This window comes from Pseudomonas sp. G5001 (assembly GCF_013385475.1).
Taxonomy (GTDB): domain Bacteria; phylum Pseudomonadota; class Gammaproteobacteria; order Pseudomonadales; family Pseudomonadaceae; genus Aquipseudomonas.
The window spans coordinates 57672-115342 of record NZ_JACAPZ010000026.1 but is presented as its reverse complement, the minus strand read 5'-3'; the positions used below and the strand labels follow the sequence as shown (position 1 = coordinate 115342).

General features: G+C 61.0%; 49 protein-coding genes (2 of these 49 cut by a window edge). 26 read left to right on the top strand and 23 right to left on the bottom strand.

Annotated features, from left to right (window positions below):
• Together queF and HX805_RS20780 are read right to left on the bottom strand one after the other, a co-directional pair.
• On the bottom strand, positions 1-543 hold the 5' portion of the coding sequence (queF, locus tag HX805_RS20785) for an NADPH-dependent 7-cyano-7-deazaguanine reductase QueF (RefSeq protein WP_177022890.1). The gene continues 288 nt to the left of window position 1, outside the view; only the first 543 of its 831 coding nucleotides appear in the window; its start codon is at positions 541-543; its stop codon lies beyond the left edge, outside the window.
• Positions 544-600: 57 nt separating this feature from the next.
• Positions 601-1125, bottom strand: a complete 525-nt coding sequence (locus tag HX805_RS20780) for a plastocyanin/azurin family copper-binding protein (RefSeq protein WP_003218934.1) — start codon at positions 1123-1125, stop codon at positions 601-603.
• Positions 1126-1281: 156 nt separating this feature from the next.
• On the opposite strand from HX805_RS20780, the gene HX805_RS20775 reads away from it, so the two are divergent.
• Positions 1282-1962 carry a heavy metal response regulator transcription factor gene (locus HX805_RS20775; RefSeq protein ID WP_003218936.1) on the top strand — a complete coding sequence of 227 codons (681 nt, stop codon included), beginning with the start codon at positions 1282-1284 and terminating at the stop codon, positions 1960-1962.
• On the top strand, positions 1962-3314 hold the full coding sequence (locus HX805_RS20770; RefSeq protein WP_177117269.1) for a heavy metal sensor histidine kinase: 1353 nt from the start codon (positions 1962-1964) through the stop codon (positions 3312-3314). The genes HX805_RS20775 and HX805_RS20770 overlap by 1 nt, the downstream gene beginning before the upstream one ends.
• 118 nt (positions 3315-3432) lie before the next feature.
• Here the strand turns inward: HX805_RS20770 and HX805_RS20765 are convergent, their stop codons facing one another.
• The 3 genes from HX805_RS20765 to HX805_RS20755 are packed head-to-tail and all read right to left on the bottom strand — an operon-like array spanning position 3433 to position 6677.
• Positions 3433-4677: a lipoprotein-releasing ABC transporter permease subunit gene (locus HX805_RS20765; RefSeq protein WP_003218940.1), complete on the bottom strand. Its 1245-nt coding sequence runs from the start codon at positions 4675-4677 to the stop codon at positions 3433-3435.
• Between the two features lie 58 nt (positions 4678-4735).
• Positions 4736-5419: a lipoprotein-releasing ABC transporter ATP-binding protein LolD gene (lolD, locus tag HX805_RS20760; RefSeq protein WP_003218941.1), complete on the bottom strand. Its 684-nt coding sequence runs from the start codon at positions 5417-5419 to the stop codon at positions 4736-4738.
• Positions 5420-5426: 7 nt separating this feature from the next.
• The gene (locus HX805_RS20755; protein WP_003218943.1) at positions 5427-6677 is read right to left on the bottom strand and encodes a lipoprotein-releasing ABC transporter permease subunit; all 1251 of its coding nucleotides are present in this window, start codon (positions 6675-6677) and stop codon (positions 5427-5429) included.
• Positions 6678-6771: 94 nt separating this feature from the next.
• Between HX805_RS20755 and HX805_RS20750 the strand changes: the two genes are divergently transcribed.
• Positions 6772-7356: a PilZ domain-containing protein gene (locus tag HX805_RS20750; protein ID WP_003218944.1), complete on the top strand. Its 585-nt coding sequence runs from the start codon at positions 6772-6774 to the stop codon at positions 7354-7356.
• A 66-nt stretch (positions 7357-7422) separates the two neighbouring features.
• On the top strand, positions 7423-8145 hold the full coding sequence (locus HX805_RS20745) for a glycerophosphodiester phosphodiesterase family protein (protein ID WP_003218946.1): 723 nt from the start codon (positions 7423-7425) through the stop codon (positions 8143-8145).
• Between the two features lie 42 nt (positions 8146-8187).
• Here HX805_RS20745 and sthA read toward each other — a convergent pair whose 3' ends face one another.
• Positions 8188-9582, bottom strand: coding sequence for a Si-specific NAD(P)(+) transhydrogenase (gene sthA, locus HX805_RS20740; protein WP_003218947.1), 1395 nt, complete (start codon positions 9580-9582; stop codon positions 8188-8190).
• Positions 9583-9818: 236 nt separating this feature from the next.
• Between sthA and HX805_RS20735 the strand changes: the two genes are divergently transcribed.
• Positions 9819-10361 carry a chalcone isomerase family protein gene (locus tag HX805_RS20735; RefSeq protein ID WP_177117268.1) on the top strand — a complete coding sequence of 181 codons (543 nt, stop codon included), beginning with the start codon at positions 9819-9821 and terminating at the stop codon, positions 10359-10361.
• A 286-nt stretch (positions 10362-10647) separates the two neighbouring features.
• Positions 10648-11946: an MFS transporter gene (locus tag HX805_RS20730; protein ID WP_177117267.1), complete on the top strand. Its 1299-nt coding sequence runs from the start codon at positions 10648-10650 to the stop codon at positions 11944-11946.
• A gap of 163 nt (positions 11947-12109) precedes the next feature.
• On the opposite strand, the gene HX805_RS20725 is transcribed toward HX805_RS20730, so the two are convergent.
• Entirely contained in the window at positions 12110-13573 is a 1464-nt protein-coding gene (locus HX805_RS20725) for a glyceraldehyde-3-phosphate dehydrogenase (RefSeq protein ID WP_177117266.1), read from the bottom strand.
• A 339-nt stretch (positions 13574-13912) separates the two neighbouring features.
• Here HX805_RS20725 and mfd point away from each other — a divergent pair, with 339 nt between their 5' ends.
• From mfd to HX805_RS20710, 3 genes are read left to right on the top strand one after another with little or no spacing between them, the layout of a single operon-like run.
• The gene (gene mfd / locus HX805_RS20720) at positions 13913-17362 is read left to right on the top strand and encodes a transcription-repair coupling factor (RefSeq protein WP_177117265.1); all 3450 of its coding nucleotides are present in this window, start codon (positions 13913-13915) and stop codon (positions 17360-17362) included.
• 11 nt (positions 17363-17373) lie between these two features.
• Positions 17374-17943 carry a CsiV family protein gene (locus tag HX805_RS20715; RefSeq protein WP_003218957.1) on the top strand — a complete coding sequence of 190 codons (570 nt, stop codon included), beginning with the start codon at positions 17374-17376 and terminating at the stop codon, positions 17941-17943.
• A gap of 9 nt (positions 17944-17952) precedes the next feature.
• The gene (locus HX805_RS20710; protein WP_134325961.1) at positions 17953-20643 is read left to right on the top strand and encodes a DEAD/DEAH box helicase; all 2691 of its coding nucleotides are present in this window, start codon (positions 17953-17955) and stop codon (positions 20641-20643) included.
• 112 nt (positions 20644-20755) lie between these two features.
• Here HX805_RS20710 and nagZ read toward each other — a convergent pair whose 3' ends face one another.
• Together nagZ and psrA are read right to left on the bottom strand one after the other, a co-directional pair.
• Positions 20756-21766, bottom strand: coding sequence for a beta-N-acetylhexosaminidase (nagZ, locus tag HX805_RS20705; protein ID WP_177117264.1), 1011 nt, complete (start codon positions 21764-21766; stop codon positions 20756-20758).
• Positions 21767-21936: 170 nt separating this feature from the next.
• Positions 21937-22644, bottom strand: a complete 708-nt coding sequence (gene psrA, locus HX805_RS20700) for a transcriptional regulator PsrA (RefSeq protein ID WP_003218964.1) — start codon at positions 22642-22644, stop codon at positions 21937-21939.
• A 262-nt stretch (positions 22645-22906) separates the two neighbouring features.
• On the opposite strand from psrA, the gene lexA reads away from it, so the two are divergent.
• Both lexA and sulA read left to right on the top strand, forming a co-directional pair.
• Complete coding sequence (gene lexA / locus HX805_RS20695; RefSeq protein WP_003172575.1) at positions 22907-23515, top strand: transcriptional repressor LexA; 609 nt, start codon at positions 22907-22909, stop codon at positions 23513-23515.
• Positions 23516-23525: 10 nt separating this feature from the next.
• A complete protein-coding gene (gene sulA / locus HX805_RS20690) occupies positions 23526-23999 on the top strand; it encodes an SOS-induced cell division inhibitor SulA (protein WP_003218967.1) in 474 nt (157 codons plus the stop codon).
• Positions 24000-24111: 112 nt separating this feature from the next.
• On the opposite strand, the gene HX805_RS20685 is transcribed toward sulA, so the two are convergent.
• From HX805_RS20685 to HX805_RS20655, 7 genes are all read right to left on the bottom strand, one after another.
• Complete coding sequence (locus tag HX805_RS20685; protein ID WP_003218969.1) at positions 24112-24345, bottom strand: hypothetical protein; 234 nt, start codon at positions 24343-24345, stop codon at positions 24112-24114.
• A 188-nt stretch (positions 24346-24533) separates the two neighbouring features.
• Positions 24534-25055: a DUF6586 family protein gene (locus tag HX805_RS20680; RefSeq protein ID WP_003218971.1), complete on the bottom strand. Its 522-nt coding sequence runs from the start codon at positions 25053-25055 to the stop codon at positions 24534-24536.
• 126 nt (positions 25056-25181) lie between these two features.
• Positions 25182-27803, bottom strand: a complete 2622-nt coding sequence (gene topA, locus HX805_RS20675) for a type I DNA topoisomerase (RefSeq protein WP_003218973.1) — start codon at positions 27801-27803, stop codon at positions 25182-25184.
• A gap of 114 nt (positions 27804-27917) precedes the next feature.
• The gene (locus HX805_RS20670; protein WP_008437597.1) at positions 27918-28154 is read right to left on the bottom strand and encodes a DUF1653 domain-containing protein; all 237 of its coding nucleotides are present in this window, start codon (positions 28152-28154) and stop codon (positions 27918-27920) included.
• A gap of 97 nt (positions 28155-28251) precedes the next feature.
• The gene (gene fadA / locus HX805_RS20665; protein WP_003218978.1) at positions 28252-29427 is read right to left on the bottom strand and encodes an acetyl-CoA C-acyltransferase FadA; all 1176 of its coding nucleotides are present in this window, start codon (positions 29425-29427) and stop codon (positions 28252-28254) included.
• Positions 29428-29456: 29 nt separating this feature from the next.
• Complete coding sequence (fadB, locus tag HX805_RS20660) at positions 29457-31604, bottom strand: fatty acid oxidation complex subunit alpha FadB (RefSeq protein WP_003218979.1); 2148 nt, start codon at positions 31602-31604, stop codon at positions 29457-29459.
• 452 nt (positions 31605-32056) lie between these two features.
• A complete protein-coding gene (locus HX805_RS20655) occupies positions 32057-32494 on the bottom strand; it encodes a hypothetical protein (protein ID WP_003218981.1) in 438 nt (145 codons plus the stop codon).
• Between the two features lie 104 nt (positions 32495-32598).
• On the opposite strand from HX805_RS20655, the gene HX805_RS20650 reads away from it, so the two are divergent.
• Positions 32599-33036, top strand: coding sequence for a universal stress protein (locus HX805_RS20650; protein WP_003218985.1), 438 nt, complete (start codon positions 32599-32601; stop codon positions 33034-33036).
• 198 nt (positions 33037-33234) lie between these two features.
• Here HX805_RS20650 and HX805_RS20645 read toward each other — a convergent pair whose 3' ends face one another.
• Entirely contained in the window at positions 33235-35154 is a 1920-nt protein-coding gene (locus HX805_RS20645) for an ATP-binding cassette domain-containing protein (protein ID WP_003218986.1), read from the bottom strand.
• 212 nt (positions 35155-35366) lie between these two features.
• Between HX805_RS20645 and HX805_RS20640 the strand changes: the two genes are divergently transcribed.
• The gene (locus tag HX805_RS20640; RefSeq protein WP_076017232.1) at positions 35367-37295 is read left to right on the top strand and encodes a transglycosylase SLT domain-containing protein; all 1929 of its coding nucleotides are present in this window, start codon (positions 35367-35369) and stop codon (positions 37293-37295) included.
• 63 nt (positions 37296-37358) lie between these two features.
• Here the strand turns inward: HX805_RS20640 and HX805_RS20635 are convergent, their stop codons facing one another.
• Positions 37359-39167: an ABC transporter transmembrane domain-containing protein gene (locus HX805_RS20635; RefSeq protein ID WP_168197501.1), complete on the bottom strand. Its 1809-nt coding sequence runs from the start codon at positions 39165-39167 to the stop codon at positions 37359-37361.
• Between the two features lie 216 nt (positions 39168-39383).
• Between HX805_RS20635 and HX805_RS20630 the strand changes: the two genes are divergently transcribed.
• The gene (locus tag HX805_RS20630) at positions 39384-39557 is read left to right on the top strand and encodes a PA1571 family protein (protein WP_003218992.1); all 174 of its coding nucleotides are present in this window, start codon (positions 39384-39386) and stop codon (positions 39555-39557) included.
• Positions 39558-39608: 51 nt separating this feature from the next.
• Here the strand turns inward: HX805_RS20630 and pdxB are convergent, their stop codons facing one another.
• Positions 39609-40751 carry a 4-phosphoerythronate dehydrogenase PdxB gene (gene pdxB, locus HX805_RS20625; RefSeq protein WP_177117263.1) on the bottom strand — a complete coding sequence of 381 codons (1143 nt, stop codon included), beginning with the start codon at positions 40749-40751 and terminating at the stop codon, positions 39609-39611.
• A gap of 327 nt (positions 40752-41078) precedes the next feature.
• Here pdxB and HX805_RS20620 point away from each other — a divergent pair, with 327 nt between their 5' ends.
• Positions 41079-42467 carry an MATE family efflux transporter gene (locus tag HX805_RS20620; RefSeq protein ID WP_102368386.1) on the top strand — a complete coding sequence of 463 codons (1389 nt, stop codon included), beginning with the start codon at positions 41079-41081 and terminating at the stop codon, positions 42465-42467.
• Here the strand turns inward: HX805_RS20620 and tusA are convergent.
• Together tusA and rlmM are read right to left on the bottom strand one after the other, a co-directional pair.
• Positions 42464-42715, bottom strand: a complete 252-nt coding sequence (tusA, locus tag HX805_RS20615; RefSeq protein ID WP_088424520.1) for a sulfurtransferase TusA — start codon at positions 42713-42715, stop codon at positions 42464-42466. The two genes, HX805_RS20620 and tusA, sit on opposite strands and share 4 nt — an antisense overlap.
• A gap of 27 nt (positions 42716-42742) precedes the next feature.
• On the bottom strand, positions 42743-43816 hold the full coding sequence (gene rlmM / locus HX805_RS20610; RefSeq protein WP_177117262.1) for a 23S rRNA (cytidine(2498)-2'-O)-methyltransferase RlmM: 1074 nt from the start codon (positions 43814-43816) through the stop codon (positions 42743-42745).
• Positions 43817-44007: 191 nt separating this feature from the next.
• On the opposite strand from rlmM, the gene acnA reads away from it, so the two are divergent.
• The 3 genes from acnA (at position 44008) to HX805_RS20595 (ending at position 49303) form a co-directional block, all read left to right on the top strand.
• Complete coding sequence (gene acnA, locus HX805_RS20605) at positions 44008-46749, top strand: aconitate hydratase AcnA (protein ID WP_177117261.1); 2742 nt, start codon at positions 44008-44010, stop codon at positions 46747-46749.
• Positions 46750-46860: 111 nt separating this feature from the next.
• Positions 46861-47652, top strand: coding sequence for a CPBP family intramembrane glutamic endopeptidase (locus HX805_RS20600; RefSeq protein ID WP_003219003.1), 792 nt, complete (start codon positions 46861-46863; stop codon positions 47650-47652).
• A gap of 85 nt (positions 47653-47737) precedes the next feature.
• On the top strand, positions 47738-49303 hold the full coding sequence (locus HX805_RS20595) for a PAS domain-containing methyl-accepting chemotaxis protein (protein WP_177117260.1): 1566 nt from the start codon (positions 47738-47740) through the stop codon (positions 49301-49303).
• A gap of 81 nt (positions 49304-49384) precedes the next feature.
• On the opposite strand, the gene HX805_RS20590 is transcribed toward HX805_RS20595, so the two are convergent.
• Complete coding sequence (locus HX805_RS20590; protein WP_177117259.1) at positions 49385-50074, bottom strand: alpha/beta family hydrolase; 690 nt, start codon at positions 50072-50074, stop codon at positions 49385-49387.
• Between the two features lie 79 nt (positions 50075-50153).
• Here HX805_RS20590 and ccoN (HX805_RS20585) point away from each other — a divergent pair, with 79 nt between their 5' ends.
• The 8 genes from ccoN (HX805_RS20585) to ccoP (HX805_RS20550) all read left to right on the top strand — a co-directional run bounded on the left by ccoN (HX805_RS20585) (position 50154) and on the right by ccoP (HX805_RS20550) (position 57039).
• On the top strand, positions 50154-51578 hold the full coding sequence (gene ccoN, locus HX805_RS20585; RefSeq protein WP_003219009.1) for a cytochrome-c oxidase, cbb3-type subunit I: 1425 nt from the start codon (positions 50154-50156) through the stop codon (positions 51576-51578).
• Between the two features lie 10 nt (positions 51579-51588).
• Positions 51589-52197, top strand: coding sequence for a cytochrome-c oxidase, cbb3-type subunit II (gene ccoO, locus HX805_RS20580; RefSeq protein ID WP_003219010.1), 609 nt, complete (start codon positions 51589-51591; stop codon positions 52195-52197).
• A 3-nt stretch (positions 52198-52200) separates the two neighbouring features.
• A complete protein-coding gene (locus HX805_RS20575; protein ID WP_003219012.1) occupies positions 52201-52407 on the top strand; it encodes a cbb3-type cytochrome c oxidase subunit 3 in 207 nt (68 codons plus the stop codon).
• The gene (gene ccoP / locus HX805_RS20570; protein ID WP_003219014.1) at positions 52404-53351 is read left to right on the top strand and encodes a cytochrome-c oxidase, cbb3-type subunit III; all 948 of its coding nucleotides are present in this window, start codon (positions 52404-52406) and stop codon (positions 53349-53351) included. The genes HX805_RS20575 and ccoP (HX805_RS20570) overlap by 4 nt, the downstream gene beginning before the upstream one ends.
• 472 nt (positions 53352-53823) lie before the next feature.
• Positions 53824-55266, top strand: a complete 1443-nt coding sequence (gene ccoN / locus HX805_RS20565; RefSeq protein WP_003219015.1) for a cytochrome-c oxidase, cbb3-type subunit I — start codon at positions 53824-53826, stop codon at positions 55264-55266.
• On the top strand, positions 55266-55874 hold the full coding sequence (ccoO, locus tag HX805_RS20560; protein WP_177117258.1) for a cytochrome-c oxidase, cbb3-type subunit II: 609 nt from the start codon (positions 55266-55268) through the stop codon (positions 55872-55874). The genes ccoN (HX805_RS20565) and ccoO (HX805_RS20560) overlap by 1 nt, the downstream gene beginning before the upstream one ends.
• 5 nt (positions 55875-55879) lie before the next feature.
• Positions 55880-56065 carry a CcoQ/FixQ family Cbb3-type cytochrome c oxidase assembly chaperone gene (locus HX805_RS20555; RefSeq protein ID WP_008437575.1) on the top strand — a complete coding sequence of 62 codons (186 nt, stop codon included), beginning with the start codon at positions 55880-55882 and terminating at the stop codon, positions 56063-56065.
• Complete coding sequence (ccoP, locus tag HX805_RS20550; protein ID WP_003219020.1) at positions 56062-57039, top strand: cytochrome-c oxidase, cbb3-type subunit III; 978 nt, start codon at positions 56062-56064, stop codon at positions 57037-57039. The genes HX805_RS20555 and ccoP (HX805_RS20550) overlap by 4 nt, the downstream gene beginning before the upstream one ends.
• Before the next feature lie 93 nt (positions 57040-57132).
• On the opposite strand, the gene HX805_RS20545 is transcribed toward ccoP (HX805_RS20550), so the two are convergent.
• Positions 57133-57671, bottom strand: the 3' portion of a protein-coding gene (locus HX805_RS20545; RefSeq protein ID WP_023659084.1) for a hypothetical protein. 142 nt of this gene lie beyond the right edge of the window; 539 of the gene's 681 nt are visible here — the last part of the coding sequence; its start codon lies off the right edge, out of view; its stop codon occupies positions 57133-57135.

Genomic DNA, 57671 nt, shown 5'->3' with positions numbered 1-57671 from the left:
CTTGAGCAGATGACTGTGGACGCTCTCCTCCACCACGCGCGAATCGTCGCAACGCAACAGTTCCGGGCGCGGGTGCTCGTAGTTGCTGACGGTAATGTCCAGGTCATCAATGCACACACCCGGCAACGCGACCACGCCTTCGGCTTCAACCTCGCCCAGGCTGCGGATGCGCACGCCAACCGGCTTGCCGGCCGCTGCACTCAGGTCGGTGCGCAAAGTCGCTTCAAGGCTTTGCACATCGGCAAACGCGGTTTGGTTCAGCGAGTTGAGGTACAACTTGAACGACTTCGACTCGATGATGTTCGGCGAGTCGGCCGGGATACTGAATTCACCGATGGCCACCACGGGTTTGCCGGATGGCAGCAGCCAGGACAGTTCGAAGCAGTTCCAGAAATCCACGCCTTTATACGGCAGGGTCTCGGCACTCAGGCCCAGCTCGGCCCATTTGGCGGCGCGAGGAATCGGGAACAGCAACGACGGGGTGTAGGTGGAGATGTATTCACTGGACTTGCCCAGCGGCGAATGTTCGGCTGCGGGATGCATGGCGGAAACCTGGCTAAATAAACGCCGCCATTCTACCCGCCTTTGCCCGTCAATGGCTTACTGGCTGACGGTCAGCTTGCCGACCATGCCCGCCTGGTAATGCCCCGGAATGTTGCAGGCAAACTCCAAGCCGGTGGCCTTGGTGAAGGTCCAGGTCAGCTCGGCGGTCTTGCCTGGCTCTACCAACACGCTGTTGGGGTCGTCGTGCTTCATGCCTGCCATATCACCATGCCCCATCGCACTGTGGTCCATTTTGCCCATGCCGGTCGCCGTCAGCATGCCGCTGGCCTGCATCTGCAGCATCTCTTTCTGATGCGCTGCGTGCATGGCGGCATCGCCAAGGTTGAATTCATGAAGCAACTGGCCTTTGTTGACCAGCACAAAGCGCACGGTCTCACCGGCTTTTACATCAATAGCCTTGGGCGAAAAGGAAATGTCCTGCAGCACCACTTCCACCGTGCGCGTGGCCTTGGCGGCGGGCGCGGCCTCACCGAAGGCGAAGGTTTCAGCCGGGGATGCCAGCACCGGAAGACTCATCGCCATCAGGCAGCCCGCCAACAACCAGGATTTACGTAAAAACATGCTCACACTCCAAAGGTTCGGAATCAGTCTGTGGGACACTTTACGAACGCGCCGCTGCCAGCCAGCTGACTGCCAGATTACAACTTTGTCAGCTTGAGCCTGCTGCCGGATGTGCGCGGTATAACGTCTGTGTTCCCGTAAAACCATGAGCCGCCCATGAAACTGCTGATCGTCGAAGACCAACCGAAAACCGGCCACTACTTGCGCCAGGGGCTGGCCGAGGCCGGGTTCAACACCGAGCTGGTGGCCGACGGCACCAGCGGCCAGCACCTGGCGCTGACCGGTGACTACGACCTGTTGATCCTCGATGTGATGCTGCCGGGCCGCGATGGCTGGCAGATCCTCCAGGCCGTACGCAACGCCGGGCTCGACATGCCGGTGCTGTTCCTTACCGCGCGGGACGCCGTGGAAGACCGGGTGCATGGCCTGGAACTGGGCGCCGACGATTACCTGGTCAAGCCCTTCGCCTTCTCCGAACTGCTGGCCCGGGTGCGCAGCCTGTTACGCCGTGGCAGCAGCCCCCCCCAGGAAACCAGCCTGCAACTGGCCGACCTGCGCATGGACCTGATCCGCCGCCGGGTAGAGCGCGACGGCCAGCGCATCGACCTGACGGCCAAGGAGTTTTCCCTGCTGGAACTGCTGCTGCGGCGTCAGGGCGAAGTCTTGCCCAAGTCGCTGATCGCCTCCCAGGTGTGGGACATGAACTTCGACAGCGATACCAACATCATCGAAGTCGCGATCCGCCGCCTGCGCCTGAAGGTCGACGACAACTTTCCCAACAAGCTGATCCATACGGTACGCGGCATGGGCTACGTGCTTGAGGAGCGGTTCAGTTGATGAAACGGATTTCCCTGGCCAGCCGCCTGGCGCTGTTGTTTGCCGGCTGCACAGCCGTGGTTTCGCTGCTGGCGGGCGTGCTGTTCAACCATGCCAGCGAGGCGCACTTTATCGAGCTGGACCAGCAGTTGCTCGACGGCAAGCTGATAGCGCTGCGCAGCACATTGCAAGGTGCCGACACGCCAGAACGATTTGCCTTACGAGAAACAACGCTGCGAGAAGAACTCAATCGCCAGCCCGACCTGGCCCTGCGCATCACCGCCGGCGATCAGCGCTGGTTCGACGGCGCTCCCGGCATCACCCTGCCCCAGGCGCCTGGCCTGCAAAGCGTACAGAACGCCGGCACCGATTACCGCGTGTACAACGCGCCGCTGATTCCTGGAAACGCTGACTCGCCACGCCTGACGCTGATGCTCGACATCACCCATCACCAACACTTCCTGCAACGCATGCAGCATCTGATCTGGCTGACCGTCGGCCTTTCCGCTCTGGCCACCGCCCTGCTCGGCGCCTGGGCCGCCCGCAGCGGGTTGCGACCGCTGAGGCGCATGAGCGAAGTCGCCAGCGGCGTCTCTGCCCACTCCCTGACCCAACGCCTGCCCCAGGAACAAATGCCCGCCGAACTGGCGGAACTCGCCCAGTCCTTCAACGCGATGCTTGGGCGCCTGGACGATGCCTTCCAGCGCCTTTCGGCGTTTTCTGCCGACATCGCCCATGAACTGCGCACGCCACTGTCGAATTTGCTGACACAGACCCAAGTCATCCTCACGCAGCCACGGGCGCTGGAGGACTACCGCGAAGCCCTGCACAGCAACCTGGAAGAACTGCAATGGATGGCGCAGTTGGTCAACGACATGCTGTACCTGGCCAAGGCGGACCATGGGCTGCTGGTGCCCAAGCGCGAAACCCTGGTGCTGGCGGACGAGGTGGAGGCATTGCTGGAGTTTTTCGCACCGCTGGCGGAGGACGTCCAGGTGCGGCTGGTTCGGGAAGGCAACGCCAGCACTTCAGGTGACCGCAGCATGTTGCGCCGGGCGATTTCCAACCTGCTGGATAACGCGTTGCGGTTCACCCCGCCGGGTGGCGAAGTCAGCGTGCGGATTGTCGAGGGGATGCAAGGCGTGACGCTGAGTGTGCAAAACACCGGGGAAGGCATTCCCGAGGCATTGTTGCCACGGTTGTTTGACCGGTTTTACCGGGCAGATCCGGCGCGTCATGAAGGGAGCAGCGAACATGCGGGGCTGGGTTTGGCGATTACCCAGTCGATTGTGCGGGCCCATGGGGGGCGGATTTTCTGTGAGTCGGGGGCGGGATGGGCGAGGTTTGTGATGGAGTTGCCGCAGGGGTATTGATGCAAGCTCTACCGGCCCTTTCGCGAGCAAGCCCGCTCCCACATTTTGACCGAGTGCATTCAGGAAGAACGCGGTCAAAATGTGGGAGCGGGCTTGCTCGCGAAGGCGGTCTTAAGAATTACGAATACCTGAGGGCATGCGCCGGCTCAATCTTCGCCGCGCGATACGCCGGATAGATGGTCGCCAAAAAGCTCAACACAAACCCCGCCGAGCAAATCAACAACACATCCCCACCCTGCAATTGCGAAGGCAGGTTGCTGACGAAATACACGTCCGAACTGAAGATATGCTGCCCGGTCACCCGTTCCAGCCAACCCACCAGTTCACTGACGTTCAGCGCCGCAATCACGCCGAGGATGCCACCGATCAAGGTACCGACGATCCCGATCACCGTCCCCTGCACCATGAAGATCGCCATGATCTGCCGTGGCGTGGCGCCGATGGTGCGCAGGATCGCAATGTCGGCGCCCTTGTCGTTCACCACCATGATCAAGGTCGCGATGATGTTGAACGCTGCCACGGCAACGATCATCAGCAACAGCAGGCCGATCATGGTTTTTTCCATCTTCATCGCACTGAACAGGCTGCCCTGGGTGTGGGTCCAGTCGTCGGCCTTGTAGTCGGCACCGAGGCTGGCGGCGATATCCGCCGATACCTTGGGTGCGGCATACAAGTCTTTCACCGCCAGGCGCACGCTTTGCACCTGGTTCGGCTCCCAATGCTGTATCTCGGCGGCGTCGGCCATGTGGATCAGGGCCATGGAGCCATCCAGCTCCGCGCCCACCTTGAACACACCCACCACGTTCAAACGCTGCATACGCGGGGTGATGCCACCGGGCGCACTGCTGATTTCCGGCACGATCAGGGTCAGCTTGTCACCGACATTCAGGCGAAAACGCCGGGCGGTGATCTCACCGATGACCACCCCGAACTCGCCCGGTTTAAGGTCTTCAAGATGACCCTGGACGATATGCTGGGCCACAATCGACACCTTGCCTTCCTGGGCCGGATCAACGCCGCTGATCTCGATCGGCTGCATCGCGCCCTTGTAGGAGAGCATGCCGTCCATCTGTGTGAACGGTACGGCAGCAGTGACTTCCGGATTCTTCATCGCGGCATCTGCCACCGGCTGCCAGTCGCTGATGGGCTTCACGCCAACGATGGTCGCGTGGGGCACCATGCCGAGGATGCGTGAGCTCATCTCCCGCTGGAAACCGTTCATTACCGACAACACCACGATCATCGCCAGCACGCCGAGGGCGAGGCCGATCATCGAGGTCATCGAGATAAACGAAACAAAACGGTTGCGGCGCTTGGCGCGGGTATAGCGCGTGCCGATGAAAATCGATAACGGTCTGAACATTCGCGGGCACCGTTGAAAAAATAGAAAACCCGGCGCCGGGCGCCGGGCTTGAAACAGGTCAGATGGCGACCAGATGACCTTCCTGCAGGTGCAACACACGGTCCATCTGGCGGGCCATGCTCATGTCATGGGTCACCACCAGGAACGCAGTGCGCATCTGGGTGCTCAACTCCAGCATCAAGTCCTTGATGCCCTGGGCGGTGTGGGAGTCGAGGTTGCCGGTCGGCTCGTCGAGCATCACCAGGCCCGGGTTGTTGACCAGGGCACGGGCAATTGCCACACGCTGGCGCTCGCCGCCGGACAACTCAGCCGGCTTGTGCTCCAGGCGATGGCCCAGGCCGACGCGCTCCAGCAACGCCTGGGCACGCTGGCGTGCTTCCGGGATCGCGGTCTTGCCGATCAACAGCGGCATGCAGACGTTTTCCAGGGCGGTGAACTCGGGCAGCAAGTGGTGGAACTGGTACACAAAACCCAGCGAACGGTTGCGCAACTGGCCACGGGCCTTCTCGCCCAGGGCCGACAACTCTTCGCCGGCCAGCCAGACGCTGCCCTGGGACGGCGTATCAAGGCCGCCCAACAGGTTGAGCAAGGTACTTTTACCGGAACCGGAACTGCCGACGATCGCCACGCGTTCGCCCGGGTGCAGTTCCAGCTGCAGGTTGGACAGCACCACCACGGACTCCGGGCCTTCCTCGTAGGATTTGCCCAGGTTGCGGCAGCTCAGGATTGCTTTTTCACTCATGCCCGATTCACTCATAACGTAAAGCCTGCGCCGGCTGGGTACGTGCCGCGCGCCAGGCTGGATACAGGGTGGCAAGGAAACTCAGGACCAACGCGGCGCCGCCGACCATCAATACGTCCTGGCTCTGCACCTGGGACGGCAAGTAGTCGATGAAGTAGACGTCGGAGTTCAAGAATTTGTGGCCGATCAACACTTCCAGCCCGGCGATAGCAGCGCTGACGTTCAGCGCGGCGAGAATCCCCACCACGGTGCCGATCAAGGTGCCGACGACACCGATCACCGTGCCCTGGACCATGAAGATCGCCATGATCTGCCCCGGCGTGGCGCCAAGGGTGCGCAGGATCGCGATGTCGCCCTTCTTGTCGTTCACCACCATCACCAGCGTGGAGATGATGTTGAAGGCGGCGACGGCGACGATCAGCAGCAACAGCAGGCCGATCATGGCTTTTTCCATGCGGATGGCCTGGTACAGGTTGCCGTGGGTACGGGTCCAGTCGCGGGCGTAGTACTGGTTTTCACCCAGGTGCTGGGCGATTTCCCACGAGGTACGCGGCGCGTCGAACAGGTCGTTGAATTTCAGGCGCAAGCCCTGGACCTGGTCCGGCTTCCAGCGATGCAGGCGGGCCAGGTCGGTCAGGTTGGTCAGGCCCAGGTAGCCGTCGATCTCACCGGCGCCGACATGGAAGATGCCGACCACGGTAAAGCGCTTCATGCGCGGGAACATGCCCGCCGGAGTCACGGTGACTTCCGGCGCGACGAAGGTCAGCTTGTCGCCGATGCCCACGCCGAGCTTGGCCGCCGCCTTGTCGCCGATAGCGATGCCAAAGCTGCCGGGCGACAAGTCGTCCAGTTTGCCCTGTTGCATGAAGTTATCGATGATCGAGACATTGCGTTCCTGCGCCGGGTCGATGGCATTGAGCAGGACTTTCTGCACCTTGCCGTCATTGGTCAACAGGCCCTGCATCTGGGTGAAGGGCGCAACCGCCAGCACTTTGGGGTTCTGCTTGACCTTCGCGGCCAGGCTTTGCCAGTCGCTGATGGGCTCACCCGACTCGATGGTCGCGTGGGGCACCATGCCCAGCACGCGGGTGCGCATCTCATGATCGAAACCGTTCATCACCGACAGCACCACAATCATCACGACAACGCCAAGGGCGAGCCCGATCATCGAGGTCAGGGAAATGAACGACACAAAATGATTGCGACGTTTTGCACGGGTATAACGCGTGCCAATAAATACGAAGAGAGGTCTGAACATGTCGGGGCTTGTTCGGAGGAAAAGAAGACGTCCTTGTGGCGGGGTCAGGTAAGCAGCTTTACACTCAGACCATCACCGCTGCCTTGGGTTCGCCATGTCGACATTAGATGAAGAAGATCGCCGCGAATACTACCGTATCGAGGACATGATCGCACTGGAAATTACCCCACTGTCGGGCCCGGAAGCGCTGAGCAAGGAAGTGTTGCTGGATGATTCGCCGCTGTTCAATCTGCTCAGCGAGTTGCACCTGAGTGAATTTGAATCCCAGCACTTGCTGCGCCAGATCGGCGAGCGGGACCGCACCCTGGCCGCCTTCCTCAAAGTGCAGAACAAACGCATGGATTTGCTCAGCCAGATAATGGCGCAAAGCCTGCTGGGCGAGATCGGCACCCCGCAGCCCGTGGTCATCTCGGAAGGCGGCATCGAGTTTCTGAACCCCACAGCGATCCAGCCCGACAGTCACCTGGCGGTCAAGCTGGTGCTGATGCCGCAAGCCCTCGGGCTGTTGCTGCGAGCCAAGGTGACCCATTGCGATGCCAAGACCGGTGGCTTTGAAATCGGCACGGAATTCGAAGCCATGACCGATGCCCAACGCCAGTTGCTGGCGCGCTATATCCTGCAGAAACAGGCCCAGGAACGGCGCCTGGCGCGGGAAAAAAGCGACGAATCCGACACCTGAATACGATCATTGAATGGCGCGTCGCGTCATCCATCCAGCCAGGAACCCTGGCGTAAAGGAGCAACTGTGACCCTGATTTATGGCCATCGCGGTGCCAAAGGCGAAGCACCGGAAAACACCCTGACCAGCTTCCAGGAATGCCTCAAGCACGGCGTGCGCCGCTGCGAACTGGATTTGCACCTGTCCATGGACGGCGAGCTGATGGTCATCCACGACCCGACGCTCAAGCGCACCACCGACCGGCGCGGCAAGGTCGTCGAGTATTCAGCCGCCGACCTGGTGAAGATGGACGCGCGCAAAGGCGGCCCGGGCTGGGTCAACCCTTGCCCGATCCCGCGCCTGGAAGAGCTGTTCGAACAGTGCGACTTCGACCACTGGCAACTGGAAGTCAAAAGCGCATCGCGCACCCGCGCGGCAACCACCGTGCTGGCGATCCGGGAAATGGCTCAGCGTTTCGGGCTGATGGACAAGGTCACCGTGACCTCAAGCTCGCGGGAAGTGTTGAAAGCGGCGCTGGACCTCACCCCGGACCTGTCCCGCGGGCTGGTAGCCGAATACGCCTGGCTCGACCCGTTGAAGGTCGCGGCCAACTATGGCTGTGAGATTCTGGCGTTGAACTGGACGTTGTGCACCCCTGAGCGTCTGGAAAAAGCCCAGCGCCAGGGTTTGCACGTGTCCGTGTGGACCGTCAACGAACCCGCGCTGATGCGCAGGCTCGCCGACTTCGGCGTAGATAGCCTGATTACAGACTTTCCCGGTTTGGCCACTGCCACCCTCGGGAATTACTGAAATCGGTCTCCCCGGCCGGCTCAGGCCACCGGCCGGAGCCGCTCAAAAAAGCCGGTTGAGGCCGTCGTAGGCCGCTACCCGATAGGCTTCAGCCATGGTCGGGTAGTTGAACGTGGTGTTGACGAAATACTTGAGGGTATTCAGCTCACCCGGCTGGTTCATGATCGCCTGGCCGATGTGCACGATCTCCGACGCCTGATAGCCGAAGCAATGCACGCCCAGCACTTCCAGAGTCTCGCGGTGGAACAGGATCTTCAGCATGCCCTGGGGCTCACCGGCGATCTGCGCACGCGCCATGCTCTTGAAGAACGCCTTGCCGACTTCATAAGGCACCTTGGCCTTGGTCAGTTCGTGCTCGTTCTTGCCGATCGAGCTGATCTCGGGAATCGTGTAGATCCCGGTCGGCACGTCGTTGACGTAGCGCCAGCTGCCGTTGTCGACAATGCTGCCAGCGGCCGAGCGGCCCTGGTCATGGGCGGCACTGGCCAGGCTTGGCCAGCCGATCACGTCACCGGCACCGTAGATGTTCGGTACGCAGGTGCGGTAGTTCTCGTCGACTTCGATCTGGCCACGGCTGTTGACCTTCACACCGATGTTTTCCATGCCCAGCTTGTCGGTGTTGCCGGTTCGGCCGTTGCACCACAGCAAGGCGTCGGCCTTGATCTTCTTGCCGGATTTCAGGTGCAGGATCACACCGTTGTCCAGGCCTTCGACCCGCTCGTACTCTTCGTTGTGGCGCACGGTGATGTTGTTGTTGCTGAAGTGGTAACTCAACGCCTGGGAAATTTCCGAGTCGAGGAAGCTCAGCAACTGGTCGCGGTTATCCACCAGCTCGACCAATACACCCAGGCCGCTGAAGATCGAGGCGTATTCACAGCCGATCACGCCGGCGCCGTAGATGATCAGTTTGCGCGGGGTGTGGCCCAGGCTGAGGATGGTGTCGCTATCGTAGATACGCGGGTGGTGGAAATCGATATCCGCCGGGCGATACGGACGCGAGCCGGTGGCGATGATGATGTGCTTGGCTACCAGCTTCTCGACCACGCCGTTGGCGCAGACCACTTCGACGGTTTGCTCGTCGGCGAAGCTGCCGGTGCCGAAGAACAGGTCGACGCGGTTACGGGCATAGAAGCCGGTACGCGAGGCAACCTGTTTGGAAATGACTTTTTCAGCGCTCTTGAGCACGTCCGGGAACGAAAACCAGCGCGGCTCACCAATGGCCCGGAACATCGGGTTGGTGTTGAACTGCATGATCTGGCGCACCGAGTGACGCAAGGCCTTGGACGGGATGGTACCCAGGTGGGTGCAGTTACCGCCGACCTGGCGACGGCTATCGACCATCGCCACCTTGCGCCCTGCTTTGGCGGCGTTCATCGCCGCACCTTCTCCAGCTGGGCCGGAACCCAGTACCACCACGTCGTAGTTGTAGACAGCCATGCGTACTCCTCAGAACAGGCCAGGGCGCACGGTTGGACGCCTGGCTAAATCATGCCGCGGCCAGCGGTCATGAAGGATCAATGTGGCTCAAGTGTGTGAGCCGGGGCACAGTCTATAGAACGCTCAACGTCGCGCACATTAACCCTTGGTCGCGTCGTAGGCCAGTTTTGCCTTTACTACACGGCGCTCGTTATTGAATTAACCTGTAGGCAAGCACCTTTTCAGGACTGGTCATTATGAAGCATGTCGTCATTTGTTTATTGCTGATGTTTTCGGTCCCGGTTCTGGCGAATGAGGCTGATCGCCTCAAACAAGCCGATTTTCCGGCGCAATCTCATCAACTGGTGCTGAAAAACCAGGCCGTCCTGACCTACCTGTGGGCAGACGTCTATGCGGCGGCATTGTTCGCCCAGGCTGACCTGAGCGCCAAACAAGCCCTGGATCAGCAAGAAGACCTGCGCCTGGAGCTGTATTACTTTCGCGATATCGACCGCAACGATGTGATCAAGGCCGCCACCGCCACCCTCGAACGTCAGCAAACACCCGCCACCCTCGCCCGCCTGAAGCCTGAACTGGATCAATTGCACAAAAGCTTCCGCAACATCCGCAGCGGCGACCGTTATGCGCTGGACTTCCGGCCTCAGCGCGGCCTGAACCTGGAAATCAACGGCACGGTGGTGTTCAGCAGTCGCAATGACGAGCTGGCCAAGGCTTATCTCGGCATCTGGCTGGCACCAAAAGGTTTGTCCGACAGCCTGCGTAACACCCTCCTCAACTGATCGCAAAAACCCTGTGGGAGCAGGCTTGCTCGCGAATGCGGTGTGTCAGTGGCTCATAAGCTGACTGACACACCGTTTTCGCGAGCAAGCCCGCCCCCACATTGAATTTTCATCACCGGGAGGCCTGCGGCAATTTGCCAGCTTGCTATCGGTTTTTTGTTGCCTGTGGTGGCTTATACACATATCGTTACAAAACTGTTCAGCGCCAGCCTCGTGCCAGAGCTTCAACAGCAAGGACGGTTGCGACCAGGGATTACTAATAAGATAGCCAAAATGAGTGCATGACATGTCCACTACAACGGGCAAGGGCAAGGCGATCTTTCGCGTTGTCAGCGGTAACTTCCTTGAGATGTTCGACTTCATGGTCTACGGCTTCTACGCCACGGCCATTGCCAAGACATTTTTCCCCACCGACAGCGCGTTCGCGTCCCTGATGCTGTCCCTGGCGACCTTTGGTGCCGGGTTCCTGATGCGTCCGCTGGGCGCGATTTTCCTCGGTGCCTATATCGACCGTCACGGCCGTAAAAAGGGCCTGGTGATCACCCTGGCGATGATGGCCGCCGGTACCGTGCTGATCGCCTGCGTTCCCGGGTATGCCACCCTGGGTGTCGCGGCGCCGCTGATCGTGTTGTTCGGCCGCCTGCTGCAAGGTTTCTCCGCCGGTGTCGAACTGGGCGGCGTGTCGGTGTACCTGGCGGAAATCGCCACTCCAGGCCGTAAAGGCTTCTTCGTCAGTTGGCAGTCCGCCAGCCAGCAAGCTGCGGTGGTATTCGCCGGCCTGCTGGGCGTAGGCCTCAACCACTGGCTCAGCCCGGAAGAAATGGGTGACTGGGGCTGGCGCGTGCCGTTCCTGATCGGCTGCCTGATCGTGCCGGTGATCTTCGTGATTCGTCGCTCCCTGGAAGAAACCCCGGAATTCCAGGCGCGCAAACACCGCCCTACCCTGCAGGAAATCATCCGCTCGATCGGCCAGAACTTCGGCATCGTCATCGCCGGCATGGCGCTGGTGGTGATGACCACCGTGTCGTTCTACCTGATCACCGCCTACACCCCGACCTTCGGCAAGGCCGAACTGCACCTTTCGGACTTCGACGCGCTGCTGGTCACCGTGTGCGTCGGCATCTCGAACTTCATCTGGCTGCCGGTGATGGGGGCGGTGTCCGACAAGATCGGGCGTAAACCCCTGCTGCTGGGGGCGACTATTCTGGCGATCCTCACCGCTTATCCAGCGCTGTCCTGGCTGGTGGCCAATCCGAGCTTCAGCCATCTGCTGATCGTGCTGCTCTGGCTGTCGTTCCTGTATGGCTCGTACAACGGCGCGATGGTTGTAGCGCTGACCGAAATCATGCCGGTAGAAGTGCGCACCACCGGTTTCTCCCTGGCCTACAGCCTGGCGACGGCAACCTTTGGTGGCTTTACTCCGGCGGCGTGTACCTACCTGATCCACGTGCTGGACAACAAGGCCGCACCGGGCATCTGGCTCAGCGGCGCGGCGGTGCTGGGCTTGATCGCCACATTGATTCTGTTCAAGGGCAACCGGCATGAACTGCGTACCGCGCAGGCTTCGATAGTCGGCGGCGCTTGATAGGTCGCTTTCGCGAGCAAGCCCGCTCCCACATTTGAAATGTATTCACAAATCAAAATGTGGGAGCTGGCTTGCCTGCGATGAGGCCGGTACAAGCAACACAAAAACAACAGACATAAAAAAGCCCCGAACCAGTCGGGGCTTTTTCATTTACCGCTGATGCTTAGCGCGGGAATGCTGGCGGGTTAACCCCGGCCATGTCTTCCATCACGCGAACCACCTGGCAGCTGTAACCGAATTCGTTGTCGTACCAGACGTACAGAACAACGCGGTTGTCTTGAGTGATGGTCGCTTCAGCGTCCACCACACCGGCGTGGCGCGAGCCCACGAAGTCGGTGGAAACCACTTCCTGCGAATTGACGAAGTCGATTTGCTTGTGCAGATCGGAGTGCAGCGCCATGTAGCGCAGGTACTCGTTCATCTCTTCACGGGTGGCGGCTTTCTCAAGGTTCAGGTTGAGAATGGCCATCGACACGTTCGGCGTCGGAACACGGATCGCGTTACCGGTCAGCTTGCCGGCCAGCTCAGGCAGGGCCTTGGCAGCAGCGGTGGCAGCACCGGTCTCGGTGATCACCATGTTCAGCGCGGCGCTACGGCCACGGCGATCGCCCTTGTGGAAGTTGTCGATCAGGTTCTGGTCGTTGGTGTACGAGTGAACCGTTTCAACGTGACCGTTAACGATGCCGAACTTGTCATTCACAGCCTTCAGCACCGGCACGATGGCGTTGGTGGTGCAGGAAGCGGCGGACACGATCTTGTCGTCAGCGGTGATTTCACCGTGGTTGATGCCGTGCACGATGTTCTTCAGCTTGCCCTTGCCAGGCGCAGTCAGGACAACGCGGTCGATACCCGGGCACGCCAGGTGCTGGCCCAGGCCCTCGGCGTCACGCCACACACCGGTGTTGTCCACCAGCAGTGCGTCCTTGATGCCGTACTGGGTGTAATCCACCTCAGACGGGTTCTTCGCGTAGATCACCTGGATCAGGTTACCGTTGGCGATGATGGTGTTGTTTTCTTCGTCGATGACGATGGTGCCGTTGAACGGACCGTGGACCGAGTCACGACGCAGCAGGCTCGCGCGCTTGGTCAGGTCGTTTTCAGCACCTTTACGCACCACGATGGCACGCAGGCGCAGGCCGTCGCCGCCACCGGTTTTTTCGATCAGGATGCGCGCCAGCAGGCGGCCGATACGACCGAAACCGTACAGCACAACGTCGGTGCCTTTGCGGGCTGCGGCGTTTTGCTGGCCAACCACGTCGGCCATTTCTTCACGTACGAACTGCTCGGCGGTGCGGCCAGCGCCTTCCTTGCGGAATTTATAGGCCAGCTTGCCCAGGTCTACCGAAGCCGCGCCGAGCTTGAGCTCGCTCATGGCTTTAAGCAGAGGGAATGTTTCGTGGACGGAGAGTTCGCTATCGTCGGCAGAACGATGGCGAGCAAAGCGATGAGCCTTGAGAATCGCGATGACTGATTGGTTGATCAGGCTGCGGCCATAGATCGAGCTCACCACGTTGTTATTGCGGTATAGCTGACCGATAAGCGGAATCATCGCTTCAGCGAGTGCTTCACGGTCGATCCATTCACCAAGACACTGGTCGGGCTTCTGAGTCACGGGAACCTTCCACATGTAGGGGCAGAAAAAAGGGGCTACATTATGCCGCCCGACCGCCCTCGGAGCAATGCGCGGCCCGCAACAAAACCCCTTGCAAAAAAATATCGCCCCTCTGCAGCCCAGTAAATACGTGGCTTCCAGCGCACCCCCTGTTGGACCAATGTGACAAAGTGTCCGTAACCCTCCGAAACATACACCGATTTCGGCACTACATAATGAGTCAAAAGGCACCTTTGTTTGTCTTAGCCACTACATTTCCTACAAACCGTAATAGGCTCAGTCAGCAACTGACAGGCGGCACTCCGGGCCGTTACAATTACCGACTTTGTCGCAACGCTTGGAGCTCAACCTTCCGTGCCCGTTCTGCGTCTACCGCTTCTCCCTGCCGCGGCAGGTAAACAGCACTGGGGCAATCTGCCCGGTGCCGCCCTGAGCCTGGCCATCGCCGAGGCTGCCAGCGCTGCCAAGCGCTTTACCCTGCTGCTCACCGCTGACAGCCAAAGTGCCGAGCGGCTGGAACAGGAGCTGAGTTTCTTCGCCCCCGATTTGCCGGTACTGCATTTCCCGGACTGGGAAACCCTGCCCTACGATCTGTTCTCGCCGCACCAGGACATCATTTCCCAGCGCATCGCCAGCCTGTACCGCTTGCCGGAACTGGCCCACGGCGTGCTGGTGGTGCCGATCACCACGGCCCTGCACCGCCTGGCACCGACCAAGTTCCTGCTGGGCAGCAGCCTGGTGCTGGATATCGGCCAGAAGCTCGATGTGGAGCAAATGCGCACCCGGCTTGAGGCCAGCGGTTATCGCTGCGTCGACACGGTGTACGAGCACGGTGAGTTCGCCGTGCGTGGCGCGTTGATCGACCTGTTCCCGATGGGCAGCAAACTGCCCTACCGGATCGACCTGTTCGACGACGAAATCGAAACCGTGCGCACCTTCGATCCGGAAAACCAGCGCTCCATCGACAAGGTGCAGTCGATCAAGCTGCTGCCGGCCCGGGAGTTCCCGCTGCAAAAAGACGCGGTCACGCGCTTCAAGGCACGTTTCCGCGAGCGCTTCGACGTGGATTTCCGTCGCTGCCCGATCTTCCAGGACTTGAGCAGCGGGATTACCCCCGCCGGTATCGAGTATTACCTGCCGCTGTTCTTCGACGAAACCTCCACGCTCTTCGATTACCTGCCTCAGGACACCCAGGTGTTCTCGCTGCCAGGCATCGAACAGGCAGCGGAGAATTTCTGGAATGACGTGCGCAACCGTTATGAAGAACGCCGCGTCGACCCGTCCCGTCCTTTATTGCCACCGGCCGAGCTGTTCCTGCCGGTGGAAGACTGCTTCGCCCGCCTGAAAAACTGGCCGCGGGTAGTCGCCAGCCAGCAGGACGTGGATGCAGGCGCCGGCCGCGAGCGCTTTCCGGCGCAAGCGCTGCCGAACCTGGCGATTGAAGCCAAGGCTAACCAGCCGCTGGAAGCGCTGTCGAATTTCCTCGGTGACTTCCCCGGCCGCGTGCTGTTTACCGCCGAGTCCGCCGGGCGCCGCGAGGTGCTGCTGGAGCTGTTGGAACGCCTGAAGCTGCGGCCGAAAACCGTCGACAGCTGGCCGGACTTTGTCGCGAGCAAGGATCGCCTGGCGATCACCATCGCACCGCTGGACGAAGGGCTGCTGCTGGACGACCCGGCCCTGGCACTGATTGCCGAGAGCCCGCTGTTCGGTCAGCGGGTGATGCAGCGCCGCCGCCGGGAAAAGCGCGCCGATGCCAACAACGATGCGGTGATCAAGAACCTCACCGAGCTGCGCGAAGGCGCGCCGGTGGTGCATATCGACCACGGCGTGGGCCGTTACCTGGGCCTGCAGACCCTGGAGATCGACAACCAGGTGGCCGAATTCCTCACCATGGAATACGCCGAGGGCGCCAAGCTCTACGTGCCCGTGGCCAACCTGCACCTGATCGCCCGCTACACCGGCAGCGACGACGCCCTCGCGCCGTTGCACCGCCTGGGCTCCGAGACCTGGCAGAAAGCCAAGCGCAAGGCCGCCGAACAGGTACGCGATGTGGCCGCCGAGTTGCTCGACATCTATGCCCGCCGCGCCGCCCGCGAAGGTTATGCGTTTGCCGACCCAAAAGCCGACTACGCCACCTTCAGCGCCGGCTTCGCCTTCGAAGAAACCCCGGACCAGCAAACCACCATCGACGCCGTGCGCGCCGACATGCTGGCGCCCAAGCCGATGGACCGCCTGGTGTGCGGCGACGTGGGCTTCGGCAAGACCGAAGTGGCAATGCGCGCAGCGTTTATTGCGGTGCACGGCGGCCGCCAAGTGGCGATCCTCGTCCCCACCACCCTGCTCGCCCAGCAGCACTACAACAGCTTTCGCGACCGCTTTGCCGACTGGCCGGTGACTGTGGAGGTGATGAGCCGCTTCAAATCGGCCAAGGAAGTGAATGCGGCCATCGCCGACCTGGCGGAAGGCAAGATCGACATTGTCATCGGCACTCACAAGCTGCTGTCGGATGACGTGAAGATCAAGAACCTCGGGCTGGTGATCATCGACGAAGAGCACCGCTTCGGGGTTCGCCAGAAAGAACAGCTCAAGGCCCTGCGCAGTGAAGTCGACATCCTGACGCTCACCGCCACGCCGATTCCGCGCACGCTGAACATGGCGGTGTCGGGCATGCGCGACCTGTCGATCATCGCCACGCCGCCGGCGCGCCGGTTGTCGGTGCGCACCTTCGTCATGGAGCAGAACAAAAGCACGGTCAAGGAAGCCCTGCTGCGCGAGTTGCTGCGCGGCGGCCAGGTGTACTACCTGCACAACGATGTAAAAACCATCGAGAAATGCGCCGCCGACCTCGCCGAACTGGTGCCGGAAGCACGGATCGCCATCGGCCACGGGCAGATGCGCGAGCGCGAACTCGAACAGGTGATGAGCGACTTCTATCACAAGCGCTTCAACGTGCTGATCGCCTCGACCATCATCGAGACCGGCATCGACGTGCCGAGCGCCAACACCATCATCATCGAGCGCGCCGACAAGTTCGGCCTGGCGCAGCTGCATCAGTTGCGCGGCCGGGTCGGGCGCAGCCACCACCAGGCGTATGCCTATCTGCTGACGCCGCCGCGCCAGCAGATCACTTCCGACGCCGAGAAGCGCCTGGAAGCGATCGCCAACACCCAGGACCTCGGCGCCGGCTTTGTGCTGGCCACCAACGACCTGGAAATCCGCGGCGCCGGCGAACTGCTGGGCGACGGCCAGAGCGGGCAGATCCAGGCCGTCGGCTTCACCCTGTATATGGAAATGCTCGAGCGCGCGGTGAAGTCCATCCGCAAGGGCGAACAACCGAACCTCGACCAACCGCTGGGTGGCGGCCCGGAGATCAACCTGCGCCTGCCGGCGCTGATCCCCGAAGACTACCTGCCGGATGTGCACGCGCGACTGATCCTGTACAAGCGCATCGCCTCGGCCACCGACGAAGAAGGTCTCAAGGACCTTCAAGTGGAGATGATCGATCGCTTCGGCCTGTTGCCGGAGCCGACCAAGAACCTGGTGCGCCTGACCCTGCTCAAACTGCAGGCCGAGCAACTGGGCATCAAGAAGGTCGACGCCGGGCCGCAAGGTGGGCGTATCGAATTCGAAGCGCAGACGCCGGTGGACCCACTGGTGCTGATCAAGCTGATTCAGGGCCAGCCCAATCGCTACAAGTTCGAAGGGGCTACGCTGTTCAAATTCATGGTGCCGATGGAACGCGCCGAAGAACGCTTTAATACACTGGAGGCGCTGTTTGAGCGCCTCATCCCGAAATCTGCTTGAAGGACGCCCCAATGCGCCTGTTCCGCATTTTGAGCTTGTTGTTGGTGGTCGTTGCGCCTTCGGCGTTCGCCGACAGCCCGTACCTGGTGGAGATGATCCTGGTGCGCCAGAACGCCGAGCCGGTGATCAACAGCCGTGCGGCGCCGGAAAACTGGGACGCCGGCGCACCACGCCTGGGGACTGACAAAATGAGCCCGCCACGACTGGGCAATATTGTCGAGAAGCTGCAAGCCAGCAGCGACTACACCGTATTGCTGCACAAGTCCTGGGAACAGAATCTCGGGGAGCAACCGGTGAAGCTGGCCATCAGCGATGGCCAGGAACAGTTCGGCCAGTTCCCCATCGAAGGTACCCTGAACCTGCAGCTTGGTCGCTTTACCGATATCGACGCAGACTTCTGGGTCAACCAGTTCGACGCCAACGGCAGCGTCATCGCCAGCGAACACCTCAGCCAGCAAGACGTGCGCACCAAGAACAACCAGCTCAACTACCTGGACGGCGGCCACCTCGCCCTGCTGATCAAGATCACTTCGCTGACCGCCAAGCCGCCCAGCGCTCCACCGCCCGATGTCCAGGACTGATCCAGCACCATGCCCCTGACGTCGTCGTTGACCAAACCCCTGGCCCCTTCGTGGGCCAATCGCTTTAAAGAGCAAAGCCTCGAGCGTGGCCGACGCTACGCCCTGGAAAACCGCGTGCGTATCGTCGAGTCCGGCGACAGCACCATCATTGCCAGCTGCGAAGGCTCGGGTGGCAATGTCTACCGCCAGACCATTTCGCTGCGCGAATCCGCCAAGGGCACGTTGATCCTGGTGGACAGCCGCTGCACGTGCCCCGTGCACACCAACTGCAAACACATCGCCGCCGTGCTGCTCAAGGTCCAGGAAACCCTGGCCTACCCGGCGGCGGCCCAGGATGCCGAGTTGCTGGAGAAGCTCCAGGCGGTGCTGGATAACCGCGTGGTGTTGCCGCAAGTGGTGATGGAAGACGTGCAACCGGTGCCGCGCCTGTGGCTGGCGAGTATCGAGTTCAGTGCCTTCGAACCGCGCAACGGCAAGATGCAGCGTTATATCCAGCATCGCGCAGCGTTGTCCTTCAACTATCTGGGCAACTACGTCAGCGGCCAGAAGAACGCCGACATTATCGTGCGCCAGGAACAGCAGAGCCTGCGGATCAAGCGCCACCCCGAGGTGGAGCAGCAGTTTCGCGAACAGCTGCGCCTGCTGGGCTTCAAGATCGCCACCCGCCAGAGCAAGGCCCTGCCGGAAAGCGCCGGCGAGCTGTTCGAGATGGTCAATGACAGCGCGTGGCTGAACTTCACCCTGAATGCTTCGCCGAACCTGCGCGCCCAGGGCTGGGAACTACAGATCGACGAAGATTTCGGTTTTGACCTGAGCGCCGTCGACGACTGGTACGCCAGCGTCGATGAGATGCCGGAGCGCGACTGGTTCGACCTGGAGCTGGGCATCATCGTCAACGGCGAACGCCTGAGTTTGCTGCCGATCCTGTTGAACCTGATGCGCTCTCACACCGAGATCCTCAACCCGGAAAAACTCGCGCGGCGTCGCGATGACGAACTGATCCTGGTGAACATTCCCGGCCTGCCCAACGGCCACGGCCCACTGCAAGTGGCGCTGCCTTATGGCCGGCTCAAACCGGTGCTGGCAACCCTGGGCGAGTTCTACCTGCAAGAGCCCGGCACCACCGCGCTGCGCCTGGCCAAGGCCGACGCGATTCGCCTGAATCCGCTGGAAGACCTGCCGCTGCAATGGGAGGGCGGCGAAAAGATCCGCAACTTCGCCCAGCGCCTGCGGGACATCAAGGATTTCAGCTGTGAAGCGCCGGAAGGCTTGAACGCAACGTTGCGCCCTTATCAACTGGAAGGCCTGAGCTGGATGCAGTCGCTGCGCCAACTCGACGTCGGCGGGATTCTCGCGGATGACATGGGCCTGGGCAAAACCCTGCAAACCCTGGCGCATATTCTCAGCGAGAAAATCGCCGGACGCCTGGACCGCCCGTGCATGGTGGTGATGCCCACCAGCCTGATCCCGAACTGGCTCGACGAAGCGGCGCACTTCACGCCGCAGCTCAAAGTCATGGCGTTGTACGGCGCGGGGCGCAAGAAACATTTCCCTCAGTTGCAGGACTACGACCTGCTGCTGACCACCTACGCCCTGCTGCCCAAGGACATCGAGCAACTGGCCGCCCTGCCCTTGCACGTGCTGATCCTTGACGAAGCGCAGTACATCAAGAACCCCAACAGCAAGGCCGCCCAGGCGGCCCGCGAGCTGAACGCCCGCCAGCGCCTGTGCCTCAGCGGTACACCGCTGGAAAACCACTTGGGCGAGCTGTGGTCGCTGTTCCACTTCCTGCTGCCGGGTTGGCTGGGGGACGTGAAGAGCTTCAACCGCGATTACCGCGTACCGATCGAAAAGCGCGGCAGCGATGTGCGATTGCAGCACCTTAATGGTCGGATCAAGCCGTTCCTGCTGCGTCGCACCAAGGAGCAGGTGGCGACCGAGCTGCCGCCCAAGACCGAGATCATCCACTGGGTCGACCTCAACGAAGCCCAACGCGACGTGTACGAAACCATGCGCCTGGCGATGGACAAGAAAGTCCGCGACGAGATTACCCGCAAGGGTGTGGCGCGCAGCCAGATCATCATCCTGGAGGCGCTGCTCAAGTTGCGCCAGGTGTGCTGTGATTTACGCTTGGTCAATGATGCAACCCTGCCGGCAAAGGGTAGTAGCTCGGGCAAACTCGACAGCTTGATGGAGATGCTCGAAGAGCTGTTTGCCGAAGGCCGCAGGATTCTGCTGTTTTCCCAGTTCACTTCGATGCTGAGCCTGATCGAGGCCGAGTTGAAGAAGCGCGGCGTGGCTTATGCGCTTCTTACCGGTCAGACGCGGGATCGGCGCACGCCGGTGAAAGACTTCCAGAGCGGCAAGCTGCAGATCTTCCTGATCAGCCTGAAGGCAGGCGGCGTCGGACTTAACCTGACGGAAGCCGACACGGTGATTCACTACGACCCGTGGTGGAACCCGGCCACGGAGAACCAGGCCACCGACCGTGCGTATCGCATCGGCCAGGAAAAGCCGGTATTCGTCTACAAGATGATTGCCCGGGGCACCGTGGAAGAGAAAATCCAGCATTTGCAGAAGGAAAAGTCTGATCTGGCGGCGGGCGTTCTGGATGGGCGGACGACGGGGGATTGGAAGTTGGGGAATGAGGATATCGAGGCGTTGTTTGCGCCGTTGCCTCATAAGCAGGAAAAGCGCTGACTGTTAGATCGCCTTCGCGAGCAAGCCCGCTCCCACATTTGACCGCATATACCCTGGAGGAATGCGGTCGGATGTGGGAGCGGGCTTGCTCGCGAAGGGCGCACCGCAGTTGTCAGTCGATTAACTGAGCATCTCGCAGCGCACCCAACGCCGCCAACCAACGCGGATCCTGCTTGTACTCGGTCGACGCCACCGCCTGGCCACGCATCCGCGCGATACGCGCCGACGGCGTGACCTTCATGCGCTGGGCAGCACTCAGGGCCAACTCGGCGGCGGCGCGGTCGTTGCACACCAGGCCCATGTCGCAACCGGCAGTCAACGCCGCCTCAATACGACTGGCAGCATCACCCACCACATGAGCCCCCGCCATCGACAGGTCGTCACTGAAGATCACCCCGTCGAACTGCAACTCGCTACGCAGGATGTCCTGCAACCAGCGCCGGGAGAAGCCGGCCGGTTGCGCGTCCACTTGTGGATAAATCACATGGGCCGGCATGACGGCTGCCAGTTGCTTGCTCAGGCGCGCGAAAGGCACCAGGTCATTGGCGCGAATCTGTTCCAGGCTGCGCTCGTCGTTGGGAATGGCGACGTGGGAATCGGCTTCGGCCCAGCCGTGGCCGGGGAAGTGCTTGCCGGTGGCCGCCATACCGGCGCTGTTCATACCACGGATGAAGGCGCCCGCGAGCACGGCGGCGCGCTCGGGGTCGCCTTCGAAGGCGCGAGTGCCCACAACGGCGCTGCGTTGGTAATCGAGGTCCAGCACCGGGGCGAAGCTCAGGTCCAGGCCAACCGCCAGCACTTCGGTTGCCATGATCCAACCGCACTGCTCGGCCAGTTGCTCCGCATTCGGGTTGTCGGCCAAGGCACGCATCGCCGGTAGACGCACAAACCCCTGACGCAAGCGTTGCACTCGGCCGCCTTCCTGATCGACCGCCAGCAACAGGTCCGGGCGCACGGCGCGAATCGCCGCGCTCAATTCACGCACCTGCCGAGGATGCTCGATATTGCGTGCAAAAATGATCAGGCCGCCCACCTCGGGCTGACGCAACAAGTGGCGATCCTCAGCCGTCAGCCAGGTGCCGGCAACGTCCACCATCAAAGAGCCTTGCAGGGCTTGGGTCATATAGCTTCCTTAAATAACGCGCGCAGCCCGAAGCCCCCGCGAGATCGCATCGCCAGGATTGAATCTGGAGACGGACGCTCAGCAAGCGCAACGGGCTGTGGATAAATAGCTGAAATCGGCATGGGCGGCTAGCTTAGCGGATGCAGGCGGCCGCGCACACCCGGGAGGGGTTAAACCTTGGCCGGGACCGGTACTGACTTGCTGCGCGGGCGCAATTGGGCGGCGGCCATGGCCTGGTCGGTGACGCCGGTTTCGGCACGCATGCCGGCGGCGAGAAACGGCACCATCAGGCGCATGACCTGCTCGATGGAGGTGTTGACGCCGAAGTCGGTCTCGGCAATCGCACGCAGTGCCTTGATCCCGGACATGCTGAATGCCGCGGCACCGAGCATGAAGTGCACGCGCCAGAACAGTTCGATTGGCGGGATACGCGGGGCGGCTTCGTTGACCAGCAACATATAGCGGCGGAACACCTTGCCGTACATGTCTTCAAGGTAGCGACGCAGGTGACCCTGGCTCTGGCTGAACGCCAGGCCCAACAGGCGCATGAAGATCGACAGGTCGTTGCCGCTGCGTGGCTGAACCACCAGGGCTTGCTCGACGAGGATCTCCAGCAGGTCTTCCAGGCTTGGCTTGTTTTCAGGCTTGGCCTGGCGACGCTCCAGCTCACGATCGAGGCTGATGCAGAAAGGCCCCAGGAACCGAGAGAACACGGCCTGGATCAGCGCCTTCTTGGAGCCGAAATGGTAGTTCACTGCCGCCAGGTTGACCCCGGCCTTGCTGGTAATCAGCCGCAATGAAGTTTCAGCAAATCCTTTTTCCGCGAACAACTGCTCGGCAGCATCGAGAATGCGTTCAACGGTTTCCGACTGGGCCATGGCTACTCCGCCTGACAAACACTTGTTTGAAACATACGTTTCAAGCTATGTCTTGTCAAGCCTGCAGGTCGGTTTGCGGCTGGCCGGTCAGCTATTTCATGGCCATTTAATCACATTCGCCAAGGTCTGTAGGCAGCGCTGTCTCCAGTGTGTAGGACAGGTGATAAATGACCGTCCAGCGGAGTGACTGAAAACGGTGATTGCCAAGCGCAGTCCACTGTATATAATCCCAGTCACTGTATAAAAAGACAGAGCGATCAACATGCTAAAACTGACGCCACGCCAAGCTGAGATTCTGGCTTTTATCAAGCGCTGCCTCGATGACAACGGCTACCCGCCGACCCGGGCGGAAATTGCGCTGGAACTGGGATTCAAGTCACCCAACGCCGCTGAAGAACACCTCAAGGCCCTCGCCCGCAAAGGCGCGATCGAGATGACCCCGGGTGCTTCACGCGGTATTCGCATCCCTGGCTTCGAAGCCAAGGCCGACGAGTCGACACTGCCGATCATCGGCCGGGTCGCTGCCGGTGCGCCGATCCTGGCGCAACAGCACGTCGAGGAATCCTGCAACATCAACCCGACCTTCTTCCATCCCCGTGCCGACTACCTGTTGCGGGTCCATGGCATGAGCATGAAGGACGTGGGCATTTTCGACGGCGACCTGCTGGCCGTCCACACCACACGTGAAGCCCGCAATGGCCAGATCGTCGTCGCCCGTATCGGCGATGAAGTGACGGTCAAACGCTTCAAGCGCGAAGGCAGCAAGGTCTGGCTCCTGGCCGAGAACCCCGAATTCGCGCCGATTGAAGTGAACCTGAAGGATCAGGACCTGGTGATTGAAGGCTTGAGCGTCGGCGTTATTCGCCGCTAACGGAGGCATCATGCAGTTCCTACAGACCCCACAACACACTCAACTGTCGCTGTTTGAGGCCTTTATGGCCCAGCCCCTTGCGCCCATCCTCAAGGAAGTGGTCGAAGCGCCCTGGAGCGCCGAACCCGAGGCGTTCAGTGAACTGTCGTTGCGCGGTGCTGCCGGGAACTGCCTGAGCCTGTTGGCGCCGATCCTTCGCGAACTGAGCGAGGAACAGGACGCCCGCTGGCTGACGCTGATCGCCCCGCCATCCAGCCTGACCCAGGCCTGGTTGCGGGATGCCGGCCTGAACCGCGAACGCATCCTGTTGCTGCAACCCCGTGGTGCTCAAAGCGCCCAGCAGTTGACCTGCGAAGCCTTGCGCCTGGGCCGTAGCCATACGGTGGTCAGCTGGCTGAACCCGCTGACCACAGCGGCCAGGCAGCAACTGATCAGCGCCGCCCGCACAGGTGATGCGCAAAGCTTGAACATTCGGTTGGGATAAAACGATACGCGGGTAACTGACAGCTGTCAGGATCCGCCATGACGCGAGGCTTCTTCAGAATTGAGAAGCCGATCTGCACAATTGAAGCCTGTAAAAAAGTCGACAGACGGACTCAGTGAAGAATCCGCGGGCCGTCTTCCTTTTCCGGTTCGCCTTCAGCCAGGCGCCCCGCCATCTGCACACCTACGCTCAACATGGCTTTTGCCACTTCCACGTGCTGGCCCTGCAGGAACGCTTTTGCGTCCTCGGAAAAATCCAAGATCACCAGAGAACCCTCGTCCTCAGCCCGGCGCAGCTCGATTCGGCCGTCGGGCAACTCAACAATTTCCAGAAAGGACGTTGGCATAAAAGTCTGTTCTCCACGAAAGGCCGGCATTATATCAGTCTTGTGGCGAGCGGGCTTGCCCGCATTGGGCTGAGCCGCGGCCCTCCGACAGCTGACACTGCCAGGCCTGAAAAGCCTTGGGGCTGCTTCGCAACCCAGCGGGAGCAAGCTCCCTCGCCACAAGAGCGGTAGTTGTCAGCGAGAAGCCTTCAGCACTCGTTCAATCCATCCCGAAACCGAATGGCCAACTTCTTCAGCTCCTGCCGCCAGCTTTCCAGCTCTTCCCGGCTCAACGGCTCGGGTCCTTCTTCGTCCAGGCTTACGGCCACGATCAGCGGCTGGGTCACATCGCCTTTGGGCGTGTGCTTCACCCGTGGCGGTTGGAACATCTCCGCGTGGGCTACCAGCAAGCGCGCCAGCCAACTGTCCGGGCTTTGCGCCATCTCCACCAGTTCGGCCAACTCCGGGATGGCCATGGACTCCAGCACATCCCGGTGGATGATCATTTCCGCACGCGGCGAGCCGGCCTGCGGCAGACGGTAGAACCCGGCGATCTCATGGCACAAGCCAAGCAAGGCGCCATAGAGGTGGAACAGCGCGGCTTCACGCCCGGCCTGTACCAGCGCGATAGCGTTCATCTCCTTCCCTTCCTCGGCACGGCCAAGGGCTTCCAGGGACAAACCCGCGAAGTAAATTTTCTGGTTGGTACGGGTATAGAGTTCGTTGGCCATGAAGGCAGTCTCCACAACGAATAAGGCGTGATGCTGGCTGAACAGTGTCACGGATCAGCCAAGGCCACTGCAAGCGCAAAAAAAGGCCGCCTATCAAGGCGGCCTTTGTGCATGTAGCTGATCGTATCAAGCGCCCTGGCGCTTGTCCTCGACCTTCCACTTGCCACCGTCGTAGAACGCTTTCCAGCCGGTAGGCTTGCCTTCAACCTCGGTCTGCACGTACTGCTCCTTGGTCTTGCGGCTGTAGCGGATTACGGACGGGCGACCGTCCGGGTCCTTCTTCGGCGCTTCGCAGAGGAAGTGGTACTTCGGATCGATCTCGTCCTTGTGGGGCACGATCTCCATCACCAGCGGTGCACGGGTCTCACGGTTTTTCGGGAACTGGCTGGCAGCCAGGAACAGCCCCGAAGCACCATCACGCAGGATGTAGGTGTCGTTGACCTTCTCGCACTTGAGCTCAGGCATCTTCACCGGGTCCATCTTCGGCGGCGCCGCGTCACCGCTTTTCAGCAGTTTGCGGGTGTTCTTGCACGTCGGGTTGGTGCAACCGAAGAACTTGCCGAAACGGCCGGTCTTGAGCTGCATCTCGCTGCCGCACTTGTCGCATTCCAGGCTCGGGCCTTCGTAGCCCTTGATGCGGTAAGTGCCTTCTTCGATCTCGTAGCCGTTGCAATCCGGGTTGTTACCGCAGATGTGCAGCTTGTGCTTCTCGTCCAGCAGGTAGGCATCCATTGCCGTGCTGCAGATCGGGCAACGGTGCTTGCCACGCAATACCAGAGACTCGGATTCACCCTCGTCATCGGCCGCGATTTCATCGCCCGGCACCAGGTTGACGGTGGCCTTGCAGCGCTCTTTCGGCGGCAGGCTGTAACCCGAGCAACCGAGGAACACACCGGTGGAGGCGGTACGAATCTGCATCGGGCGGCCGCAAGTGAGGCACGGAATGTCCGTCATCACCGGCTGGTTGGCCCGCATGCCGTTCTCGGCGCTTTCAGCCACTTCAAGTTTCTTTTTGAAGTCGCCGTAGAACTCGTCGAGCACGTTTTTCCAGTCGCGTTCGCCCTGGGCCACGTCATCGAGGTTCTCTTCCATGCCGGCGGTGAAGCCGTAGTCCATCAGGTTGGAGAAGCTCTCGGACAGGCGCTCGGTGACGATGTCGCCCATCTTTTCCGAGTAGAAACGACGGTTGTGCAAGGCCACGTAGCCGCGGTCCTGGATGGTGGAGATGATCGCCGCATAGGTCGAAGGACGACCGATACCGCGCTTTTCCATCTCCTTGACCAGGCTGGCTTCCGAGTAACGCGCCGGCGGCTTGGTGAAGTGCTGGGACGGGTCGAGCTTGATCAGCTTCAACACATCGCCCTGTGCCATGTCCGGCAGTACATCGTCGTCGCCCGGCTTGGCGATTTGCGGCATCACGCGGGTGTAACCGTCGAACTTGAGGATACGGCCCTTGGCACGCAGCTCGAAGTCACCAGCACCCACGCTGACAGTCGTCGACAGGTATTGCGCCGGCAGCATCTGGCACGCCAGGAACTGGCGCCAGATCAGCTCATAGAGGCGCTCAGCGTCGCGCTCCATGCCGCTCAGCTTGCTTGGCTCGGTGTTGGCGTCGGAGGGACGAATCGCTTCGTGAGCCTCTTGTGCGCCTTCCTTGCTGCTATAGACGTTCGGCTTCTCCGGCAGGTACTTCTTGCCGAATTCGCTTTCAATATAAGTACGCGCCATCGCCACCGCGTCTTGCGACAGGTTGGTGGAGTCGGTACGCATATACGTGATGTAGCCCGCTTCATACAGGCGCTGGGCCATCATCATGGTCTTCTTCACCCCGAAGCCCAGGCGGTTGCTCGCGGCCTGTTGCAGGGTGGAGGTGATGAACGGCGCCGACGGCTTGCTGCTGGTGGGCTTGTCTTCACGCTTGACGATGCTGTAGCTGGAAGCCTTGAGCTTCTCCAGCGCGGCCATGGCCTGGGCTTCGTTGAGCGGCTTGAAGGCCTCGCCTTTCTCGCGGGCCACTTCAAAGCGTACGTTGTTGCCCTTGGCAGTGCCCAGGTCAGCGTGCACTTCCCAATATTCTTCGGGGTTGAACGCACGAATCTCGCGTTCACGCTCCACCACCAGCTTTACCGCAACCGATTGCACACGGCCGGCGGACAGGCCACGGGCGATTTTCGCCCACAGCAGCGGCGAGACCATGTAACCCACGACACGGTCGAGGAAGCGACGCGCCTGTTGGGCATTGACGCGGTCAATGTCCAGTTCGCCCGGCTTGGAGAAGGCTTCCTGGATCGCCTTCTTGGTAATTTCGTTGAACACCACGCGCTTGTAGCGGCTGTCGTCACCCCCGATGGCTTCCCGCAGGTGCCAGGCAATAGCCTCCCCTTCGCGGTCCAAGTCGGTTGCGAGATAGATGGTGTCAGCATCCTTGGCGAGCCGGCGCAGCTCTTCGATGACCTTTTCCTTGCCCGGGAGGATCTCGTACTTGGCTTTCCAGCCATGATCGGGATCGACACCCATGCGCGAGACCAGCTGCTTGCGCGCTTTCTCTTTAGGCGTGAGCACCGGACCTTCGCCCGCAGCCGCCTTGCCGCGCTTGGCGGCAGGCTCCTTGCTGGCGCTAGCCGAACCGCTGGTGGGCAGGTCTCGGATATGGCCGATACTCGACTTCACCACGTACTCGTTACCCAAGTACTTGTTGATGGTCTTGGCCTTAGCCGGGGATTCCACAATGACCAGCGATTTGCCCATGGATCGGAAAATTCCTGAATTCGAGAAGTGAAAGGCGGTTGGCGCCTGACGCGGCAACGCTATATATAGTGGCAACAAGGTGAGGTCAAGCGCAGCATTCTGCGCGGCCTGCCTTTATTGCACGGAAAAAAGGCTGGGTTCGGCCTGCATCAAAGCAAAGCGCGGGACCTGTTCGCCGTCAACTTCGACGGTCTCAAGGAACATGCTCAAGGGACGCACCCAAAAGCCGTAATCGCCATACAGTGCTTGGTAAAACACCACTTCCTCTTCGGTCTCGGAATGCCGCGCCACATTAAAAACGCGGTACTGCGGACCTTTATAATGCTGGTAGAGCCCTGGTTCGACTTTCATGCTCTGGCCCTCTTACAAAATTTGTTAAAAAAAAATATAAAAAATTCCAAAAAACAAAAACCGGGGCACTGGGCCCCGGCTTCCGTCAACGAAACGTTTAGATACGTTCGAAGACGGTGGAGATGCCTTGGCCGAGGCCAATGCACATGGTTGCAACCCCAAGGTTGCCGCCATTTTGCTTCATCACGTTAAGCAACGTGCCGGAGATACGAGCGCCGGAACACCCAAACGGGTGACCCAAGGCAATCGCGCCGCCGTGCAGGTTAACCTTCTCGTTCATCTTGTCGAGCACTTTCAAATCTTTCAGCACTGGCAGGGCCTGTGCGGCGAAAGCTTCGTTGAGCTCGAAGAAGTCGATGTCGGAGATAGTCAGGCCTGCGCGCTTCAATGCTTTTTGTGTGGCCGGTACTGGACCATAGCCCATGATTGCCGGGTCCACACCTGCGACTGCCATCGAACGAATCACGGCCATCGGCTGGATACCCAGGTCCTGGGCACGCTGGGCCGACATCACGATCATGCACGAAGCACCGTCAGTGATCTGCGACGAAGTACCGGCTGTCACGGTGCCGCCCTTTGGATTGAAGGCCGGCTTCAGGGCCGCCAGGCTTTCCAGGGTGGTGTCCGGACGAATGGTTTCGTCGTAGTCGAACAGTTTCAGGAAACCGTTCTCGTCGTAGCCGTTCATCGGGATGATTTCATCCTTGAACTTGCCTTCCACGGTTGCCTTGTGGGCCAACTGGTGGGAACGCAGGCCGAATGCATCCTGGGCTTCGCGGGTAATGCCGTGCATTTTGCCAAGCATTTCAGCGGTGAGGCCCATCATGCCCGAGGCTTTCGCCGCGTACAGGGACATGTGCGGGTTCGGATCCACACCGTGCATCATGCTGACGTGGCCCATGTGCTCCACGCCGCCAACCACGAACACATCACCGTTACCGGTCATGATCGCTTGGGCAGCGGTGTGCAGCGCGCTCATGGACGAGCCACACAGCCGGCTGACGGTCTGGCCGGCAGCGGTGTGCGGGATCTGCGTCATCAGGGAAGCCATGCGGGCGATGTTCCAGCCCTGCTCCAGGGTCTGGTTGACGCAGCCCCAGATCACGTCTTCGACTTCGTTCGGGTCGACCTTGACGTTGCGTTCCAGCAATTTGCTGATCAGGTGCGCCGACATGTCTTCGGCACGGGTGTTGCGGTGCATGCCGCCCTTGGAGCGGCCCATCGGAGTACGACCGAAGTCGACAATCACGACGTCTCTTGGATTCAAGCTCATAAATATTCTCGCTCTAGTCGTCTGGGCACTTAACCGAAGAAGCTCTGGCCGTTCTTGGCCATCTCGCGCAGCTTCGCAGTCGGGTGGTACAGCGGGCCCAGATCAGCGTATTGATCAGCCAGGGCAACGAACTCGGCCACACCGATGGAATCGATGTAACGCAGCGCACCACCACGGAATGGAGGGAAACCAATACCGTAGACCAGGCCCATGTCGGCCTCGGCTGCGGTTTCAACGATGCCGTCTTCCAGGCAGCGCACGGTTTCCAGGCACAGGGCGATCATCATCCAGTTGACGATGTCCTCGTCGGACACTTCACGCTGTTCGTAGATGACCGGCGCGAGTACTTCGTGAACCGATGGGTCGGCCACTTTCTTCTGCTTGCCCTTCTTGTCGGTCTCGTAGGCGTAGAAGCCCTTGCCATTCTTCTGGCCCAGGCGCTTGGCTTCGTAGAGCGCGTCGATCGCCGAGCGGCGGTCGTCTTTCATGCGGTCCGGGAAGCCTTCAGCCATTACGTCGCGACCGTGGTGGCCGGTGTCGATGCCGACCACGTCCATCAGGTACGCCGGGCCCATTGGCCAGCCGAATTTTTCCATGACCTTGTCGATGCGCACGAAGTCCACACCGGCGCTGACCAGCTTGGCGAAACCGCCGAAGTACGGGAACAGTACGCGGTTGACCAGGAAGCCCGGGCAGTCATTGACGACGATCGGGTTCTTGCCCATTTTCTTGGCGTAGGCAACGGTGGTGGCAACGGCCAGCTCGCTGGACTTCTCGCCACGGATCACTTCCACCAGCGGCATCATGTGCACCGGGTTGAAGAAGTGCATGCCGACGAAGTTTTCCGGACGCTTGAGGGCCTTGGCCAGCAAGGTGATGGAAATGGTCGAGGTGTTGGACGCCAGGATCGTGTCTTCTTTCACCTGGGCTTCAACTTCAGCCAGTACCGCCTGCTTGACCTTCGGGTTCTCGACAACCGCTTCGACCACCAGGTCGACGTGGCCGAAATCACCGTAGGACAGGGTCGGACGAATGCCGTTAAGCACTTCAGCCATTTTCGCTGCAGTCATGCGGCCTTTATCAACGCGACCTACCAGCAGTTTCGCGGCTTCTGCCAGACCCTGCTCGATGCCGTGCTCGTTGATGTCTTTCATCAGGATCGGCGTGCCTTTGGACGCCGACTGATAGGCGATACCGCCGCCCATGATACCGGCGCCGAGTACGGCAGCCTGTTTCACGTCGCGAGCGATTTCGTCGTAGGCCTTGGCCTTTTTCTTCAGTTCCTGATCGTTCAGGAACAGACCGATCAAGCTCTGCGCGGCAGAGGTCTTGGCCAGTTTGACGAAGCCGGCAGCTTCGACTTCCAGGGCTTTGTCGCGACCGAAGTTCGCGGCCTTCTGGATGGTCTTGATCGCTTCAACCGGCGCCGGGTAGTTCGGGCCGGCCTGGCCAGCCACGAAACCCTTGGCGGTTTCGAACGACATCATCTGTTCGATGGCGTTGAGCTTGAGTTTTTCCAGCTTTGGCTGACGCTTGGCCTTGTAGTCAAATTCGCCGCTGATGGCGCCCTTGATCAGGTTCAGCGCGGCTTCTGCCAGCTTGTCGGGAGCCACCACAGCATCCACGGCGCCGACTTTCAGCGCGTCTTCAGCACGGTTTTCCTTGCCGGCGGCAATCCACTCGATGGCATTGTCGGCACCGATGATGCGCGGCAGGCGCACGGTACCGCCGAAGCCTGGGTAGATGCCCAGCTTGACTTCCGGCAGGCCGATTTTCGCGGTGGCAGACATCACGCGGAAGTCGGCGGCCAGGCACATTTCCAGACCGCCGCCCAGGGCGATGCCATTGATCGCGGCAACGGTCGGCACGTTGAGGTCTTCGAAATCGCTGAAAATCTTGTTGGCTTCGAGGTTGCCAGCCACAAGCTCGGCATCGGGCAGCTTGAAGTTGTCGACGAATTCGGTGATGTCAGCGCCGACGATGAACACGTCCTTGCCGCTGGAGACGATCACGCCCTTGACCGAAGCATCTGCTTTGATGGTGTCTACGGCCTGACGCAATTCATTCAGGGTTAGACGGTTGAACTTGTTGACGGACTCACCCTTGAGGTCGAATTTCAATTCGACGATGCCACTTTCAAGAGCCTTAACCGTGATGGCTTTACCTTCGTAAATCATCAACTGATCTCCACGATATGGAAGCTGAACAGTACACGTCGGACGCAGGATTCAGCGTAGGCACTGACGTTACCGTCGATGCTAACGCCAAGTTGCCAGGCACACCCGCCAACGCGATAGTCGGGATTCTGTACGAACGGTCTGAAAGACAAACGCTCAATTCATACGCCCGTTTGATTTGGGTACGTCACCTTCAGCCAAATCCGAAGAATTGTCAATCGCTCGAAAGGGCCGCAAAAACGCGACTTTTCAGTCATTTCAGAACCCGGGGCAGCCGGCATCGCCCCGCCAATGTTTAATCATTCGCGAAATCAATAATGTGAATTTTGATTTAAAGGGCTGTACAGAACCGAATATGCGGCTAGGCTAGCGGCACTGAAAACGAATTACCGGCCTGCCTGGCCAACTCCAGCCCGATGATGCTTTCGGGCTTTTTAATGCCCCCAGGAATCTCAGGCCAGCGCCTTGAGCACCGCGTCAATGTCCTGCAACACGCTCAACTCGCCCTTCTCGCCCCAGTACAGGGTGATCATTTGCTTGTCGGCTTCGACTTTGTAGACGTTTGCCGGCAGCGTCGCAAAATGTGGCAACAACTTTTCATCGACGCAGGTTTCCTGCCACTGATTGACCCAAACCCCCGGCTCCAACTGCCAGTAACTCCAGGTCACCCGCGTGGTGCCACGCCGTGGCCGGTGATACTGGGCACACGGGCTTGGCGGCTCGTGCTTGAGCCAGTGTGGCCATTCCTGGGGCGTCAGTTGCATGGCCAGGCCAATGCGCCGCGCCTCCATGCGCAAAGCCATGCGCCCGCTCGAATGGCGCGAAGGACGCAGCCACGCCAGGGGGCTTAAAACCAGCGCAAGGATTGACACCACTATCCAGACCGTCATATGTGTACTCCCGAATTTCTTGATGAGCGGATTTGACCTGACGCAACCCCATCCGCTTGAAACCAGCCATACTGAACTTATCGCTTTCCCTTGGAGGACTCCTCATGCCCTACGAACATATTCTGGTCGCCGTGGACCTGACCGAAGAATGCGACCCCGTGATCAAGCGGGCCGTAGGCCTTGCAGGCGACTCGGTGAAGCTGTCCCTGGTGCATATCGTCGAACCGATGGCCATGGCCTTTGGCGGCGATGTGCCGATGGACCTTTCCCAACTGCAACAGCAGCAGTTCGACCAGGCCAAGGAACGCCTTGATCGGCTGATCAACAAGTACCCTGCCCTGAAAAAAGACCAGAGCCACCTGACCTACGGCCAGCCGCGCCAGGAAATCCACCACCTGGCCAAGGAGCAAGGTTGCGACCTGATCGTGGTCGGCAGCCACGGCCGTCACGGCCTGGCCTTGCTGCTGGGCTCCACCGCCAATGACGTGCTGCACGGCGCACCTTGCGATGTGCTGGCCGTGAAACTGGTCAAGAGCTCGTAAGACCAACGGCAATCCAATGTGGGAGCGGGCTTGTGTGGGAGCGGGCTTGCTCGCGAAAGCGGTGGATCAGTCGACAAATATATGGACTGACACACCGCATTCGCGAGCAAGCCCGCTCCCACATCTGAACCGCGTTTCATACAAAAAACCCGGCGCTCATACAAATGAGCGCCGGGTTTTTTATTGCGCTTGAATCACTCAGGCATCCAGCTCGGCCCAGCGTTCAACCAGGGCTTCAAGCTCGCTGTTAAGCTGCTCGAGGGATGCAATCACCTTGGCGGTTTCTGCAGCCGGACGCAGGTAGAAACCCGCGTCAGCCATTTCAGCTTCAACGGCAGCAATCTGCTGTTCCTTGGCGTCGATATCACCCGGCAGTGCTTCCAGCTCACGTTGCAGCTTGTAGCTGAGCTTCTTCTTCGCAGCAGGTGCTTCCTGGGCTGGTGCCGGAGCAGCAGCCACTGGAGCAACCACGGCCGAGGTCAAGTCAGCCTTGCCGGACTTGCTCTCGGTCACGCCCAGCAGGCGCGGCGAGCCGCCCTGGCGCAGCCAGTCCTGGTAACCACCGACGTATTCACGCACCTTGCCTTCACCTTCGAAGACCAGGGTGCTGGTGACCACGTTATCGAGGAATGCCCGGTCGTGACTGACCATCAGCACGGTGCCGTTGAAGGTCAGCAGGACCTCTTCCAGCAGTTCCAGGGTTTCCACGTCGAGGTCGTTGGTCGGTTCGTCGAGTACCAGCAGGTTGGCTGGCTTGCTGAACAACTTGGCCAGCAGCAGGCGCGCACGCTCACCACCGGACAAGGCCTTGACCGGCGTACGTGCCCGCTGCGGGCTGAACAGGAAGTCGCCCAGGTAGCTCAGCACGTGGCGGCTCTGGCCGTCGATGTCGATAAAGTCGCGACCTTCGGCGACGTTGTCGATCACGGTTTTTTCCAGGTCCAACTGGTGGCGCAACTGGTCGAAGTAGGCCACGTCGATGCGCGTGCCCTCCTCCACGGTACCGCTGGTGGGTTGCAGGCCGTTGAGCATCAGCTTGAGCAAGGTGGTCTTGCCGGTACCGTTGGCGCCGAGCAGGCCGATACGGTCGCCGCGCTGCAGGACCATGGAGAAGTCCTTGATCAGGAACGGGCCGTCCGGGTGATGGAAGCTGACGTTTTCCAGCACCATCACTTGCTTGCCCGACTTGTCGGCGGTGTCCAGCTGGATATTGGCCTTGCCGGTGCGTTCACGGCGCTCGCTGCGCTCGACACGCAGGGCTTTCAGGGCACGTACGCGGCCTTCGTTACGGGTGCGGCGGGCCTTGATGCCCTGGCGGATCCAGACTTCTTCCTGGGCCAGCTTCTTATCGAACAGGGCATTGGCGGTTTCTTCCGCAGACAGCGCGGCTTCCTTGTGCACCAGGAAACTGGCGTAGTCGCCGTTCCAGTCGATCAGGCCGCCACGGTCCAGTTCGAGGATGCGGGTTGCCAGGTTCTGCAGGAAGGAACGGTCGTGCGTGATGAACAGCACGGCGCCCTGGAAATCCTTGAGGGCTTCTTCAAGCCAGGCGATTGCGCCGATGTCCAGGTGGTTGGTCGGTTCGTCGAGCAGCAACAGATCCGGCTCGGAAACCAGGGCCTGGGCCAGCAGGACGCGGCGACGCCAGCCGCCGGACAATTCGGCGAGGGTCTTGTCGGCGGGCAGTTGCAGGCGACTCAGCGTGCTGTCGACCAATTGCTGCAAGCGCCAGCCGTCGCGGGCTTCGAGGTCTTGCTGGACGTGCATCAGCTTGTCCAGGTCGGCTTCGGTGACGCAGTTCTGCGCCAGGTGATGGTATTCGGCGAGCAGTGCGCCCACGCCGTCGAGGCCTTCGGCAACCACGTCGAACACTGTCCGTCCGTCGGCCACCGGCAATTCTTGCGGCAATTCGCCAATCTTGAGGCCCGGGGCGCGCCAGACAGAGCCGTCATCGGGCTTCTGGTCGCCTTTTACCAGCTTCATCATGCTGGACTTGCCGGTGCCGTTGCGGCCGATGATGCACACCCGCTCACCACGGGCGATCTGCCAGGACACCTTGTCCAACAACGGCATAGCGCCGAAAGCAAGGGACACATCGCTGAATTTGAGCAGGGTCATACGCTTCTCCAAAAACTGGGCGCGCATTCTACCTGACTTAGGGCTCGAGGCGGCCGGCATTTTCGCCGCTGACACGTTCTGTTGGACATTTCAGATGAACTTGAACGAAGCGACCGGCAAAGCTTTCACCGGTTGCGGGCAAAAGGCTAAGCTAGGGGCAATCAGTGTCGGCGACGTCGGCACTAGTCCAGATTCCTCTGCACGGACGTCTCATGCGCAGTCGCCTTTTCAGCTTTTTATCTTGTCTGCTTCTTTCTGCCACCGCCGTTCAATCCGCCCAGGCCGTGGACCTCACCACCCAACGTCAATATTACGATGAAGCCAAACGAGCCCTCGCCAAAGGCGACAGCGGCCCGTATTTCCAATACAGCCAGGCCCTGGCCGACTACCCGTTGACGCCGTACCTCGCCTACGACGAGCTGACCGCGCGGCTGAAAACCGCCAGCAACGAGGAGATCGAACAATTCCTCGCCAAGAACGGCGACCTGCCCCAGGCCAACTGGATGAAACTGCGCTGGTTGCGCTGGCTGGCCGACCGTGGCGACTGGCAAACCTTTGAAAAGTACTACGACGCCAAACTCAATTTCGTCGAACTGGACTGCCTCCATGGCCAATTCCAGCTGACCCACAACCAAAAAGCCGAAGGCTATAAAACCACCGAGAAGCTGTGGCTGACCGGTAAATCCCAGCCTGCTGCCTGTGATGCCACCTTTGGCCAGTGGGCCGCCGACGGCCAACTGACCGAACAGAAAATCTGGGACCGCGCCAAGCTGGCCGCCGAAGCCCGCAACTATCCGCTGGCCAACAGCCTGGTGAAGACCCTGCCGACCCTCGGCGCCCAGGGCCGCCTGATGGTGGACGTGGCGCAGAAGCCCGACATGCTCAGCGACCCATCGCGCTTCCTGCCGGCCAACGAGGCCATGTCCGACGCCGTAGGCCTGGGCCTGCGCCGCCTGGCACGCCAGGACCCGGACAAGGCCATGGCCCTGCTCGACGGTTATGCCAGCAGCATGCACTTCTCTCGTGACGAAAAAGTGTCGATCGCCCGGGAAATCGGCCTGACCCTGGCGCGTCGCTACGACCCGCGCGCCCTCGACGTGATGACCAAATACGATCCGGAACTGCGGGACAACACCGTTTCCGAATGGCGCCTGCGCCTGCTGTTGCGCCTGGCCCGCTGGGAAGACGCCTACCAGTTGACCCGCAAGCTGCCCCAGGATTTGGCCACCACCAACCGCTGGCGCTACTGGCAGGCCCGCAGCCTGGAACTGGCAGAGCCGAAGAACCCGCAAGCCCTGGTGATGTACAAGGGCCTGGCCAAGGAACGAGACTTTTACGGTTTCCTGGCGGCGGATCGCTCCCAGTCCCCGTACCAACTGAACAACAAGCCACTGGTGATGAGCCAGGCGCTGATGAACAAGGTACGCAACACACCGGGCGTGCGCCGCGCCCTGGAGTTCTACGCCCGTGGCCAGATCGTTGATGGCCGCCGCGAGTGGTACCACGTCAGCCGGCATTTCAACCGCGACGAAATGGTCGCCCAGGCCAAGTTGGCCTACGACATGAAGTGGTACTTCCCGGCGATCCGCACCATCAGCCAGGCGCAGTACTGGGACGACCTGGACATCCGCTTCCCGATGGCCCACCGCGACACCCTGGTGCGCGAAGCCAAGGTCCGCGGCGTGCATTCCAGCTGGGTATTTGCGATCACCCGCCAGGAAAGCGCCTTCATGGACGACGCGCGCTCCGGCGTCGGCGCCACCGGCCTGATGCAACTGATGCCCGGTACCGCCAAGGAGACTGCGCGAAAGTTCAGCATCCCGCTGGCTTCGCAACAGCAGGTGCTCGACCCGGACAAGAACATCCAGCTCGGCGCCGCCTACCTGAGCCAGGTCCACGCCCAGTTCAACGGCAACCGCGTGCTCGCCACCGCTGCCTACAACGCCGGCCCGGGCCGTGTACGCCAATGGCTGCGCGGCGCCGATCACCTGAGTTTCGATGTGTGGGTGGAAAGCATCCCGTTCGACGAAACCCGCCAGTATGTGCAGAACGTGCTGTCTTATTCGGTGATCTACGGGCAGAAGCTCAATGCACCGCAGCCGCTGGTGGATTGGCATGAGCGGTATTTTGATGATCAGTAAGTAACGCTGTCCCATAAAAAATGCCCGCATTGAGAGATGCGGGCATTTTTTGTGGGCGGTGAATCAGTGGGTGGTCGACTCACCATCACTGAACTGCAACGCCGCCAGCCGTGCATACAGCGGATTGCTGGCGATCAGTTGCTGATGCGTCCCCACCGCCACCAGCTTGCCCTGGTCCATCACGGCAATCCGGTCGGCATTCTTCACCGTGGCCAGCCGGTGGGCGATGACCAGGGTGGTGCGCCCTTCCATCAACTGCGGCAGCGCCTGCTGGATCAGGTGTTCGCTCTGGGCGTCCAGCGCGCTGGTGGCTTCGTCCAGCAGCAGGATCGGTGCATCCACCAACAAAGCCCGGGCGATGGCCAGGCGTTGGCGCTGGCCGCCCGAAAGGCCCATGCCGCCGTCGCCCAGGTGGGTCTGGTAGCCGTCGGGCATTTGCAAAATGAAGTCGTGGGCGTGGGCGATGCGCGCCGCCTCCTCGACCTGGGCAAAGGTGGCCGACGGATTGCCGTAGCGGATGTTCTCTTCGACAGTGCCAAAGAACAGCGCCGGGCTCTGGGACACCAGGGCGAAACAGCGGCGCAGGTCCAGCGGATCCAGCTCGGTCAGCGGGTGGCCTTCAAGCAGGATGCGGCCTTGCTGGGGATCGTAGAAACGCAGCAACAGATCGAACATCGTCGATTTACCCGCACCGGACGGACCGACAAGGGCCAGGGTTTCGCCAGCATTGATGCTCAGGCTCAAGCCGTCGATAGCAAAACGATCCGGGCGCGACGGATAGGAGAAGCGCAAATCCTGGATTTCCAGGCGGCCGCTGACCCGCTCCGGCAGCTTGATCACGTTGGCTTCGGGCGCCTTGATCTCATTGCTCGACTGCAGCAATTCGCCAATCCGCTCCGCCGCACCGGCGGCGCGCTGCAACTCGCCCAACACTTCACTCAAGGTACCGACGGCACTGCCGACGATCAGGCTGTAGAACACGAACGCCGCCAGCTCACCACCGGAAATGCGCCCGCCGATCACGTCCATGCCGCCGACCCAGAGCATCACGCCCACGGCGCCCAGCACCAGCATGATCACCAGGGTAATCAGCCAGGCGCGCTGCACGATGCGTTTGCGGGCGGTGGTGAAGGCCTCTTCCACCGTCAGCGCGAAGCGCTGTTCGTCCTGGACCTGGTGGTTGTAGGCCTGCACGGTCTTGATCTGGCCGAGGGTTTCGGACACATAGCTGCCGACATCGGCGATGCGATCCTGGCTCTGGCGCGACAGGCTGCGCACCCGGCGGCCGAAGATCAGGATCGGCGCCAGCACCAGTGGCAGCGCTATCACGACGATGCTGGTGAGCTTGGGGTTGGTGACAAACAGCAGCACGATCCCGCCGATCACCATCAAGGCGTTGCGCAGGAACAGCGACAGCGAGGAGCCGATCACCGATTGCAGCAAGGTCGTGTCGGTGGTCAGCCGGGACTGGATTTCCGAGCTGCGGTTGTTTTCGTAGAAGCCCGGATGCAGGTAGATCAAGTGGTTGAACACCTGCCGCCGGATGTCCGCCACCACCCGCTCGCCGATCCACGACACCAGGTAAAACCGCGCAAAGGTGCCCACCGCCAGGCCCAGCACCAGGATCATGAACAGACCGATGGATTGGTTGAGCAGGTGCGGCGACTGGGTCATGAACCCTTGGTCCACCAGCAGGCGAATACCCTGGCCCATGGACAAGGTAATGCCGGCGGTGACGATCAGCGCCAACAAGGCGCCCAGGGCCTGCCAGCGGTAGGGAGCGACGAAGCGACTGGCCAGGCGAATCGCGCGGCGTTGACGGGCTGAGAGCATGGAGGGTTTCACCTGAAGGTTGGAGACGGGAACCTGCATAGCTACATGGGGGGAACTTGAGCGAATCACAATGAGTCAGGTTAATTATGCTCACCGAACCTAGGCCCTAGAGGCTATCGGTCTAAGGACCGGCTGGAAATTTGTATCGGTTTCTGCTGGACTGGGCATTCGATCTGCGGGCCGCGCAAGGAGTTGTAACAACGCGGTCACGCGGGGGTTTTAAAGTAGGTACACAACCTGATGAGGAGACGGGCCATGTCCTTGCAAAACAGCAGCAACGCCAAAATTCAAGTGATCCGCCAACCGCAGCAGTTGCCTTGCTCGTATATCGACGCTCAGGGCCGCGAAGTGCAAATCACCGAAGAAATGATCCAGAGCGCGTGCGCCGAACTGGAACAGAAATTGGTCAAGCCTGCCAAGCGAGGCTGATTCGCCCACGCTCTCTTAAACCCGGCCTTGATGGCCGGGTTTTTTATGCCTTCAGATTGCCTGTGCGTCCAATGCTGCCACGATGCTCGACAAGGCGGCAGACTCGCCGTTGATCCGCACTTTCAAGCCGTCAATCTCACGCCGCTCGGGGTAGTGCTTGCGCAATAGGTCGAAGGCCTTGCGCTGCTCATCCACTGTGCCTACCAGGCTGCGGCGGAAATCCGCGTCATCACGGCGCGGGTCGTACACGCTGCGGCACAGGGTCGCCAGGGCCCAGGCCGGATCGGTATTGGCATTGAGGCTGACTTCGGCCAGCCACGGCTCCGGCAGCAAGTCGCTCAATTGAATCGTCGGGTCCTGACCAAGATGCCGGCAAAACGCCTGATAGATCTGCGCCGTGCCGCGCTGCTTGCCGTCCAGGCTGTAGCCGGCGATATGCGGGGTGGCCAGCACACACAGGTCGGCCAGGTCGACGTCCACCTGCGGCTCGCCTTCCCACACATCCAGCACGGCCTGCAGATCTTCGCGCGCCAGCAGCACCTCCTTGAGGGCGGCGTTGTCCACCACCGGGCCGCGGCTGGCGTTGATCAGCCAGGCACCGGGCTTGAGCTGGTTGAGGCGCTCGCGGTCGAACAAGTGCCAGGTGGAGCCGTTGCCGGATTTGTTCAGCGGCGTGTGCAGACTGATCACATCGCACTGCTCGACGATCTGCTCCAGGCTGACGTAATCACCGTCCTCGGCGATCTGCCGGGGCGGGTCGCACACCAGCACGTTCCAGCCCAACGCCTTGAGCACCTTGACCAGACGCCCGCCGACCTCACCGGCACCCACCACACCGTAGGTGCGCTGGGCCAGGTCGGCGCCTTCGATCTCGGCCAGGGTCAGCAGGCTGCCCAGCACATAGTCGACCACGCCACGGGCATTGCAGCCGGGGGCGCTGGACCACTGGATGCCGGCGCGCTGGAAGTAATCGAGGTCGAGGTGATCAGTGCCGATGGTGCAGGTGCCGACAAACCGCACCGGCGTGCCTTCGAGCAAGGCACGGGTGACGTTGGTCACCGAACGCACCAGCAGCACATCGGCCTGTTCGATCGTCGCGCGGTCGATGGACCGGCCCGGAACCCGGCGAATCTCGCCGAATCCTTCGAAGAATGCATCGAGCAGCGGGATATTTTCGTCGGCAACAATCAGCATGGCAGGCTCCTTTCGCGGATCAGCAGTGTACAGCGGTTTTCCTTGTGGCGAGGGAGCTTGCTCCCGCTGGAGTGCGCAGCGCTCCCAAATGCAGCACCGTGTTTTTTCAGGTACACATCGGTTGCCCGTTATGGGGCTGCTGCGCAGCCCAGCGGGAGCAAGCTCCCTCGCCACAGCAAGCTCCCTCACCACAGCAAGCGCCCTCACCACAAAACGCTATATATGCGCGGGGATGTGTTTACAAATCCACAACACAGGTTTTTTCCTGACCAACACGTCAAGGCGTAGAATGCGCCGTCCTGCGCTCCCCCTATCGGACATCCGTACGTGAACACTGCCACAACCACCACCGCCCTCTCCCGCCCCGCCCGCGTCAGCCTTGAAGTGCGCAATCTGCTGGCCCTGGCCCTGCCGATCATGATCGGGCAACTGGCGACCACCGCCATGGGCTTTGTCGATGCCGTGATGGCCGGGCGTGTGAGTTCCCGGGACCTGGCGGCAGTCGCCCTGGGCAACTCCATCTGGATCCCGGTGTACCTGCTGATGACCGGCACCCTGCTGGCCACCACGCCGAAAGTCGCCCAACGCTTCGGCGCCGGCACCCACGGTGAAATCGGCCCGCTGGTGCGCCAGTCGATGTGGCTGGCGCTGGTGGTGGGGATTACCGCGCTGCTGTTGCTGATCAGTGCCGAACCGATCCTGCATGTGATGAAGGTCGATCCCGAGCTGATCAAGCCGTGCATGGGCTACCTGCACGGCATCGCCTCGGGCATGCCGGCCATTGCGTTGTATTACGTGCTGCGCTGCTTCAGCGACGGGCTGGGCCGAACGCGGCCGAGCATGGTCATGGGCCTGTGCGGGCTGGCGCTGAATATTCCGCTGAACTATGTGTTCATCTACGGCCACTTCGGCGTGCCGGCCATGGGCGGCATCGGTTGCGGCTGGGCCACGGCGATCGTGATGTGGGTGATGATGCTTGGCCTGGCCGCCTGGACCCGCTGGGCACCGGTGTATCAGAGCAGCGAGCTGTTCAAGCGCTTTGACTGGCCGCAATGGTCGGTGATCAAGCGTGTGTTGAGCATTGGCTTGCCCATCGGGATCGCGGTGTTTGCCGAGTCGAGCATTTTTGCGGTGATCGCGCTGCTGATCGGCAGCCTCGGTGCCACGGTGGTGGCCGGACACCAGATCGCGCTGAACTTCAGCTCGCTGGTGTTCATGATCCCCTACTCCCTGAGCATGGCGGTCACCGTGCGCGTGGGCCAGGCCCTGGGCCGTGGCGAACCCCGTGAGGCGCGCTTTGCCGCAGGTGTCGGAATGGGCACCGCGTTGGTGTATGCCTGCCTGTCCTGCAGCCTGATGCTGCTGTTTCGCGAACAGATCGCCACCATCTACACCCAGGACCCGCTGGTGATCCAGGTGGCGGCGATGCTGATTGTGTTTGCGGCGCTATTTCAGTTCTCGGACGCGATCCAGGTCACGGCCGCCGGCGCACTACGTGGTTACCAGGACACTCGGGTGACCATGGTGCTGACGTTGTTTGCGTATTGGGGCGTGGGCTTGCCGGTGGGCTACGCGCTGGGGCTGACCGAGTGGCTGGGCGACGCCCGCGGCCCGAGCGGCTTGTGGCAGGGGCTGATCGTGGGCCTGAGCTGTGCCGCGGCGATGCTGGTGATCCGCCTGGTGCGCAGCGCACGCAAGCGGATTCGCCGGGCTTAAGCCGATTTCTTGCGGATCCAGTATAGGTAGGTACCGGCCTGCTCCTGCTGGTCCACCAGTTCATGGTCGAGAAACACGCAGAACTTGGGGATGTCGCGACGGGTCGACGGATCGGTCGCGATTACCTTGAGCAAGCCTCCGGGCGCCAGGTCGCGGATGTGCTGGTGCAGCATCATCACTGGCTCCGGGCAGTTGAGGCCGGTGGCATCAAGGGTGCCATCGACCGGGGTGTCAAAAATGTCGCTCATCATTCACTCCTGATACAGGCTGCCAGTTTACCGGGCCTTTGGCTTCTTCACATCCAACCGGCGCAAATGGCAGGTCACTTCTTCACGGTCGTGGTACAGCTGCTTGCAGCCGATCTCCACCCGGATGCCACGTTCCTTGAAGCCTTCCGCGATGCGTTCAAGCAGGCGCTTCACTTCGGCATAACGCTGCTTCATCGGCAACTTCAGGTTGACCACTGCTTCGCGGCAATGTCCCTCGCCGATCCAGGTTTCCAACAGGGCCGCATTGCGCGCCGGTTTCTCGACGATGTCGCAGACCATCCAGTCCACCGGCTGCTTGGGGGTGTAGATAAAGCCGTCGGCCATCAAGTGCTGCACCAGCCCGGTATCCATCAGGCTTTCGGCCATCGGGCCGTTGTCGATGGCGGTCACCAGCATGCCGCGGTTGACCAGTTGCCAGGTCCAGCCGCCAGGCGCTGCGCCGAGGTCGACGCCGGTCATGTCGCTGTGCAGGCGTTCGTCCCACTGGTCTCGGGGGATAAAGTGGTGCCAGGCCTCTTCCAGCTTCAAGGTCGAGCGGCTTGGCGCGTCCCGCGGGAATTTGAGGCGCGGGATGCCCATCGGCCACATGGCCGAGTTGTTCGACTCGGCCAGGCCCATGAACACTTCGCGGCCGCTCTTGAAGGTCAACAGCAGGCGCGGCTTGCTGGCGTCTTCCACCAGTCTGCCGGCGGCCGTCAGCGCCTTGCGCAAGTGAACTTCGAATTTCTTGCAGAAGTTCGACAGCTCCTTGCCGTCATTGGTGTCGACCATTTCCAGCCACAGGCTGCCGCACACCGGGAAATCCCGCAGGTGCGCGAGGATCACGCTGATACGGTCGGTTTCCGGCAAGTCGATGAACACCCCGCGCGCCCACTGCCTCGGGAAGATCAGCTCGGCAAAGCGTTGGCCGCGCATCAGGCGCTGGGCGCCGTCTTCTTCGGTGCAGACAAATTCGGCGCAGGCGCTGCCGGTCTTGGCCTTGGCATAGCCCGAAACGTTCAGGCGTGCGGCGTGTTCCGCGATCTCGGAACAGACTTCGCCTTCAAAACCCGGGCGGCAGTGCATAAAAAGGGTGTTCATCAACTCTCCTGGATCACGGGCTTGCTATAGCGCAATGCCTGTCATGAAAACGCGCGCATGATAGCCGAGTTCGGAACCTTGGACTTATTGATAGAGTCCAGTAATTAGCCAGCTACTTAAAACAGGGCTAATTTGTAAGCTCTGTTCGTCCCGTCAGGTCCGTAGCCGTGCGGACCATAAGGAGTCATGTAATGTCATCCCTTGATAGTCTGAGAACCCTTAAAACCTTACAGATCGACGACAAGACCTATCACTACTTCAGCCTGCCCGAAGCCGCCAAGAGCCTGGGTGATCTGGACAAGCTGCCGATGTCCCTCAAGGTGCTGCTGGAAAACCTGCTGCGCTGGGAAGACGAAAAGACCGTCACCGGCGCCGACCTCAAGGCCATTGCCGCCTGGCTCAAGGAGCGCCGCTCCGACCGCGAGATCCAATACCGCCCCGCCCGTGTGCTGATGCAAGACTTTACCGGCGTGCCCGCCGTGGTCGACCTGGCCGCCATGCGCGCCGCCGTGGCCAAGGCCGGCGGTGACCCGCAACGCATCAACCCGCTGTCACCGGTGGACCTGGTGATCGACCACTCGGTGATGGTCGACAAGTTCGCCACCACCGGCGCCTTCCAGGAAAACGTCGACATCGAAATGCAGCGCAACGGCGAACGCTACGCCTTCCTGCGCTGGGGCCAGAGCGCCTTCGACAACTTCAGCGTAGTGCCACCGGGCACCGGCATCTGTCACCAGGTCAACCTGGAATACCTCGGCCGCACCGTGTGGACCAAGGATGAAGAAGGCCGCACCTATGCCTTCCCCGACACCCTGGTCGGCACCGACTCCCACACCACCATGATCAACGGCCTTGGCGTACTGGGCTGGGGCGTGGGCGGGATCGAAGCAGAAGCCGCGATGCTCGGGCAGCCGGTGTCGATGCTGATCCCGGAAGTGATCGGCTTCAAGCTCACCGGCAAGCTGAAAGAAGGCATCACCGCCACCGACCTGGTGCTGACCGTTACCCAGATGTTGCGTAAAAAGGGCGTGGTCGGCAAATTCGTCGAATTCTATGGCGACGGCCTGGCCGACCTGCCTTTGGCCGACCGCGCGACCATCGCCAACATGGCCCCGGAGTACGGCGCCACCTGTGGCTTCTTCCCGGTGGATGAAGTAACCCTGGACTACCTGCGCCTGTCGGGCCGTCCTGCAGAAACCGTCAAACTGGTGGAGGCCTACACCAAGACTCAGGGCCTGTGGCGCAATGCAGGTCAGGAGCCGATCTTTACCGACAGCCTGGCGCTGGACATGGCCAGCGTCGAAGCCAGCCTGGCCGGGCCGAAACGTCCGCAAGACCGTGTCTCACTGCCTAACGTCGGCCAGGCCTTCAGCGATTTCCTCGACCTGCAATTCAAACCCACCAACAAGGAAGAGGGCCGCCTGGAGAGCGAAGGCGGCGGCGGTGTTGCGGTGGGCAACGCCGACCTGATCGGTGAAGCCGACTACGACTTCGAAGGCCAGACCTATCGCCTGAAAAACGGCGCGGTGGTGATCGCGGCGATTACCTCCTGCACCAATACCTCCAACCCCAGCGTGATGATGGCGGCAGGCTTGGTGGCGAAAAAGGCGGTAGAGAAAGGATTGAAGAGCAAGCCATGGGTGAAAACGTCCCTGGCACCCGGCTCCAAGGTGGTCACCGACTACTACAAAGCGGCGGGGCTGACCCAATACCTCGACAAGCTGGGGTTCGACCTGGTGGGTTATGGCTGCACCACCTGCATCGGCAACTCCGGGCCGCTGCCCGAACCGATCGAAAAAGCCATCCAGAAAGCCGACCTCGCGGTAGCCTCGGTGCTTTCAGGCAACCGTAACTTCGAAGGCCGGGTGCACCCATTGGTGAAAACCAACTGGCTGGCCTCCCCGCCTCTCGTCGTAGCCTACGCCCTCGCGGGCACCGTGCGCATGGACATCAGCAGCGAACCACTGGGCACCGGCTCTGACGGTAAACCGGTGTACCTGCGGGACATCTGGCCCAGCAGCAAGGAAATCGCCGACGCCGTTGCGCAAGTCAGCACCCAGATGTTCCACAAGGAATACGCCGAGGTGTTTGCCGGTGATGAACAGTGGCAGGCCATTGAAGTGCCGCAGGCTGCAACCTACGTGTGGCAGAAGGACTCCACCTACATCCAGCACCCACCGTTCTTCGACGACATCGGCGGCCCGCTGCCGGTGATCGAAGACGTCAAGGGCGCCAACGTGCTGGCATTGCTGGGGGACTCGGTGACCACCGACCACATCTCCCCTGCCGGCAACATCAAGACCGACAGCCCGGCCGGCAAATACCTGCGCGAGCAAGGCGTCGAACCGCGGGACTTCAACTCCTACGGCTCGCGTCGCGGCAACCATGAAGTGATGATGCGCGGCACCTTCGCCAACATCCGCATCCGCAACGAAATGCTCGGCGGCGAGGAAGGCGGCAATACGATCTACATCCCTACCGGCGAGAAAATGCCGATCTACGACGCCGCCATGAAATACCAGGCCTCGGGCACCCCGCTGGTGGTGATCGCCGGCCAGGAATACGGCACCGGCTCAAGCCGTGACTGGGCGGCAAAGGGCACCAACCTGCTGGGGGTCAAGGCGGTGATTGCCGAGAGTTTCGAGCGGATTCACCGTTCCAACCTGGTGGGCATGGGCGTGCTGCCCCTGCAGTTCAAGCTGGACCAGAACCGCAAGGCACTCAAGCTGACCGGCAAGGAGAAGATCGACATCCTCGGGCTGACCAACACCGAGATCGAGCCACGCATGAACCTGACGCTGGTGATCACCCGTGAGGATGGCAGCAGCGAGAAGGTCGAAGTGCTGTGCCGCATCGACACCCTCAATGAGGTCGAGTACTTCAAGGCCGGCGGGATCCTGCACTACGTGTTGCGGCAGTTGATTGCCTCGTAACTGACACGCGCTACCCAAAACACCGCCTTCCCTGGCGGTGTTTTCATTTTTACCGTCGGTGACGCTCGGTATACTGCCGCCCTCAGATTTTGACTGTCACAAGGATTCCCCATGCTTGCATTGCCATGGCTGTACCTGGCGCTTCTTTCCATCGGCTATGTACTTGCCTTGAGCTACGGGCAATTGGGGTTAATGGCGGCACTGTCTGTCGCCATGCTGCTGTTGGCCGGGTTTGCCGTGCGGCAACAGCGAAACCCGTGGGTACGCTATCTGGGCCACGGGCTGTTTATCGTGCTGGCGCTGGGGTTGGCGATGCATTGGCTGCCGGGCTTCTACAACGGTCGCGGGATCGCCCCGCAGCGCTTTACGGACGACGCCGTGCCTTTCTCGATGTACCTGAACCAGGACAAGCCGCTGATTGGCTTCTGGCTGCTGCTGGCCTGCCCGTGGATTGTTGCGCGCCGGTCCCTGCGCCTGTCGATCTATGCCACCGCCCTGGCGTTGACACTGACGGCGATTGCCGCCCTGGGCGGCGCTGCGTTGCTGGGCGTCATCAGTTGGGCCCCGAAGTGGCCGGAGCAGGCCTGGCTGTGGGTGTTGAATAACCTGCTGCTGGTGACCCTGGTGGAGGAAGCGCTGTTCCGCGGTTATATCCAGGGCGGCCTGAGCCGACGGTTCAAGCAATTGCCCTATGGTGAAAACCTCGCCCTGCTGTTGGCCGCCCTGCTCTTCGGCCTGGTACACCTGGGCGCAGGCTGGCAGTGGACCCTGCTGGCGACCATCGCAGGCCTGGGCTACGGCCTGGCGTATCGCTTTGGCGGGTTGGGCGCGGCGATCGTTACGCACTTCGGGCTGAACCTGCTGCATTTCGGGTTGTTTACCTATCCGATGCTGGCCGGCTGAGGCTGTGCCGATTGTTGCAAAAAATAAGTTAAATAAAACCCCGCGACGGTCGACAACCTGTCAAAGCCTTGCGGATTGAACAATCATGCGTAATAACCAACCCGTTACCCAGCGCGAACGTACCTTCCCCGCTCAGCAACGGTTGATCTCCACCACGGATGCCAAAGGCGTGATCACCTACTGCAACGACGCCTTCGTCGAGATCAGTGGGTTTTCCCATGACGAACTGCTGCGTGCCCCGCACAACCTGGTTCGTCATCCGGATGTGCCGGCGGCAGTGTTCGCACACATGTGGTCCACGCTCAAACAAGGCTTGCCATGGATGGGCATCGTCAAGAACCGCTGCAAGAGCGGTGATCACTATTGGGTCAACGCCTATGTGACACCGGTCTTCGACGGCAACCAGGTGATCGGCTACGAGTCGGTGCGGGTCAAGCCCACCGCCGAGCAGATCCGCCGTGCCGAAGCGCTTTACCAGCGCATCAACCAGGGCAAGCCGGCCATCCCGCGCCGCGATAAGTGGCTGCCGGTGTTGCAGGACTGGCTGCCGTTTATCCTGGTCAGCCAGTTGAGCTTCCTGATTGGCGTCTGGCTCAATTCCCACTGGGGCTTTGCCCTGGCAGCGGCGCTGTCGGTACCGCTGGGCCTGTTGGGCCTGAGCTGGCAACAACGCGGGCTCAAGCGCTTGCTGCGCCTGGCCGAACAGACCACCTCAGACCCGCTGATCGCGCAGATGTACACCGACAGCCGCGGCGCCCAGGCGCGCCTGGAAATGTCGATCCTCAGCCAGGAGGCGCGCCTGAAGACGTGCCTTACCCGTTTGCAGGACACGGCTGAACACCTCAACTCCCAGGCGGCGCAGTCCAATACCCTGGCGCATAACAGCTCCAGCGGTCTTGAACGCCAGCGCGTGGAAACCGAACAGGTGGCCACCGCGGTCAACCAGATGGCCGCGACGACTCAGGAAGTCGCCAGCCATGTGCAACGCACCGCCGATGCCACCCAGGAAGCCAATCGCCTGACCGAGCGTGGCCGTGATATCGCCGGCGAAACCCGCGAGGCGATTCAGCGCCTGTCGGTGGCCGTGGGCGAGACCGGCGTGACCGTGACCCAACTGGCCAAGGACAGTGACGAAATCGGTGGCGTGGTGGATGTGATCAAAGGCATCGCCGACCAGACCAACCTGCTGGCGCTGAACGCGGCCATCGAAGCGGCCCGTGCCGGGGAGATGGGTCGCGGCTTTGCGGTGGTGGCCGACGAAGTGCGGCAACTGGCCCAGCGCACCAGCGAGTCCACCGGGCAGATTCATGCGCTGATCGCCAAGCTGCAACAGACCGCCAGCGCGGCCGTACAAACCATGGACGCCGGGCATCGCCAGGCGGAAGAAGGTGTGGCACGGGTGATGGAAGCGGATCAGGCGCTGATCGGGATCAGCGAGGCGGTGGCGCACATCACTGATATGACGGCGCAGATTGCGGCGGCGACCGAAGAGCAGAGCTCGGTGGCGGAAGAGATCAGCCGTAACATCAGCACCATTGCGTTGCTGGCGGACCAGACGTCGGAACAGGCGTTGAATTCGGCGCAGTTGAGTGAAGAGCTGACGCATACCGCCAATACTCAGTATTCGCTGGTAGAACGCTTTAACCGGTAAACCGCTTTCGCGAGCAAGCCCGCTCCCACATTTGGAATGCATTTCAAATGTGGGAGCGGGCTTGCTCGCGAAAGGGCCCTATCAGGCGCCGAGAAACCCGGCCACCTTCACCGCCGCAGCCTCCAGATGCTGCTCATGACTGAACCCCGAAGCCTTCAACGGCTTCAAATCATGATCCCCCGCCACCAGCCACATCACCTCGATGCTCGGCGACAATACGTACCCCTCCACCGCCGCCCGATTGCCCAGTGCATCCCGCTCACCCTGCACAATCAACGTCGGCGTCTTCAGCCCGGCCAGGTGCTCGGTCCGTGGCTTCTCCGGCTTGCCCACCGCATAGAACGGATAACCCAGGCACACCAGCGCGTCCGCGCCCAATTCATCCGCCAATAGACTGGCCATCCGCCCGCCCATCGACTTGCCGCCCACCGCCAGTTTCCCAGCGACATGACGTCGCACCTCGGCATACACCTCACGCCAGCATTCCAGCAGTTTCGGCGCCGGGTTCGGCGGACGTTTACCGCCATCCACACGACGCTGGGCCATGTACGGAAACTCGAAGCGCAATACGTTCACGCCATGCCCCGCAAGGCGTGCAGCCATGTCTTCCATAAAGCCCGAGTCCATTGGCGCGCCCGCGCCGTGGGCCAGGATCAGCGTCGTGGGCGTACGCGCGATAGACCCTGTGGCGACATCCCACAACCAGCCGCGTTCCCGCACACACTGCGCCCATTGATCCCCGTCAATACTGGCCTTGTGCTCTTTGCCCATGCTTGCCTCGCTTTTTAGTCTGCCTATAACTCCAGCCCAAGTGCCGCACTTGCTTGGGTTGAACCGTGGATGGGGAACCATGAACACTACTTTAAGTACCGCCTATAACTACAAGGTGGTCCGCCAATTCGCCATTATGACGGTGGTGTGGGGCATCGTCGGCATGGGGCTCGGGGTTTTTCTCGCTGCCCAGTTGGTATGGCCCGAACTCAACTTCAATTTGCCCTGGACCAGTTTCGGCCGCTTGCGCCCGCTGCACACCAACGCGGTGATCTTTGCCTTTGGCGGTTGCGCGCTGTTTGCCAGCTCCTTCTACTCGGTGCAACGCACCTGCCAGACCCAATTGTTCGCGCCAAAGATCGCGCAGTTCTGCTTCTGGGGCTGGCAGCTGGTGATTGTGCTGGCCGCGATCACCTTGCCGCTGGGCTACACCAGCTCCAAGGAATACGCCGAGCTGGAATGGCCGATCGACATCCTGATCACCATCGTCTGGGTGGCCTATGCCATCGTGTTCTTCGGCACGGTGATGAAGCGCAACACCAAGCACATCTACGTCGGTAACTGGTTCTTCGGTGCGTTCATCATCACCGTGGCCATCCTGCATATCGTCAACAACCTGGAAATCCCGGTCAGCCTGACCAAGTCCTACTCGCTGTACGGCGGTGCGACGGATGCCATGGTGCAGTGGTGGTATGGGCATAACGCGGTAGGCTTTTTCCTCACCGCCGGCTTCCTGGGGATGATGTACTACTTCGTGCCGAAACAGGCCGAACGCCCGGTGTATTCCTATCGCCTGTCCATCGTGCACTTCTGGGCACTGATCACCCTGTACATCTGGGCCGGCCCGCACCACTTGCACTACACCGCGCTGCCGGACTGGGCACAGTCCCTGGGCATGGTGATGTCGCTGGTACTGCTGGCACCGAGCTGGGGCGGGATGATCAACGGGATGATGACCCTGTCGGGCGCCTGGCATAAGTTGCGCAGCGACCCGATCCTGCGCTTCCTGGTGGTTTCCCTGGCCTTCTACGGCATGTCGACCTTTGAAGGGCCGATGATGGCGATCAAGACGGTCAACGCCCTCTCCCACTACACCGACTGGACCATCGGCCACGTACACGCCGGGGCGCTGGGTTGGGTAGCGATGATCTCCATCGGCGCGCTGTATCACATGATCCCGAAAATCTTCGGTCGCGAGCAGATGTACAGCCTCGGCCTGATCAACGCGCACTTCTGGCTGGCCACCATCGGCACCGTGCTCTACATCGCCTCGATGTGGGTCAACGGCATCGCCCAGGGCCTGATGTGGCGTGCGGTCAACGAAGACGGCACCTTGACCTACTCCTTCGTCGAAACCCTGGTGGCCAGCCACCCAGGCTTCATCGTGCGACTGGTGGGCGGGGCGATCTTCCTTAGCGGCATGTTCCTGATGGCTTACAACACTTGGCGCACTGTGCGTTCGGCACAACCCGCCGAAGTCGCCGCTGCGGCGCAGATGGCCTGAGGAGTCGATGATGAAACACGAAACCATTGAAAAGAACGTCGGCCTGCTGATGCTGCTGATGGTGCTCGCCGTGAGTATCGGCGGCCTGACCCAGATTGTGCCGCTGTTCTTCCAGGATGTGACCAACAAGCCGGTGGAAGGCATGAAGCCCTACACCGCGCTGCAACTGGAAGGTCGCGACATCTATATCCGCGAAGGCTGCGTACAGTGCCATTCGCAGATGATCCGCCCGTTCCGCGCCGAAACAGAGCGTTATGGCCACTACTCGGTGGCCGGTGAAAGCGTGTGGGATCACCCGTTCCTGTGGGGCTCCAAGCGTACCGGGCCGGACCTGGCCCGCGTCGGCGCGCGCTACTCGGACGACTGGCACCGCGCGCACTTGTACAACCCGCGCAACGTGGTACCGGAATCGAAGATGCCGGCGTACCCATGGCTGGTCACCGCCCCGGTCGACAGCAGCCACACCGAGACCAAGCTCAAGGTGATGCGCACCCTCGGCGTGCCGTACACCGACGACGACATCGCCGGTGCCGTGGCCTCCCTCAAGGGCAAGACCGAGATGGACGCGCTGGTTTCGTACCTGCAAGTGCTCGGCACTGCCATCAAGAGCAAGAGGTGAGCCATGGGATTTGAATTCGACGCTGGAACCATCCGCGGGCTTGGCACGCTGGTCGTGGCCATCGCCTTCATCGGCCTGTCGCTGTGGGTGTTCAACTCCCGGCGCAACGCAGAGTTCGCCGAGGCGTGCCTGCTGCCGTTTGCCGATGAACCGCTACCGCCAACCCCCGACGCTCAAGAAGAGCCTGCAACAAGGAGCAACCGGCCATGACTACCTTCTGGAGTACATGGATCTGTGTACTGACCCTCGGCAGCCTGATCGGCCTGACCTGGCTGTTGATCGGCACCCGCAAGGGCGAGACCAAGGGCAGCGTGGACCAGACCATGGGCCACGCCTTCGACGGGATCGAGGAGTACGACAACCCGCTGCCACAATGGTGGTTCATGCTGTTCGCCGGCACCCTGGTGTTTGCCGTCGGCTACCTGATCCTCTACCCGGGCCTGGGCAACTGGAAAGGCGTATTGCCGGGCTATGAAGATGGCTGGACCCAGACCAAGGAATGGGACAAGGAGATGGCCAAGGCCGACGCCAAATTCGGGCCGATCTTCGCCAAATTCGCGGCCATGCCGGTGGAAGAAGTCGCCAAGGACCCGCAGGCGCTGAAAATGGGCGGCCGCCTGTTCGCCTCCAACTGCGCGGTGTGCCATGGCTCGGACGCCAAGGGCGCCTACGGCTTCCCGAACCTGGCAGACAACATCTGGCGCTGGGGCGGTTCGGCGGATGCAATCAAGATGACCATCATGAATGGCCGTCATGCCGCGATGCCGGCCTGGGGTGAAGTGCTGGGTGAGGACGGTGTGAAGAACGTCGCAGCCTATGTGCGCCATGAATTGGCAGGCCTGCCGCTGCCGGCGGACAGCACCGCGGATGTCGCCGCGGGCCAAGTGGCATTCAGCACCACCTGTGTCGCCTGCCACGGGCCGGAAGGCCATGGCGTGGAAGCCATGGGCGCGCCGAACCTGACGCAGCCAGGTGGCTTTATCTACGGCACCAGCCTGGCGCAGTTGCAGCAGACCATTCGCCACGGCCGCCAGGGCCAGATGCCTGCGCAGGAAGTACTGCAAGGCAATGACAAGGTGCACCTGCTGGCCGCCTATGTTTACAGCCTGTCCCACAATGCTGATGGCGCAACGCCTGACAGCCAACCCGAGTAATCCTGCACCACCCAAAAGCCGCGCCTGATTCAGGCGCGGCTTTTTTGCGACCCATTGTCGCACCCTTCCGATCGCTGACTTTCCCCTCCTGCCATTCGGGTCTACGCTTGTTTGCACAGTGGACTGGCATTGGCCGGTCGACGGCCGACTTGCACTCGATGGGTTGAAACATTTCTGCTCGATGACAGGCGCAAAGGCTGGTACCTACCGGCTGTCGTGCCACTGGCCATTCGTCACCCGAGCTGCTTGTTTACACACACTCAGTTACAAGTACCTTCGACCCGTTTAAAATCCTGTCCAAGTCGTCAGCTTTTAACCCTGAATTTTGTCCTTACGCCAAACATGGAAAGGGCGCAGAATCTGGTTTGGAACGCATTGACGCAGGTCACCTTGCGTTGCAATGGAATCTTGCTTTCTCCATACTTGCGACCGATTTTTACCCTATAAAAAAACTAAACCGTGGAACCTTAGAATGAGCACAGCAATCAGTCCGACTGCTTATAACTATAAGGTAGTCCGCCAGTTCGCCATCATGACGGTGGTCTGGGGGATCCTTGGCATGGGGCTCGGCGTTTTCATTGCCTCGCAACTGGTTTGGCCAGAGTTGAATTTTGGCCTGCCATGGACGACATTTGGACGCCTGCGCCCGTTGCACACCAACCTGGTGATTTTCGCCTTCGGTGGATGTGCACTGTTTGCCACTTCTTACTACGTCGTGCAGCGAACCTGCCAAACGCGACTGATTTCCGATGCACTGGCGGCCTTTACCTTCTGGGGTTGGCAAGCGGTCATCGTGGGCGCGATCGTCACCCTGCCGCTGGGCTACACCACCACCAAGGAATACGCCGAGCTGGAATGGCCGATCGCCATTTTGCTGGCGATTGTCTGGGTGACCTACGCAGTGGTGTTCTTCGGCACCATCGTCAAGCGCAAGACCAAGCACATCTATGTCGGCAACTGGTTCTACGGGGCATTTATCCTGGTGACGGCGATGCTGCATATCGTCAACCATGCGTCCTTGCCGGTCAGCTTCTTCAAGTCCTACTCGGCCTACGCCGGTGCGACGGACGCAATGATCCAGTGGTGGTACGGCCACAACGCCGTAGGTTTCTTCCTCACCACCGGCTTCCTGGGGATGATGTACTACTTCGTGCCGAAACAGGCCGAGCGTCCGATCTACTCCTATCGCCTGTCCATCGTGCACTTCTGGGCCCTGATCACCCTGTACATCTGGGCCGGTCCGCACCACCTGCACTACACCGCATTGCCGGACTGGGCCCAGTCCCTGGGCATGGCGATGTCGATCATCCTGCTCGCGCCAAGCTGGGGCGGCATGATCAACGGCATGATGACCCTGTCGGGCGCCTGGCATAAATTGCGCACCGACCCGATCCTGCGGTTCCTGGTGGTCTCCCTGGCGTTCTACGGCATGTCGACCTTCGAAGGCCCGATGATGGCCATCAAGACGGTCAACTCGCTGTCCCACTACACCGACTGGACCATCGGCCACGTACACGCCGGCGCCCTCGGTTGGGTAGCGATGATTTCCATCGGCGCGCTGTACCACATGATCCCGAAACTGTTCGGCCGTGCGCAGATGCACAGCGTCAGCCTGATCAACACCCACTTCTGGCTGGCCACCATCGGTACCGTGCTCTACATCGCCTCGATGTGGGTCAACGGCATCACCCAGGGCCTGATGTGGCGTGCAATCAACGATGACGGCACCCTCACCTACTCCTTCGTCGAAGGGCTGCAAGCCAGCCATCCGGGTTACATCGTGCGCGCCCTGGGCGGTGCGATCTTTGCCAGCGGCATGCTGTTCATGGCCTACAACGTGTGGCGCACCGTGCGTGCCTCCGACCCTGTAGAAGCCGAAGCCGCTACCAAGATCGCCGTTGTGGGAGCTCACTGATGAAGCATGAAGTAGTCGAGAAGAATATCGGCCTGCTGGCCTTCTTCATGGTCATCGCCGTGAGTATCGGCGGCCTGACCCAGATCGTTCCGCTGTTTTTCCAGGACGTGACCAACAAGCCGGTGGAAGGCATGAAGCCGCGCACCGCCCTTGAACTGGAAGGCCGCGACGTCTACATCGCCAACGGTTGTGTCGGCTGCCACTCGCAGATGATCCGCCCGTTCCGTGCCGAAACCGAACGCTACGGCCACTACTCGGTCGCCGGTGAAAGCGTGTGGGACCACCCATTCCTGTGGGGTTCCAAGCGTACCGGCCCGGACCTGGCCCGGGTCGGCGGTCGTTACTCCGATGACTGGCAGCGTGCGCACTTGTACAACCCGCGCAACGTGGTGCCCGAATCGAAAATGCCGGCGTACCCGTTCCTGGTCGAAAACAAACTCGACGGCAAGGACACCGCCAGGAAGATGGAAGTCTTGCGCACCCTGGGCGTGCCCTACACCGACGAAGACATCGCCGGTGCGGCAGCGGCCGTGAAGGGCAAGACCGAAATGGACGCACTGGTGGCCTACTTGCAAGGCCTTGGCACCATCATCAAAAGCAAACGGTGATCTGGATGGATATCGGGATGATTCGAGGCCTGGGCACCGTTGTCGTGATGGTGGCCTTTATCGGCCTGGCCTTGTGGGTGTTCAGCCCCAAGCGCAAGTCGGAGTTTGAAGACGCGACGTTGCTGCCCTTCGCGGATGATCCCGAAGCCATCAAGCACGTCGTGGAAGCGTCTAGGAGTAACAAAGAATGACTACGTTCTGGAGTCTGTACGTCACAGTCCTCAGTCTGGGTACCATTTTCGCCCTGACCTGGCTGCTGCTGTCGACCCGCAAGGGCCAGCGCGCCGAGCAAACCGATGAAACCGTCGGCCACTCGTTCGACGGCATCGAGGAGTACGACAACCCGCTGCCCAAATGGTGGTTCATGCTGTTCGTCGGCACCATCATCTTCGCCCTCGGTTACCTGGCGCTGTACCCTGGCCTGGGCAACTGGAAAGGCCTGCTGCCGGGCTACAACTACCTCGACAACGACAAGCAAACCCCATTTGCCAATGGCCAGACCGGCTGGACCGGCGTGCACGAATGGGAAAAGGAAATGGCCAAGTCGGACGCCCGGTTCGGGCCGATCTTCGCCAAGTTCGCCGCCATGCCGATCGAAGAAGTGGCCAAGGACCCGCAAGCCTTGAAGATGGGTGGCCGCCTGTTCGCCTCCAACTGCTCGGTGTGCCACGGTTCCGACGCCAAGGGTGCCTACGGCTTCCCCAACCTGACCGACGCCGACTGGCGCTGGGGCGGCGACCCGGCCACCATCAAGGAAACCATCATGAAGGGCCGCCACGCGGTGATGCCGGCGTGGGCCGAAGTCATTGGCGAGCAAGGCGTGGCCGATGTGGCCGGCTTTGTGGTGACCAACCTCGATGGCCGCAAATTGCCGGAAGGCGCGAAGGCAGACGTGGCCAACGGCGAGAAACTCTTCGCCGCCAACTGCGTGGCGTGCCACGGTCCCGCCGGTAAAGGTACACCGGCCATGGGCGCGCCTGACCTGACCCACCCTGGCGCGTTCATCTACGGTTCAAGCTTCGCGCAACTGCAGCAGACCATCCGTTATGGCCGTCAAGGCCAGATGCCTGCGCAGGAGCAGTTGCAGGGCAATGACAAGGTGCACTTGCTGGCGGCCTATGTTTACAGCCTGTCCCATGGAGACAAGGCAGCTGAGGAGCAGTAAGCATTAAAACCAAAAAGCCCCGCGCAGCCAATGCTGCGCGGGGCTTTGGTAATGGGGCATTGGTGGAACTCAACTTACCCCGAGGACGAGGCGTTACCGTTCTTCATGCACTTGGTCCATTCTTTTAATAGCAGCGTTGATCGCCCCCCGATCAGCCGATTTAGACCAATCCGTCAGTCCTAACTGTGCCACTAACTCAGGACGACTCAAGATTTCCCGCGCGACCATCGCTTCATCTGGGCCGCGATCATGACGCGTCCCATCCGCGATGTTCTTCAGTGAAGCGTAAGTCACACCCTCCCTGCGATCAATTCCACCCCAACCGCGCTCCGGGTAATAGGTGTCATATTCATTCAGGAGCTTTTGCGCCAGTTCTTTATCACTCATCGTGGCCAGGGGAAACCCCATATTCTGACCCACGGTTATGATACTTTCACGATCGATTTTGCCATCGTGCTTATGCTTTCCGTACCCATCGAGTTTCTCCATGAGTACAGGATTTTCCAGCAGCGAACGGGCAAAATTCATGTCGTCACTGCTGTAGCCACTCTGCGCAGAGGCATACGCAACCTGTCGTAGAGAGTCGCGGGTGATGTAGTCTGGTTGCGCAGGGTCGGCATACTTATCAAAGT

Coding starts and splice junctions, on each gene's coding strand:
- HX805_RS20780 (WP_003218934.1), bottom strand. CDS start 1,125: ATGTTTTTACGTAAATCCTGGTTGTTGGCGGGCTGCCTGATGGCGATG.
- HX805_RS20775 (WP_003218936.1), top strand. CDS start 1,282: ATGAAACTGCTGATCGTCGAAGACCAACCGAAAACCGGCCACTACTTG.
- HX805_RS20770 (WP_177117269.1), top strand. CDS start 1,962: ATGAAACGGATTTCCCTGGCCAGCCGCCTGGCGCTGTTGTTTGCCGGC.
- HX805_RS20765 (WP_003218940.1), bottom strand. CDS start 4,677: ATGTTCAGACCGTTATCGATTTTCATCGGCACGCGCTATACCCGCGCC.
- lolD (WP_003218941.1), bottom strand. CDS start 5,419: ATGAGTGAAAAAGCAATCCTGAGCTGCCGCAACCTGGGCAAATCCTAC.
- HX805_RS20755 (WP_003218943.1), bottom strand. CDS start 6,677: ATGTTCAGACCTCTCTTCGTATTTATTGGCACGCGTTATACCCGTGCA.
- HX805_RS20750 (WP_003218944.1), top strand. CDS start 6,772: ATGTCGACATTAGATGAAGAAGATCGCCGCGAATACTACCGTATCGAG.
- sthA (WP_003218947.1), bottom strand. CDS start 9,582: ATGGCTGTCTACAACTACGACGTGGTGGTACTGGGTTCCGGCCCAGCT.
- HX805_RS20735 (WP_177117268.1), top strand. CDS start 9,819: ATGAAGCATGTCGTCATTTGTTTATTGCTGATGTTTTCGGTCCCGGTT.
- HX805_RS20730 (WP_177117267.1), top strand. CDS start 10,648: ATGTCCACTACAACGGGCAAGGGCAAGGCGATCTTTCGCGTTGTCAGC.
- HX805_RS20725 (WP_177117266.1), bottom strand. CDS start 13,573: ATGTGGAAGGTTCCCGTGACTCAGAAGCCCGACCAGTGTCTTGGTGAA.
- HX805_RS20715 (WP_003218957.1), top strand. CDS start 17,374: ATGCGCCTGTTCCGCATTTTGAGCTTGTTGTTGGTGGTCGTTGCGCCT.
- HX805_RS20710 (WP_134325961.1), top strand. CDS start 17,953: ATGCCCCTGACGTCGTCGTTGACCAAACCCCTGGCCCCTTCGTGGGCC.
- nagZ (WP_177117264.1), bottom strand. CDS start 21,766: ATGACCCAAGCCCTGCAAGGCTCTTTGATGGTGGACGTTGCCGGCACC.
- psrA (WP_003218964.1), bottom strand. CDS start 22,644: ATGGCCCAGTCGGAAACCGTTGAACGCATTCTCGATGCTGCCGAGCAG.
- lexA (WP_003172575.1), top strand. CDS start 22,907: ATGCTAAAACTGACGCCACGCCAAGCTGAGATTCTGGCTTTTATCAAG.
- sulA (WP_003218967.1), top strand. CDS start 23,526: ATGCAGTTCCTACAGACCCCACAACACACTCAACTGTCGCTGTTTGAG.
- HX805_RS20685 (WP_003218969.1), bottom strand. CDS start 24,345: ATGCCAACGTCCTTTCTGGAAATTGTTGAGTTGCCCGACGGCCGAATC.
- HX805_RS20680 (WP_003218971.1), bottom strand. CDS start 25,055: ATGGCCAACGAACTCTATACCCGTACCAACCAGAAAATTTACTTCGCG.
- topA (WP_003218973.1), bottom strand. CDS start 27,803: ATGGGCAAATCGCTGGTCATTGTGGAATCCCCGGCTAAGGCCAAGACC.
- HX805_RS20670 (WP_008437597.1), bottom strand. CDS start 28,154: ATGAAAGTCGAACCAGGGCTCTACCAGCATTATAAAGGTCCGCAGTAC.
- fadA (WP_003218978.1), bottom strand. CDS start 29,427: ATGAGCTTGAATCCAAGAGACGTCGTGATTGTCGACTTCGGTCGTACT.
- fadB (WP_003218979.1), bottom strand. CDS start 31,604: ATGATTTACGAAGGTAAAGCCATCACGGTTAAGGCTCTTGAAAGTGGC.
- HX805_RS20655 (WP_003218981.1), bottom strand. CDS start 32,494: ATGACGGTCTGGATAGTGGTGTCAATCCTTGCGCTGGTTTTAAGCCCC.
- HX805_RS20650 (WP_003218985.1), top strand. CDS start 32,599: ATGCCCTACGAACATATTCTGGTCGCCGTGGACCTGACCGAAGAATGC.
- HX805_RS20645 (WP_003218986.1), bottom strand. CDS start 35,154: ATGACCCTGCTCAAATTCAGCGATGTGTCCCTTGCTTTCGGCGCTATG.
- HX805_RS20640 (WP_076017232.1), top strand. CDS start 35,367: ATGCGCAGTCGCCTTTTCAGCTTTTTATCTTGTCTGCTTCTTTCTGCC.
- HX805_RS20635 (WP_168197501.1), bottom strand. CDS start 39,167: ATGCAGGTTCCCGTCTCCAACCTTCAGGTGAAACCCTCCATGCTCTCA.
- HX805_RS20630 (WP_003218992.1), top strand. CDS start 39,384: ATGTCCTTGCAAAACAGCAGCAACGCCAAAATTCAAGTGATCCGCCAA.
- pdxB (WP_177117263.1), bottom strand. CDS start 40,751: ATGCTGATTGTTGCCGACGAAAATATCCCGCTGCTCGATGCATTCTTC.
- tusA (WP_088424520.1), bottom strand. CDS start 42,715: ATGAGCGACATTTTTGACACCCCGGTCGATGGCACCCTTGATGCCACC.
- rlmM (WP_177117262.1), bottom strand. CDS start 43,816: ATGAACACCCTTTTTATGCACTGCCGCCCGGGTTTTGAAGGCGAAGTC.
- acnA (WP_177117261.1), top strand. CDS start 44,008: ATGTCATCCCTTGATAGTCTGAGAACCCTTAAAACCTTACAGATCGAC.
- HX805_RS20600 (WP_003219003.1), top strand. CDS start 46,861: ATGCTTGCATTGCCATGGCTGTACCTGGCGCTTCTTTCCATCGGCTAT.
- HX805_RS20595 (WP_177117260.1), top strand. CDS start 47,738: ATGCGTAATAACCAACCCGTTACCCAGCGCGAACGTACCTTCCCCGCT.
- HX805_RS20590 (WP_177117259.1), bottom strand. CDS start 50,074: ATGGGCAAAGAGCACAAGGCCAGTATTGACGGGGATCAATGGGCGCAG.
- ccoN (WP_003219009.1), top strand. CDS start 50,154: ATGAACACTACTTTAAGTACCGCCTATAACTACAAGGTGGTCCGCCAA.
- ccoO (WP_003219010.1), top strand. CDS start 51,589: ATGAAACACGAAACCATTGAAAAGAACGTCGGCCTGCTGATGCTGCTG.
- HX805_RS20575 (WP_003219012.1), top strand. CDS start 52,201: ATGGGATTTGAATTCGACGCTGGAACCATCCGCGGGCTTGGCACGCTG.
- ccoP (WP_003219014.1), top strand. CDS start 52,404: ATGACTACCTTCTGGAGTACATGGATCTGTGTACTGACCCTCGGCAGC.
- ccoN (WP_003219015.1), top strand. CDS start 53,824: ATGAGCACAGCAATCAGTCCGACTGCTTATAACTATAAGGTAGTCCGC.
- ccoO (WP_177117258.1), top strand. CDS start 55,266: ATGAAGCATGAAGTAGTCGAGAAGAATATCGGCCTGCTGGCCTTCTTC.
- HX805_RS20555 (WP_008437575.1), top strand. CDS start 55,880: ATGGATATCGGGATGATTCGAGGCCTGGGCACCGTTGTCGTGATGGTG.
- ccoP (WP_003219020.1), top strand. CDS start 56,062: ATGACTACGTTCTGGAGTCTGTACGTCACAGTCCTCAGTCTGGGTACC.